Source organism: Methylobacter sp., from assembly GCF_004322395.1.
In the GTDB taxonomy this organism is placed as follows: Bacteria; Pseudomonadota; Gammaproteobacteria; order Methylococcales; family Methylomonadaceae; genus Methylobacter_A.
Map to the genome: position 1 here is coordinate 1 of NZ_SCTW01000066.1, position 40,505 is coordinate 40,505.

At 46.7% G+C, this 40,505-nt stretch carries 38 protein-coding genes, 1 other RNA gene and 3 pseudogenes; 10 read left to right on the forward strand and 32 right to left on the reverse strand.

Annotation, left to right across the window (positions count from 1 at the left end):
• Positions 1-157 precede the first annotated feature (157 nt).
• From rfaD to EPO18_RS09690, 15 genes are all read right to left on the reverse strand, one after another.
• The gene (gene rfaD, locus EPO18_RS09620; RefSeq protein ID WP_292433150.1) at positions 158-1,102 is read right to left on the reverse strand and encodes an ADP-glyceromanno-heptose 6-epimerase; all 945 of its coding nucleotides are present in this window, start codon (positions 1,100-1,102) and stop codon (positions 158-160) included.
• Positions 1,099-2,523: a bifunctional D-glycero-beta-D-manno-heptose-7-phosphate kinase/D-glycero-beta-D-manno-heptose 1-phosphate adenylyltransferase HldE gene (hldE, locus tag EPO18_RS09625; protein ID WP_292433151.1), complete on the reverse strand. Its 1,425-nt coding sequence runs from the start codon at positions 2,521-2,523 to the stop codon at positions 1,099-1,101. Before hldE ends, rfaD begins: the two co-directional genes overlap by 4 nt.
• A complete protein-coding gene (locus tag EPO18_RS09630; protein ID WP_292433152.1) occupies positions 2,523-3,080 on the reverse strand; it encodes a D-sedoheptulose-7-phosphate isomerase in 558 nt (185 codons plus the stop codon). Before EPO18_RS09630 ends, hldE begins: the two co-directional genes overlap by 1 nt.
• A gap of 11 nt (positions 3,081-3,091) precedes the next feature.
• Positions 3,092-4,885: a lipid A export permease/ATP-binding protein MsbA gene (msbA, locus tag EPO18_RS09635; protein WP_292433153.1), complete on the reverse strand. Its 1,794-nt coding sequence runs from the start codon at positions 4,883-4,885 to the stop codon at positions 3,092-3,094.
• A gap of 57 nt (positions 4,886-4,942) precedes the next feature.
• On the reverse strand, positions 4,943-5,761 hold the full coding sequence (locus EPO18_RS09640) for a glycosyltransferase family 2 protein (protein ID WP_292433154.1): 819 nt from the start codon (positions 5,759-5,761) through the stop codon (positions 4,943-4,945).
• Positions 5,761-6,510, reverse strand: coding sequence for a glycosyltransferase family 2 protein (locus EPO18_RS09645; RefSeq protein ID WP_292433155.1), 750 nt, complete (start codon positions 6,508-6,510; stop codon positions 5,761-5,763). The genes EPO18_RS09640 and EPO18_RS09645 overlap by 1 nt, the downstream gene beginning before the upstream one ends.
• Positions 6,511-6,585: 75 nt before the next feature.
• Positions 6,586-7,410: a glycosyltransferase family 2 protein gene (locus EPO18_RS09650; RefSeq protein ID WP_292433156.1), complete on the reverse strand. Its 825-nt coding sequence runs from the start codon at positions 7,408-7,410 to the stop codon at positions 6,586-6,588.
• A gap of 127 nt (positions 7,411-7,537) precedes the next feature.
• Entirely contained in the window at positions 7,538-8,383 is an 846-nt protein-coding gene (locus EPO18_RS09655; RefSeq protein ID WP_292433157.1) for a glycosyltransferase family 17 protein, read from the reverse strand.
• Positions 8,380-9,366 (reverse strand): hypothetical protein, encoded by a 987-nt coding sequence (locus EPO18_RS09660; protein ID WP_292433158.1) that lies wholly within the window; start codon positions 9,364-9,366, stop codon positions 8,380-8,382. Before EPO18_RS09660 ends, EPO18_RS09655 begins: the two co-directional genes overlap by 4 nt.
• A 72-nt stretch (positions 9,367-9,438) precedes the next feature.
• Positions 9,439-10,479, reverse strand: coding sequence for a glycosyltransferase family 9 protein (locus EPO18_RS09665; RefSeq protein WP_292433159.1), 1,041 nt, complete (start codon positions 10,477-10,479; stop codon positions 9,439-9,441).
• 178 nt (positions 10,480-10,657) lie between these two features.
• Positions 10,658-11,443, reverse strand: a complete 786-nt coding sequence (locus tag EPO18_RS09670) for a hypothetical protein (protein ID WP_292433160.1) — start codon at positions 11,441-11,443, stop codon at positions 10,658-10,660.
• Between the two features lie 61 nt (positions 11,444-11,504).
• Positions 11,505-12,791 (reverse strand): O-antigen ligase family protein, encoded by a 1,287-nt coding sequence (locus EPO18_RS09675; RefSeq protein WP_292433161.1) that lies wholly within the window; start codon positions 12,789-12,791, stop codon positions 11,505-11,507.
• 203 nt (positions 12,792-12,994) lie between these two features.
• Positions 12,995-13,420, reverse strand: coding sequence for a YqaA family protein (locus EPO18_RS09680; protein ID WP_292433187.1), 426 nt, complete (start codon positions 13,418-13,420; stop codon positions 12,995-12,997).
• Between the two features lie 60 nt (positions 13,421-13,480).
• On the reverse strand, positions 13,481-14,401 hold the full coding sequence (locus tag EPO18_RS09685; RefSeq protein WP_292433162.1) for a cupredoxin domain-containing protein: 921 nt from the start codon (positions 14,399-14,401) through the stop codon (positions 13,481-13,483).
• Positions 14,402-14,587: 186 nt separating this feature from the next.
• On the reverse strand, positions 14,588-15,178 hold the full coding sequence (locus EPO18_RS09690) for a hypothetical protein (protein WP_292433163.1): 591 nt from the start codon (positions 15,176-15,178) through the stop codon (positions 14,588-14,590).
• Between the two features lie 265 nt (positions 15,179-15,443).
• Here EPO18_RS09690 and pgi point away from each other — a divergent pair, with 265 nt between their 5' ends.
• Both pgi and mltF read left to right on the forward strand, forming a co-directional pair.
• Entirely contained in the window at positions 15,444-17,108 is a 1,665-nt protein-coding gene (gene pgi, locus EPO18_RS09695; protein WP_292433164.1) for a glucose-6-phosphate isomerase, read from the forward strand.
• A 197-nt stretch (positions 17,109-17,305) separates the two neighbouring features.
• Positions 17,306-18,760 carry a membrane-bound lytic murein transglycosylase MltF gene (mltF, locus tag EPO18_RS09700; protein ID WP_292433165.1) on the forward strand — a complete coding sequence of 485 codons (1,455 nt, stop codon included), beginning with the start codon at positions 17,306-17,308 and terminating at the stop codon, positions 18,758-18,760.
• 101 nt (positions 18,761-18,861) lie between these two features.
• On the opposite strand, the gene tadA is transcribed toward mltF, so the two are convergent.
• From tadA to EPO18_RS09730, 6 genes are all read right to left on the reverse strand, one after another.
• Complete coding sequence (tadA, locus tag EPO18_RS09705; protein WP_292433166.1) at positions 18,862-19,323, reverse strand: tRNA adenosine(34) deaminase TadA; 462 nt, start codon at positions 19,321-19,323, stop codon at positions 18,862-18,864.
• Positions 19,314-20,900, reverse strand: a complete 1,587-nt coding sequence (guaA, locus tag EPO18_RS09710; protein WP_292433167.1) for a glutamine-hydrolyzing GMP synthase — start codon at positions 20,898-20,900, stop codon at positions 19,314-19,316. The genes tadA and guaA overlap by 10 nt, the downstream gene beginning before the upstream one ends.
• 120 nt (positions 20,901-21,020) lie before the next feature.
• Positions 21,021-22,487: an IMP dehydrogenase gene (gene guaB, locus EPO18_RS09715; protein ID WP_292433168.1), complete on the reverse strand. Its 1,467-nt coding sequence runs from the start codon at positions 22,485-22,487 to the stop codon at positions 21,021-21,023.
• A gap of 207 nt (positions 22,488-22,694) precedes the next feature.
• Positions 22,695-23,870 carry a YncE family protein gene (locus EPO18_RS09720; RefSeq protein ID WP_292433169.1) on the reverse strand — a complete coding sequence of 392 codons (1,176 nt, stop codon included), beginning with the start codon at positions 23,868-23,870 and terminating at the stop codon, positions 22,695-22,697.
• Between the two features lie 102 nt (positions 23,871-23,972).
• The gene (locus EPO18_RS09725; protein WP_292433170.1) at positions 23,973-24,245 is read right to left on the reverse strand and encodes a DUF4242 domain-containing protein; all 273 of its coding nucleotides are present in this window, start codon (positions 24,243-24,245) and stop codon (positions 23,973-23,975) included.
• Positions 24,246-24,304: 59 nt separating this feature from the next.
• Positions 24,305-24,901 carry a TetR/AcrR family transcriptional regulator gene (locus EPO18_RS09730; protein ID WP_292433171.1) on the reverse strand — a complete coding sequence of 199 codons (597 nt, stop codon included), beginning with the start codon at positions 24,899-24,901 and terminating at the stop codon, positions 24,305-24,307.
• Positions 24,902-25,208: 307 nt separating this feature from the next.
• On the opposite strand from EPO18_RS09730, the gene EPO18_RS09735 reads away from it, so the two are divergent.
• Both EPO18_RS09735 and EPO18_RS09740 read left to right on the forward strand, forming a co-directional pair.
• On the forward strand, positions 25,209-25,706 hold the full coding sequence (locus EPO18_RS09735; RefSeq protein WP_292433172.1) for a hypothetical protein: 498 nt from the start codon (positions 25,209-25,211) through the stop codon (positions 25,704-25,706).
• Entirely contained in the window at positions 25,699-26,916 is a 1,218-nt protein-coding gene (locus EPO18_RS09740) for a (Fe-S)-binding protein (protein ID WP_292433173.1), read from the forward strand. The genes EPO18_RS09735 and EPO18_RS09740 overlap by 8 nt, the downstream gene beginning before the upstream one ends.
• Positions 26,917-26,955: 39 nt before the next feature.
• On the opposite strand, the gene speD is transcribed toward EPO18_RS09740, so the two are convergent.
• Both speD and EPO18_RS09750 read right to left on the reverse strand, forming a co-directional pair.
• The gene (gene speD, locus EPO18_RS09745; protein WP_292433174.1) at positions 26,956-27,762 is read right to left on the reverse strand and encodes an adenosylmethionine decarboxylase; all 807 of its coding nucleotides are present in this window, start codon (positions 27,760-27,762) and stop codon (positions 26,956-26,958) included.
• 5 nt (positions 27,763-27,767) lie between these two features.
• Complete coding sequence (locus tag EPO18_RS09750; protein WP_292433175.1) at positions 27,768-28,184, reverse strand: OsmC family protein; 417 nt, start codon at positions 28,182-28,184, stop codon at positions 27,768-27,770.
• A gap of 137 nt (positions 28,185-28,321) precedes the next feature.
• Here EPO18_RS09750 and crp point away from each other — a divergent pair, with 137 nt between their 5' ends.
• Positions 28,322-28,978: a cAMP-activated global transcriptional regulator CRP gene (gene crp / locus EPO18_RS09755; protein WP_292433176.1), complete on the forward strand. Its 657-nt coding sequence runs from the start codon at positions 28,322-28,324 to the stop codon at positions 28,976-28,978.
• Positions 28,979-29,172: 194 nt separating this feature from the next.
• Here the strand turns inward: crp and EPO18_RS09760 are convergent, their stop codons facing one another.
• The 5 genes from EPO18_RS09760 to EPO18_RS09780 form a co-directional block, all read right to left on the reverse strand.
• Complete coding sequence (locus EPO18_RS09760; protein WP_292433177.1) at positions 29,173-29,733, reverse strand: hypothetical protein; 561 nt, start codon at positions 29,731-29,733, stop codon at positions 29,173-29,175.
• A gap of 219 nt (positions 29,734-29,952) precedes the next feature.
• Positions 29,953-31,173 carry a UbiH/UbiF/VisC/COQ6 family ubiquinone biosynthesis hydroxylase gene (locus EPO18_RS09765; RefSeq protein WP_292433178.1) on the reverse strand — a complete coding sequence of 407 codons (1,221 nt, stop codon included), beginning with the start codon at positions 31,171-31,173 and terminating at the stop codon, positions 29,953-29,955.
• 4 nt (positions 31,174-31,177) lie between these two features.
• Positions 31,178-32,389 (reverse strand): 2-octaprenyl-6-methoxyphenyl hydroxylase, encoded by a 1,212-nt coding sequence (gene ubiH, locus EPO18_RS09770; RefSeq protein ID WP_292433179.1) that lies wholly within the window; start codon positions 32,387-32,389, stop codon positions 31,178-31,180.
• Complete coding sequence (gene pepP, locus EPO18_RS09775) at positions 32,389-33,699, reverse strand: Xaa-Pro aminopeptidase (RefSeq protein WP_292433180.1); 1,311 nt, start codon at positions 33,697-33,699, stop codon at positions 32,389-32,391. Before pepP ends, ubiH begins: the two co-directional genes overlap by 1 nt.
• Positions 33,700-33,737: 38 nt before the next feature.
• Positions 33,738-34,271: a UPF0149 family protein gene (locus EPO18_RS09780; protein ID WP_292433181.1), complete on the reverse strand. Its 534-nt coding sequence runs from the start codon at positions 34,269-34,271 to the stop codon at positions 33,738-33,740.
• Positions 34,272-34,417: 146 nt separating this feature from the next.
• On the opposite strand from EPO18_RS09780, the gene EPO18_RS09785 reads away from it, so the two are divergent.
• The 5 genes from EPO18_RS09785 (at position 34,418) to EPO18_RS09805 (ending at position 37,681) form a co-directional block, all read left to right on the forward strand.
• Complete coding sequence (locus tag EPO18_RS09785; RefSeq protein ID WP_006890988.1) at positions 34,418-34,639, forward strand: TIGR02449 family protein; 222 nt, start codon at positions 34,418-34,420, stop codon at positions 34,637-34,639.
• Positions 34,636-34,935 (forward strand): cell division protein ZapA, encoded by a 300-nt coding sequence (locus EPO18_RS09790; protein WP_292433182.1) that lies wholly within the window; start codon positions 34,636-34,638, stop codon positions 34,933-34,935. Before EPO18_RS09785 ends, EPO18_RS09790 begins: the two co-directional genes overlap by 4 nt.
• Before the next feature lie 21 nt (positions 34,936-34,956).
• A non-coding RNA gene (ssrS, locus tag EPO18_RS09795) (6S RNA) lies at positions 34,957-35,136 on the forward strand.
• A gap of 38 nt (positions 35,137-35,174) precedes the next feature.
• Positions 35,175-35,633 carry an EVE domain-containing protein gene (locus tag EPO18_RS09800; protein WP_292433183.1) on the forward strand — a complete coding sequence of 153 codons (459 nt, stop codon included), beginning with the start codon at positions 35,175-35,177 and terminating at the stop codon, positions 35,631-35,633.
• 638 nt (positions 35,634-36,271) lie between these two features.
• The gene (locus tag EPO18_RS09805) at positions 36,272-37,681 is read left to right on the forward strand and encodes a mannose-1-phosphate guanylyltransferase/mannose-6-phosphate isomerase (RefSeq protein ID WP_292433184.1); all 1,410 of its coding nucleotides are present in this window, start codon (positions 36,272-36,274) and stop codon (positions 37,679-37,681) included.
• Between the two features lie 29 nt (positions 37,682-37,710).
• On the opposite strand, the pseudogene EPO18_RS09810 reads toward EPO18_RS09805, so the two are convergent.
• From EPO18_RS09810 to EPO18_RS09830, 4 genes and pseudogenes are all read right to left on the reverse strand, one after another.
• Positions 37,711-38,133 (reverse strand): annotated as a pseudogene (locus tag EPO18_RS09810) (IS91 family transposase); the annotation flags it as partial.
• A gap of 63 nt (positions 38,134-38,196) precedes the next feature.
• Positions 38,197-38,848: pseudogene (locus tag EPO18_RS09820) on the reverse strand (tyrosine-type recombinase/integrase).
• Positions 38,849-38,934: 86 nt separating this feature from the next.
• On the reverse strand, positions 38,935-39,099 hold the full coding sequence (locus EPO18_RS09825) for a hypothetical protein (RefSeq protein WP_292433186.1): 165 nt from the start codon (positions 39,097-39,099) through the stop codon (positions 38,935-38,937).
• 96 nt (positions 39,100-39,195) lie between these two features.
• Positions 39,196-40,342, reverse strand: a pseudogene (locus EPO18_RS09830) (IS3 family transposase).
• Between the last annotated feature and the right edge of the window lie 163 nt (positions 40,343-40,505).

A 40,505-nucleotide genomic window follows, 5' to 3' on the forward strand; every position in this document is an offset into this window, starting at 1 on the left:
CCCGAAGAAGCCGGCTATTATAACCCGCTTAGCCAACTTGTCAACATCCTTGCCAACTTTATTTCCCTACCAAAAGCTTACTTCCTGCTCTTCCGAGGACACTGCCCCGAAAGAACCGCGCATTCTACAGCTTTCTCAACTTGCGTCAAGGAGACTTTTAAGTATTTAACCAATCTAAATATCTTGCGACGCCTTGTTTAACGGTCAGAAAGTCCCTCGCATAGCCAGCCTCTCTTAGTCCGGAAATATCAGCTTGCGTATAACTTTGATAAGCCCCCTTTAAATGCTCAGGAAATGGAATGTATTCGATACTTCCATCTTTATGCCAATCAATCACTGCCTGAGCAATCGCATTGAAAGTTTCAGCCCGTCCCGTTCCTACGTTATAAATGCCGCGCTGTTCAGGATGATCTAAAAACCACAAATTTACATCAACAACATCATCAACATGAACAAAATCACGCTTTTGCTCGCCATTAGCCATGCCATCGCATCCTTCAAACAGCTTTGCCCTTTTTTGCTCGATAACCTGCCGATTAAAATGAAAAGCCGTGCTGCTCATAGAGCCTTTATGCTGCTCTCTTGGCCCGTAAACATTAAAATACCGGAAACCGACAATTGGGCTTTTGGTTTTAGCTAATAAAGGCCGCACATATTGGTCGAATTGAAACTTTGAATAGGCATACATATTGATCGGATGCTCGCAATTGCGCTCGACTCGAAAGCCGTGCTTGCCGTCCCCGTAAACCGATGCGGAAGAGGCATACATAAACGCGACATTTCTTGCGATACACCAATGCAATAAGCGCTTGGAATAATCGTAATTATTCGTCATCACAAACCGCCCGTCCCATTCCGTCGTCGCAGAACAAGCTCCTTGGTGAAAAACCGCCCGTACTCCATCAAAAAAATGAGCCACCCCGATTTTCTCCATGAACTCTTCCTTATCCATGTAATCGGCAATATCAAGATCGGCTATATTATGCATTTTTCGCCCATTCGCCAGATGATCGACCAGCAATATATTGCGTTCGCCACGCTGGTTTAATGCTCGTATAAGATTACTGCCGATAAAACCGGCGCCCCCCGTAACAACTATCATTCCAATCCTCTCGCTTTTTTAATCATCGCCGTTGTCGACTGGCCGTCGACAAACTGCAAAATCTTCACCTCGCCGCCTGCCCGGATCACACAATCCCCACCGGCGACTTGCTCAGAGCTATAATCACCACCCTTGACGATGACATCAGGCAACAGCTTGCAATACAATCGTTCGGGCGTTTCCTCTTCGAATGAAACCACCCAATCCACGCAGGCTAATGCTGATAAAACCGTCATCCGTTCCTGCAAGCCATTAATAGGCCGGGACTCGCCTTTGAGCTGTCTGACCGATGCGTCGGAATTGACGGCCACCACCAAGCGATCACCTAATGCCTTTGCTTGCTGCAAATAAGTCACATGCCCGGCGTGCAATAAATCGAAGCAACCGTTGGTCATGATGATGCGTTCATCATGGGCTTTGGCTCCCGCCAATATTTGCGCCAACTCATCTTCCGATACAATGCCGTATTGGGAATCCCGATCGCCGTGCATGGCCCGCGTTAACTCCTGCATCGATACCGTTGATGTGCCCAGCTTTCCGACTACTATGCCGCCCGCCAGATTAGCTAAATACATTGCGTCATACAATGCCATATCCAGCGCCACAGCTAGCGCCATCACTGCAATAACCGTATCTCCGGCACCGGTCACATCAAAGACATCCTTAGCTTGAGCCGGCAATGAATGCACTTGCGCATCCTGTATCAGCGTCATACCCGCCTCGCCGCGGGTCAATAAAAGTGTTGGGATCTGATGCTGCTTTAACAGAGCTCGCCCTTTTTCTATCAAATCATATTCATTCTCAGCAATGCCGACCACGGCCTGCAATTCAGACAGGTTTGGCGTTATCACGTCTGCATGCGCATAACCCTGATAATCTACGCCTTTCGGATCGACCAAAACTTTAATCCCTGCTTGCTTGGACTCCTTGATATAGATTGAAACATCCGCCAAGGTTCCTTTGCCGTAATCAGAGAAAACAACGGTATTATTTTCAGGCAGATGCTTAACCAGCCTAGCCAAGAGAGCATCCGAATTAAACTTAAGCAAGGTCTCTTCAAAATCAATACGGATCAACTGCTGATGTTGCGCCATAACCCGTAATTTGCAGATACTGCGAATTTCCCGCTCGATAACAAAATCGCAGGCCACGCCCTCCGCTTCCAGCAGCCGCTTTATTGTATCGCCCTCGGCATCATCGCCGACAACACCCAGCAGGGTTACCTTGCCTCCTAGTTTGGCAATATTGAGCGCAACATTACCCGCGCCACCTACGCGGTCTTCAATTGCCTTAACCCTGACCACAGGCACCGGCGCTTCCGGTGAAATACGCGCGGCCTGCCCCGACCAATACCGATCCAGCATCACATCGCCGATAACTATGACACGAGCCCGCCCAAATTCAGGTGCTGCCGCCAACATTAATAAGCCCCCTCAATCGCACCACACCACCAGTGACCAATCAATATATGCGCCTCCTGAATTCTTGCCGTCACATCCGACGGAACAATCACCGAATGGGTAACCTGTCCTCTCAATTCTCCGCCGTCACGTCCGGTTAACCCTATAACAGCCATACCTTTCAACCTTGCAGCTTTCGCCGCATTTAATATATTTTCGCTAGTTCCTGATGTGGAAATAGCAATCAAGCAATCTTTCTCACTGGCAATAGCCTCAATCTGACGGGAATAGACGGTATCAAATCCTATATCGTTACTATGCGCCGTTAAAATCGAGCTGTCTGTGGTCAACGCAATTGCAGCCAAAGCTTTCCGGTTTTTTTCATATCTGACCACCAACTCCGCAGCGATATGCTGACAATCCGCGGCGCTGCCGCCATTGCCGCACAACAATATTTTCCCGCCCTGTTTCAATGTCTCAATCAGTAACTCTGCGGCCGCTTCAATTGCGCCTGAACAATTCGCTAATCGCGCCATCATGGCCTGATGCGCTTCAAGCTCGGAAATAAATGTTTTCAAAATGATGCTCCCTAAGCAATGCCTGTATTCAACAACTCGATAGCGGCTTCCGGCTGGCTGTTGCTACCCTGTTCCTTAAATTGCATAGAATGCAGACGCGCATAAACCCCATTTTTTGCAATCAACTCTTGATGAGAGCCTCTTTCCACAATCCGCCCATGATTCATGACCAGAATCACATCCGCATTTTCAATAGTCGATAACCGGTGAGCAATAACCAGCGTTGTCCGATTGCTCATGACTTTTTGCAGTGCCGCTTGTATATACCGCTCCGATTCGGTATCCAGCGCCGAAGTTGCCTCATCCAGTATCAGTATGGGGGCATCTTTCAACAATGCTCTGGCCAAAGCCAGCCGTTGCTGCTGTCCTCCTGACAGCTTAACGCCATTCTCGCCTATTTCCGTGTCCAGTCCCTGGTCCAGCTTGGCGATAAATTCCATTGCATAAGCGTCTGCTGCGGCCTGAGTTATTTCACTTCGGCTTGCGGTCGCAAGCGCCCCGTAGGCTATATTGTTGGCTATCGTATCATTGAATAACGTGACTTTCTGGTTGACCAGCGCCAACTGTTTCCGCAAATTCGCCAGTTGGTAAGTATTTATTTCAACACCGTCCAACAATATCTGGCCGGTGTCATGCGGATAAAACCGCGAAATCAAATTGGCAAGCGTGCTTTTGCCGCCGCCGGAAGTCCCTACCAACGCAATAGTCTGCCCCGGTTCGGCCTTAAAATTGATGTCGATAAGCGCCGGCTCATTGGCGCCCGCATATTGAAAAGACAGATTTTTAAATTCCAGTGCGCCCTTGCATCTTTCGGCCTGATAAGTGCCTTCATCCACTTCGCCCGGCTCATCCAGAATATCAAATAACGATTCGGCAGCCGCGATGCCTTTTTGGATTTCGCTGTTAGCATCGCTTAAGCTTCTGATCGGCTTAGGCAATAGAAAGGCTGCCGTCAAATAACCCACAAACTCACCGACACTGGCTTGCTTCATCAAAAACAATGTCAAATACATCAGGAACGACAAGGCTATCGCTAAAATGAATTGCATAATCGGGTTATGTATCGCCATCGTCGTTGCCAGTTTTAGCGATTGGCTTCGGTTATACAAACTGCTTTCCAAAAACCGCCGGCGCTCGTATTCTTCTCCGCCGTAACTGTGCACCACCCGATGTCCGCCCACCATTTCCGAAGTGATATGGGTCATATCGCCTATCGATTCCTGTATTCGTTTACTGATGCCCCGCAAGCGCTTACTGACATAGCGCACCAGCACCGCAATAATCGGCGCTATAGCGATAAAAACCAGCGACAACATCCAATTCACATAAAACAAATAGATTAACAAGCCTATCGCAGTAAAGCCCTCGCGCACAAAGCTACGTAGCGCATCCGTGGTGGCTTGGGTAACCTGCCCCACGTTATTGGTTATCTTTGCGATCATATAACCGCTGTTATTCGCGTCAAAATAAGCCGTTGGCAACCGCGTATACTGGTCGAAAATCTGACATCTCAAGGTATGTACAACATTGGTAGATACTTTAGCTAAAAAATAATTGCCTATATAAGCGCCAATCCCATGCACTACAATTAAACCGCTAAACAATAGAGGCAAATAATTCATACCCTCCCTTGTCTCGGTTTGCAGTGTATCGATGATATGTTTGATCAACGCCGCAAATAAGGTCTGAGTACCTGAATACATCAGGAATCCGATAATACTGATTGCAAAAAGACCACGATGCGGCTTTACATAGGTCAATAGTCGCTTATATATTTGGGTGCTTGCTGTGGGTTTTTTTTTCATATTTTTTAAGAATTCATAAATAGATAAAGCTATTCTAGCTTGTACTAAATCATGGAGTTACTCAAGGTACTGGTTAACGCCTTTTTCTGCACGAATAAAACTCAACTGCTTTAAGCGATCCAATAGTCTTTGATAATTAATATCTTGCTTGCTTTTATCATTATGAGGATGCCATAGGTGCAGCACAGGCACTGCAAATCGCCCTTCCTTACGTTTAATACCGGCATGTATTAAACGAATAACCAAGTCGGAATCCTCAAATCCCCAACCTTCAAAAAGCTCATCAAAGCCATTCGCCAGTAAAAAATCGTTTTTCCATAGGGCCAGATTACAGGTCATGGCTTTTTGCCATTTTTTTTGCTGCAATTCTCTTAAAAATCCTAAAGGCAACCGAATAAAAGCTGAAATCCTGTTGATCTTTTTTTGCAGCCAGAGAGAAATAAAATAGCTCAACGGTTTTTGATGCAACGAAATATGTTTTTCAATGACTTCCTGAGTAAATGACTCGCTTAACAGCACCCTGTTTCCCGGTACAAAACACCCTGCTTTTGCCAACTGCCGATGCCGGGCGATAAAATCAGCAGGGCAAATGCAGTCGCCATCGATAAATAGTAAATATTCGCCCTGGCTGCTTGCAACCGCCTTATTCCTGATAGTTCCCGCTCTAAATCCTTGGTCGTCATGATGCACATATCGAATGGGCACCGGACTTTTAACGCAATGAGCTTGGGCCAGTGCCTGATTGGCCGGAGCAGAGCCATCGTCGGCGACGATAATTTCAAACTCCTGGTCTTGTTGGACAAATAAACTATCCAGACAGTGTTCTAATGCGGCAGGCCAGTTATAAGTGGTTACGATAACAGAGATTAAGTTCATTACTTATGCGACTGCCGGTTTTGCAATTCCAGCAATTTAAGATATTTATAATAAGCGCCTTCTGCATTGGAAATCGACAGCATCAGCCCCTGCCGTCCATCCAGAATAGCGGCTTTAAGTAAATAAGTGCGAATAAACATCCAAAACCCTTTTAAAATGGCTTTGCCCAAAGATGAGCGAATGCCGCGCTGGTAAAGCAAAGCTGCGCCCAAGGTTGAATAGCTATTTACTTTATGCAAAACCTCATCCAGATTTATAAAGGCATCATGCAGCAACGGCGAGTTCATACGGCCTATTTGGCCCTGAACAATAATCCTTTCATGCACAACTGAATCGGTGAATTGACCGCAACCACGGCGAAACAACCTTAACACATAATCCGGCCACCAGCCTCCATGGCGCATTTGCCTGCCGCAATAGCTGGAAAGACGGGAGATTTCGTAACCATGATAGTCTTCTTGCCCCAGCGCCTGTTCAAGCTCCGCTCTTAACTCAGGCGTCACCACCTCATCGGCATCAATGGATAAAACCCAATCGCCACTGGATTTATCCAAGGCTCGCTGCTTCTGAATGCCGAACCCAGGCCAGTCTGTTTGGTAAACCTTATCCGTATATTGACGACAGATTGCTACCGTATCGTCATCACTGCCCGAATCCAGCACAATAATCTCACCGGCCCATGCAATCGACTCAAGGCAACGCGCTATATGACCGGCTTCATTTTTTGTAATGATGATTACGCTGAGCATGGTTTATTTGGATTAGTCGGTTTTAGATGGCGAAGCCTTAGAGGGAAGTTAGCCAAAGACTTAAAGGCCTTTCCTTTATTGCCAAGAAAAACTACTGTTTTGTCTTAGCCCATGCATAGACATCCCGAATTGAGCAAGTTCTTGTTCACGCCATAACTTTTGTTGCCGAACCCTCTTTATTTTATTGAGTTTCCGCTCCAACCAGCTCTGTTGTAACAGGCGGTAATTATAACGATATCCCAATCCATCTTTTTCGGACAATCCCCGCTCTTGCTTCATCGCCGATTGCGTAATCGAGCCGTAATGGTGTAACCAAGAACTCCCCGTCATGCCAATAGGAATACCCGCTTTATCCGCCTCGTGAAAGAACATTGTATCTTCATAACCGAGCAACTTAGGAATGGGTTGAAAATACCCGATTTCCATCCATACCGATTTATGCACAGCAAGGCACACCGCATGACGACCGCCAACCCGAAGGGCATTTTTCATTTTAGTTGAGGATTCGATAGAAAACGATTCAAAATCATAATCAAGAGGACCTTCAATAAGCGCCGGAGAGATAATTTTCAGGCCATTTTGCTCAGCCGCATGGATCATATTCTTAATCCATCCCTGCGATACCAGCACATCGTTGTTCATGATAATCGTCCACTCGGCCTGTAACGCTAAGGCACCTTGATTCCATGCCACGCCACAACCCAAATTAGCCTGATTAAAAATGCGTTCACCTAACGGCAACGTTTCAAGATAACTGCGTGTCTCATCGGTAGATCCATTATCCACCACGACTAATCTGCTAAGATCAACACCGTGCTTAATCATGCTATCAACGCACTGACGGGTATATTCAACTTGATTGTAGCAAGCGAAGGTGATGGCGTAATCTATTTGATTCATATGTTTTTTAATATTTTTAATATTCCTGAATTACATCGAGATAGAATAAAAGCTCTTACAGGAGTCATTCTATGGTGCCACTTCCGTATTTACAGCGAAAGTACGCCGAAAATTATGTTCATTTTTTCTATCCGTCTACAGTCAATAACCATTCTCGGTATGATTCCGAATTTTCGATCAATTGTCTTGGGAAATGATGATCGACAAATTGGGCTCGACAACTACCGCTAGGATTGAGAAAATCTTGGCCTGCTTCGATTTTACGCCGGATTGTGGTCGGGTTCTTGTATTCAGGGGTGTTGTATTCCTGGTGAGCGAAACTTTCCAGTTTACGAATGATTTGAGGAATGTCCGCGATCCAGGTGAAATGCCATCCGCCATCTGTTATCCGCTGTACCTGCCGATTCCGGAACCATGCTCTTTTGATGGAGCGCAACAGGCCTGTGGATTTGAAATTGCGTACTTGCTCGGCTCCACCGAAAAAATCCCGGAAAACCTTGTAGGTAACAATCTTGGAACCGGCCCAAGCCACCGGCTCACCGTCAATAAAGCACTGGTTGTTGAGGTAATAGGAATAGGCGCACTGCATAAAGTCGCCGCGCACGAATCGGCGCGGGTCGAATTGTCTGATGGTTTCAGGCCGGGGAATCTCGTCCACATCGGATATCAACACCCAATCATCGTCGGCCGCGTCGAATAAACCATGGGCGACGAAATCCCGCTGATAGCGCTCGTTGCGCCAAGCGTCGTCGGTGGGAAATGGATAATCGGAAAGCACTAGGTAGCGGATTTTGTCCTGATAGAGCTGGAAATTTTCTATGCGGAAATTGAGTGGTTTGGGTTTGCCGGAAATGGTCTTGACCGATTCGACTATGACGAAATAATCTACTTGTTCCCACAGGGTATCAAGACGCAACCTGAGCAACATATCCTCATTGAAATAACAGAAGCAGTCATAGACTTTTGGCTTCACGACCGGTCCTCACCCAGAAAATAATCCTGGATTTGCTGCCGAAAAACCCTGGGCTCGTTTTTCAGATAATCGCGATAGTCATGCAGCTCGGCAAAGTGCCGGTCGAAGCGACTAAAAATATCTCCCGTCAATTCACCAAAAGCGTAGATAAAGCCGGTGCTGGAACTATCGAGCTTGTATTTGCGCGGAATCGGCAGATCCACATCATTTCCAGCGGACCCCAAAAGCCCAGTAATCAAACAGCAGCCATGCATGGCCGCTTCTCGAGGCATCCGGTCCCTGCCGGGGTGGTGCCCGAAGTCGATGTAAACTTTGGCAGAATAAAGCGCCACAGAAAGTTGCTCACGATTTAGACCTTTCAATGGCTTGAACTGCCATTGTGGATAAGCTTCGATTAGCGCTTCGGTAACCTTACGACCTTTAGTAGGGTTATATAAAATAATGTCCTGCTTATGATTAGTTTTATCAAGGTACTTATCAGTCAAAAAATCTTCATTAATAGAATCAATCAAAGGAATTGGCTTGATACCACATGAGCGCAAATACTGTGTTGAATGTTCTGTTTGTGAAAAATGTAGCAAACTCTTAAGCTTTTTTGCGCCGCCCATCGGTCGCTGACCTTTTATAACCTTTTTTAAATAACGTATTTTGTCATGAAAAGGCCATATGTGCCGACGCTCCAAAAAGTTCTCCAGAGAAAGCCACCAAAGCGCCGATTTGGCATACTTTACTTTTAAAGCCAGCATAGGAATAACTTCAGGGAAAATAATAAGGTCGCCTGCAACGTCTTCATATCGCGCCACGGGCGCTTTATAACGCTTATAAGGCTCTGGAGTTTCCGCAGCCTTATCAAAAGGTAAATAAACAATATAGGCAGGAAGCTTTAAATTGTTCATATGGGCTACTAACTGATGCAGTGCCTCAGGCCCACCTGTAACTGCCCCTGACGGACAAACGACCAAAATCTTATTAAATTTATTCATAGTTAATATTATGACAGCTCACCCACTCCGTCACAAGCTGCTACTGCTACCGGAATCCTAGGGTAATTAAGTTTAAATTACCTTGTTAACCACTTCCTTAACGTGCTGAAATGATAATAAATCAAGACATCGGCTGCGACTTTGTTGATGCTTATCGCAGCCTTCTAAATGGCATGGGACGCAATCCGCTTTACCTTGAATCAAACTGATATTATTAACATGTTGACTACCTACTTTATGAAAAGGATTTACGTTTTTTTGATAATCAACAGGCCAAGGAGCCCATTTTGTAGGATTAGTTGGCCCATAAAGAGCAATCACCGGTATTCCTGTTGCGGCAGCCAAATGCGTAATGCCGGTATCTGGCCCGATATATAATTTTGCCTGCGCGATAATGTATGACAGCTGCGCCAATGAAACCTGACCTGCCAAATTGATTGTATCCACGGGAAGATGGCGTTGAATGTTGATGACATAATCAATTTCCTCTTTAGCAGGGCCGCCCGAAAGAACCAGCTTTAATCCTATTTCCTTGAGATAATGGCCTATTTCTATCCAGCCTTCTACAGTCCATTGCTTGTATGTCCACTGCGGATACGGATGCAACACAGCATAGCCGGTATTATCAGCCAAAAAAGGAAACTGCTCTATTAGCTGATGGACATTACCGATTTGCGGCGGAACCAGTGAAAAGCTACGCGGAACATCAATCAAATCCAGTAATTTCAAGTGCTGCAAAACAGTATGGGTGTTGTCGTTATCAAACTCTATCCACCGTTGAGCAAAAAAACGTTTCCACCATCCTTTTGTATTTTTCGGCGGTATTGTGGCAATTCGCAACGGCGCTGCAAGTAATCCGTACAAAAAGGGTCGATCCCCAGTCTGGGTAACGATGGCAAGATCATACCGTCTGAATAATTGTCTAAATAATTGCCGATAATCAGCCAACTTAGGACGGTTAGGCGTGATAATAACATGACTAATGTCCGGATTGCCTTCAAGCATAGAAGCAGTATTGCTATAAACTAAAACATCCGTCTGAGCATCCGGATAAGCCAGTCGCAACGAATGCAATAAAGGCGTAGTCAGCAATACATCACCAAGGTATTGCATTGCAATTACTAGAATTTTTGTTGGCTTTGACTGTAAAGATTGGTAGCTTTTCATTGTGTAAATTATGTTCCGGCGACTACTAAACAGATCATTTTTTGATGCCTGATCACTCCCTGTTTGTAGCGAGGAGCACTTTAATTATCTAGCGTAAACGATCTACGCGATTTCATATTTTACCTTATTCGTTCCCCGCACCTTGATATGCACTTTTCCGCGATTTACCGGACTTTAACCAGTCGCGAACATTCTTAGCTCCCTTTAATACTGGAGCAGCACCGCCCATGGCTACTGCGTCAACCAGACAATACCAGGCAGCGACCCCACTAGGCGGATTGCCTTGGGGCAAACCCAGGACAGGATCTATTGCCGCCCATACCCAGGTTCCAACGGCGGTGCCAATTAACTCAAGCCATGTAGTTATAAAAAAGGCCGCCAGGTAAACCATCGGTGAACGGCCTTTAAAAAGATAACCCAGAAAAACGCAAAACAGTAACGCACCCACTGAATCGCCCTGTTTGGAATAGCCGCTGATACCCCAAATTGACCATGCACCGCACACCAATACCACAAATGTGGCGATTTCTCTGGCATAGCGCAGGAATAATCCGGAACGGCCCAGCGCAACAGCGGTTAAATAAACCATACCGTGACCGGGCGGCACATAGGCTGGCACGTTCTCAAACCGATAGGTGTATCCGCCCATAAAAGGCGATGCAAAGTGTTCACCGATAGTCGCAAAAATAACGGCTATGGCGACTTGCATCCTTATTTCCCTATTTTCTCCGAGCAACCATCCGATCAAAAACACCCAGCCACAAACACCGAGGGCATTTTGTTTTTCTAGACTCGCATTGGCATCGCTGATCAAGCAAACCGCCACACACACAAAAGTAAACGCCGCTATAAAATAATCCCGTTTTCTATGGGCGTAAGCAACGTTAACTTGTGGAAAATAACGAAGCACAATTACCTCTTTGAAGTTTTAGTTTTTAATTGCAAAAAAGCGTTGGTTTTTGGCTTCATAGTTAGATTTCAGCAGGACGCTTCCACAGCACAGTGGCGCACAAAGCAGCAATCATCAAACCATAAAATGAATTTGTATATTTCAGAGTTAGCACTTCTACACTCAAGCCCGTAATCATCATACCTATAACAACACTAAGCCCCATGATGCTGGCACTTTTAACTCCCTGAATCGAAGATTTCAGGCCTTGAATAAAAACCACGCCAGGCACAAAAAACTGCATCAAAACCGCAATGAGCCCAAAAATTCCTGACCGCACCATATTAGCAAAGTATTCATTGTGTGGTCCAACGGACCGCATAGTAGAGATAGCTTCCTGAGAAAATGCAGATTGAATCTGTGGCATCAACAATTGTGACTGATAACCTAAATCACCATAGCCGCAGAATGGGGCTTGCTTGAATAATACCCAAGACATTTGCCACATCGACAATCTAAGTCCCGTCGAAGTGTCTGTATTGGTTTTATTTAGCCATGAAGAAATTTCATGATAAATGCTATTGACTCGATCCTGAAAAAAATCAATAAAAAAATAAAAACTTAAGATTGTTAATACACTGATCAAAGCAGAGATCAACAACCTCTTAATGCTTTTTGATTGCCAGTGAATAGCTGTCCATAAAACCAGCATTACAGGTTCAGCGACCCAGGCGCCCCGTGTCTGAGATTTCATTTCAAGATAAAACCCAGCCAAAACGCCAGTATATTTCAAAAGCCTTAAAGCCACGCCATCCTTACCTACGGCATCAATTGAAAAAAGACAGAGAAACGCCAATAGCATCGTATTGATGCCAAATGCATTGGGATCCACGAAATAAGTAGTAAACCGCCCGCCCCATTTTTGTATTTGAACTGGATCAGAATGCACAAATACCAAAAGGATCAGCAGCGATAATGGGCAGATATACTGAAATATTTGAATAAAATCGGTTTTTTTCTTCAACAGCAACAAAAAAACGGGAGCTGCCAATAACATTCGAAGCGGCCCATCATAGGCCTTTGCAACCAAGTCCTGGCGCAATAATTGACTAATCAGGATAGCCAAAAAACCCGATGCAAGTGCAACGATAACAGCCCACTCAGTAGCGCTAATATTTTTGATACTCCATTCCGATCTTGGTAAGCGAAAAAAATGAACTATAGATAAACCGAACAGAACAAAGGTTAATGTATTCGTCCACCCTCTTAAGGTTAAATACAATAATGGGAAAAGCGCCAAAGCCGAAATAAGCAGGGTATTTTCAATCCTTGCCGTTTGATCATCATTGATTATAGGATTTAATTTCATATTGATATTATTTGCGACTCTGCCTGTAACCGCCGTACTGCAAAAGAGGCGTATTTCTGATATGGAATATTTTCGCCGGCCTCTGCTGTGGAAACGCCACTCACTTCGACACTTCAGCCAAGCAACACAACCGCCATCTGTATTATAATTTTATTACTGTTAAATTAGCAGTAATGATCAAATAGAATCAATGTATTGACAATTTATACAAACATCCATGCTATTACCGCATATCGACCCAACTTGCCCAATAATATAATTAAACAAGCCTGGAAGAACGGCAGCTTTAGCCATCCGCCCGCAAAACACAAGGCGTCTCCTATCACCGGCAACCAAGTAAAAAACAATGTCCAGATACCTTTTTTTCGTATGATCTCCAGCGCCTTCTGTTTATTTACTGACAAAAGCGTAGTAACCGGGAATTTTTTAGCCGCCAATACGCCCAAGCCCCATGTTGTCATCGCGCCCAACGTATTGCCTATCGTGGCAACGATGAGTAAAAGCTCAACCTGATAATGTCCTGTTGTAACCATATAAGCCAAGACTGCTTCAGAGCCTCCCGGCGCTATCGTTGACGATATAAATGCGCTAATAAACAGCCCGCCTATTTCAAGCCCTGCGTCTTGCATTTTTTCTCTCAAAAAAAACCCCGCACCCAAAAGGCACAGGGGTTTTTAAGTGGCCCGAATTTAATTTCGTGGCAATATATTATTTTTATTGGAAGCAAGCCGCTTAATTAAATTAGACAACAGCCTTATAACAAACCCAATTCCTGATCTTATCAAATCAAAAATAGTGGCTATCACTTCTGCCGGGCTCATACCCTTAAATTTTTTCGCCAAAAACGGCGCAAGCAGCAGGCCAATCGCTAAGCCAATCACGGTAACACCTGAAATGGCAGAATCATCTTCTTTTGGCTGTTGTGCGACCGGTGCAGCTTTATCGGCTGCTGTGGCCGGCTTGGCTGCAGCAGCCGACGCAGCTTCGGCTGCGGCCGCAGTTGAAACCATCACTGTCGACAGGCTACCTTTGTAATCATCTGGCACGACGTAAGCCGTTATACCTGGGATACTGGGCAGATCGCCATCACCTTTGCCGACTTTCAACTGGGCTTTCATACCTTTTTCCATATGCTGGGCAATGTCGCAATGCACCAGATAGGTTTTATCGCCGGGAGGTAGAATCAATGTTCCGGAAATTTTTGCCGGGCCGGACACTTCCAAATGGAACATGCCTTTCGGATATAAATACTTGGGTAAGCCATGCATCATCCATTGATGCCGGACATTGTCATCATTGAAAAAATGCACAGTCAATTTAGTGCACGGTTTAAAATTAAACTCCTGAGTATCAAACGCAAACATTCTGCCGGGAAACTTCTCAGCATACTTATGACCGGCATGCACGGTAATTTCTTTGGTCTCAGAGATACTGTCGCAGCCACCCGGCAACGTACTGGTATTCTGGCCCATAACCATGCCACCGGCCATGTCCATTAAATGGCCATCACCGTGATCCATGAGCATGCCGCTATGATCTTCATATTCCACCGCCATTACTGACGCAGAAAAAAGAAAAATCAGTGCCCCAGCCGATAATAACTTCACCATTATTCGTTCCTCTATTGTTCAATTAAATCTAAAACTTTCTGCTCCCGCTCACACTCTTTGCTTATATAATTCACATCAATGTGATGATTGCAGATATTGCAGGAGCTAATATCTGCTTATCTAGGTAATGCCATTACCTATAACTGCGTAATGGCACAATATACAACCTATCAAAATCTTATTTGCTTAGCTTTTAATCTTCGCTATCGCTTCATCCACTTTGCTTTTGAAACCGGCATGTGACAGATAAACTACATATAGACCGGCAAATGCAAAAAATACATACAGAAGCATACTATTTTTACTAACGGCTTCACCACCGCCCGCTTTAAAGCCCATATGAGCATCTAATCTCTCTCCCACATCAGGAACCAGAGTAATATGAATCAGGTATTTACCTGCATCAGGTACACCATTTGGAAGTTTTAACTCAACGGTGCCTTTTTTATGTTTCGCCCCTGGCAAAAAGAATACGCGAGTGCCTTCGGGCTCTTTTGTCACTTCAAACTCGACCGACATATCTCTATATTTCATATCCTGGTAATCGAACACGAGTAAAGTCATTTCATTAGCACGGGGGATATTGGCGCAAAAATCTTCAGCGGGAAATGCGTTAGGTTGATAAGCGGTGTAATGCAACCAGTGAGTAGGTTCCAACTCAAATTTACATTGGTCGGTATCGGTACCCGCAGCTCCACCGTGCGCCCATAACGATGCAGAAAATAACAATCCCAGAAGTACCAGGGAACCCTTTCTTAAAATATGTGTACTGTTCATAATACCTTCCAGCTTAGAAAAAATTATTATAATAATTGCTATTTATATAGTTTGAACTCATCAAAAATAAGCGCTTTCTGCTGTATCTTGACCAATAGCAACGAACCACTCTAGCACACCGATTTAGCCAAATACAAGGAATTGATGGAAGACCAGCCTGCAACTGCCATTATATAAGTAAAAGGTAATGCGCTGCTGTACTATTGCTATCCTTTCCTGCTTTTCGTAGACTTAAGTTAACTTTATTTAAACGGAGCTTTACCGCATGTCATCTTTGACCACCTCAACAGCCTGGACAGCTTTGATAAAACATCACAACGAAACTAAAAACATTCTTCTCCGCGACAGCTTTAATGCTGACAAAAACCGTCACTCCAAATTCTCCCTTCATTTTAATGACATTCTTTTTGATTACTCCAAAAATAGAATAACCGACCAAACCCTGCCTTTATTGATAGATCTCGCCAAACATGCCGGCTTGGATGAAAAAATTAAGGCAATGTTTTGCGGGGCAAAAATTAATAACACCGAACACAGGTCCGTCCTGCATACTGCCTTGCGCAACAGAAGCAACCAGCCTGTTTATGTTGACGGGCAGGATGTGATGCCCCAAATCAACAGTGTTCTCGCCCAAATGCGAGCTTTCAGCACCCGTATTCGTTCGGGCGAATGGAAAGGTTATACCGGCAAGGCTATTACCGACATCGTTAATATTGGTATAGGTGGCTCCGATTTAGGGCCGAAAATGGTTTCGGCAGCTCTTACTCCTTATGCTTCCGAGGCATTAAAAATTCATTTTGTCTCCAATGTCGATCAAGCCGATCTTGTTGAGATCCTGACGCACATATCTCCCGAAACGACACTATTTCTTATTGCGTCTAAAACGTTTACTACGCAAGAAACCATGACCAATGCAAAATCTGCAAGAAGCTGGTTTCTTGATAAAGCGCAGGATGAACAAGCTATTGCCAAGCATTTTGTTGCCATTTCTACAAATACCAGAAATGTTGCCAACTTCGGTATAGACACCGACAACATGTTTGAATTCAGGCATTGGGTCGGCGGACGCTATTCTCTATGGTCGGCCATAGGATTGTCTATCGCTTTATATGTTGGAATGGATAACTTTGAAGAGCTTTTACAAGGCGCTTATGAAGCTGACGAACATTTTCGCGCCACGCCTTTTGAAAAAAATATCCCGGTAATCATGGGTTTGCTGGGGATTTGGTATAACAATTTCTATAATGCCGAATCGCATGCCATTTTACCTTACGACCAGTCCATGCTTTTCTTTGCTGATTATTTCCAACAAGCCGACATGGAAAGTAATGGCAAAAGCATCGACTTTAACGGTCAAAAAGTAGATTACAGCACTGGTCAAATTATTTGGGGACAGCCCGGCACCAATGGTCAACATGCATTTTTTCAACTGATTCATCAGGGCACCAAACTGATACCTTGCGACTTTCTGGCTCCCGCAAACAGTCACTATAAGCTGCCCGATCATCATGATATTCTGATTTCAAACTTTCTTGCCCAACCGGAAGCTTTGATGAAAGGCAAAACAGCCGAAGAAGTTAAACGAGAGCTATCGCCCGACGACCAATCCGATGCCGTGCTGGTCGCCTCCAAAATATTCGACGGCAATAAGCCGTCCAATTCATTTTTATTCAGCAAATTGACGCCCAGAACTTTAGGCTCATTGATTGCGTTTTATGAACACAAAATTTATGTCCAAGGCGTCATCTGGAATATCAATTCATTTGATCAGATGGGCGTAGAATTAGGAAAAACCTTAGCTAAAGTTATCCTGCCGGAACTTCAAAACGAATACATTATCGACAGCCACGATTGCTCAACCAATGCTTTGATTAATGCATACAAAAAATTACGGGAACCAAAGATAACGAAAGTGCCGCAATCGGTATAAATGCACGGATGCGAAGGTAGTGCAATGCAGAAGCAATTGCCGACGACTGCATGGACAGGAAATGATCCTGTCATTTCTCTGCATTCCCCACATCTCTGTGGGGAATGCAAGAGGTACGACCCCACGGATGGGGGAGGTAGAGCAACGCATGTAGCAGTTGCCGAGAGCAATGCAGGGAGCAATTGCCGAGCGAACCGATGCGACCGACAATCGTGATGCGCCTGCCCAGACTGGTTATTAGTTTTATTTTTACCGCCGCGCTGACAACTTGCGATAACGGATTCCTATCGTCTAACAAACTAGAACAGATTAAACGGGCAGGCGTCTTACACGTACTAACCCGAAATGACCCAACAACTTATTATGAAAGCCCGGAAGGCCTTACCGGGCTGGAATATGATCTAGTAGTACTTTTCGCCGACCAGTTAGGTGTCAAAGTAAAGTTTGAAACTCCCAGCACCTTTGATGACATTTTAAATCGTATCGCCAAAGGCAAAGCCGATATTGCCGCAGCGGGACTGACCATCACCGAACAGCGCAGCAAAAAAATGCGCTTTGCGCCTGCCTACCATGAAATAACCGAACAGCTCATTTATCGGTCCGGCACTCGCCGTCCAAATGATATAAGCAGCCTGACCCACGGCATTATTGAAGTCGCCAAAGGCACCAGCCACATCGACAGCTTGCTTTACCTAAAGCGCGATACACCAAACTTAGCTTGGAATGTCAACGATGAGCTGGATACCGATGGTTTGCTGTACTTGGTTAACGAAGGGCTTATCGATTACACCGTAGCCGACTCAAACCAGACCACTTTAATCCGCCGCTTTTATCCCAAACTTAACATCGCGTTCGATATTTCCGAACCCCGACGGCTGGCCTGGGCATTAAGCCCATCGGACGACAACAGCTTATACGATGAAGTTGTGAGCTTTTTTAACCGTATAAAAAAAGACAAGACCCTCGATCAACTTCTTGAAAAGCATTACGGACACACCAGCAGCTTGAGCTATATCGGCAACTGTAAATTTCGCCAACAACAAAAAAGCAGGCTTCCTCTGTATCAAAAATATTTTAATTCGGCGGCAATACAATACAACATAGACTGGCGCTTATTGGCTGCAATCGGCTATCAGGAATCCCGCTGGCTGCATAAAGCCGTTTCCCCGACCGGCGTCGAGGGCATTATGATGCTAACCAACGAAACCGCCGAAGAACTCGGCATCAAAAACCGCACCGATCCGGCTCAAAGCATTGCTGGCGGCGCACGTTATTTTCAACAAAGAATCCAGACTATTCCCGAACAAATTCCGGAGCCGGATCGCACTTGGTTTGCATTAGCCTCTTACAATGTCGGCCTGGGTCATCTTGAAGACGCCAGAGCGTTAACAAAAAAACAAGGCGGCAATCCCGATAAATGGATGGATGTTAAACAACGGCTACCTTTGCTTACCCAGCAAAAATGGCACCAGCAAACTAAACACGGCTATGCCCGAGGCCAGGAGCCGGTTGAATTTGTAGAAAATATTCGCAGCTATTATGATTTGTTGGTCTGGCTAACCGAAGAGAACCAGATAAAGAAAAACGCGATGGACGTAGATAGCGAAGCCCCTGAAGAAGAGCCAATAACAATTGATCCGGCGGCGCTTTAACTAGAAAAAGCAATTTACCCACGAAAAGCACGAAAATGACGAATGAAATACAACATGCCGATTTATTTCGCGCCTTTCGTGTTTTTCGTGGACAAGCCACCTCACCGCCTAGCCTTAAAAAAATCCCTCAACATTTCCGAACATTCCGTTTCCAGTACGCCGCCATCCCAACTAATCCGGTGATTTAAAAAGCTCGCATCGGTCAGGCTCAGGGCATTGCACACCGCACCCCGTTTAGGATCATACGCGCCGAAAACCAGCCGTTTAATTCGTGCATGGCTCATAGCGCCTATACACATCACGCAAGGCTCCAAAGTCACATACAAAGTCGCATCATTCAAGCGATAATTGGCAACATGAATGCCGGCGCCCCGTAATGCAACTACTTCGGCGTGGGCAGTCGGATCATGGCTGGTTATCGGGATATTCCAGCCTTCCGCGATGCACTGATCGTCCTTGACAATAATAGCGCCAACCGGGACTTCGCCCTGCTGTTCCGCTCTTTGCGCCAGCCTGATAGCGTAGCGCATCCATGCTTCATCGGTTGTAGAGCTTATTCCCATTCGATAGTAGCAGGAGGCTTGCCGCTTATGTCGTAAACGACGCGGGAAATGCCGGAAACTTCATTGATAATGCGCCGGGAAATCAAGTCAAGAAATTCATAAGGTAAATGTGCCCAGCGAGCAGTCATAAAGTCGATGGTTTCGACCGCGCGTATGGCGATCACATAATCATAACGCCGCCCATCGCCCATCACGCCGACCGACTTGACCGGAAGGAATACAGCAAATGCCTGGCTGACTTTATGGTACAGATCATGGCGATACAGCTCTTCAATAAAAATAGCATCGGCCTGACGCAACAAGTCGGCGTATTCTTTTTTCACTTCGCCCAAAATCCTGACGCCCAGACCGGGACCAGGGAACGGATGGCGATACACCATATCCACCGGCAGCCCCAGCTCTACACCCAGCTTCCTGACTTCGTCCTTGAACAGCTCGCGTAACGGCTCAACTAGTTTTAAAAGCATATTTTCCGGCAAGCCGCCAACATTGTGATGTGACTTGATCAAATGCGCTTTGCCGCTTTTGGAACCGGCCGATTCGATCACATCGGGATAAATCGTACCTTGCGCCAGCCATTTTGCATCGGTTATTTTCGCAGCTTCCTCATCGAAGATTTCGATAAACAGGCTGCCGATGATTTTACGCTTTTGCTCGGGGTCGGTAATGCCGTTCAAGGCGTCCAGATAGCGCTGCTCGGCATTGACCCGGATAACTTTAACGCCCATGTGCTCGGCGAAAGTCGCCATCACCTGATCGCCTTCGTGCAAACGCAGCAAACCGGTATCGACAAAAACGCAGGTCAACTGGTCTTCAATAGCTTTGTGCAGCAGCGCGGCAACGACTGACGAATCGACGCCGCCGGACAGACCCAAAACGACATGATCGGTACCGACCGTTTTACGAACGACTTCGATACTGTCTTCGATAATATTGCTGGAAGTCCATAAGGCTTCACAACCGCAAATTTCCAGCACAAATCGCGACAGTATCCGCCCGCCTTGTTTGGTGTGGGTCACTTCGGGATGAAACTGCAAACCGTAAAAGCTCTTTTCCTCGTTAGCGATACCGGCGATCGGCGCGCCGTCAGAGCTGGCAATCAGCATAAAGCCCGGCGGCAAATCAACTACGCGGTCGCCGTGGCTCATCCAGACATCCAGCAAGCCAAAACCTTCCGGCGATATATGATCCTCGATATCGGCCAATAATTTCGAATGCCCGCGCGCCCTGATTTGCGCGTAACCAAACTCCCTGTGATCGGAACTTTCAACCTTGCCGCCCAATTGCTCGGTCATGGTTTGCAAGCCGTAGCAGATACCCAGCACAGGAACGCCCAATTCGAAAACGATTTGCGGCGCTCTTGGCGTATCGCCGCTGGTTACCGTTTCCGGGCCACCGGATAAGATAATGCCGTTGGGCGCGAATTTTTTGACTTGTTCGGCACTGCATTCACAAGAATAAATTTCGCAATAAACACCAATTTCACGAATGCGGCGCGCGATTAATTGGGTGTATTGCGAGCCGAAATCCAGGATCAGGATTTTGTGGGTATGGATATTTGGGGATTGTTGATTCACGATAGAACTCTTTTAGATCAGGCGAAAGATTAAGGACGAAAGATAAAGGCCGAAGGACGAAAGGCGAAAAAACCGTGCTTCAAATTAGGCCGATCTTAACCTTTAGCCTTGCGCCTAAACTCACTCCATACGGTAATTAGGCGCTTCTTTAGTAATAGTGACATCATGCACATGACTTTCGCGCATGCCGGCACTGGATACGCGTACAAACTGCGCCTTTTCATGCATCATTTCAATGGATTGACTGCCTGTGTAACCCATGCTTGCGCGAATACCGCCCAGTAATTGGTGAATAACGGCCAGCAAACTGCCTTTATACGGGACTCGGCCTTCTATACCTTCCGGCACCAATTTTTCAGCTGAATCGGTTTCTTCCTGAAAATAGCGGTCACTGGAACCTTGCTGTTGCGCCATTGCGCCCAAAGAGCCCATACCGCGATAAGACTTATACGACCGGCCCTGAAACAACTCAATCTCTCCAGGTGCTTCTTCAGTACCGGCAAACAGACCGCCTAACATCACGGCATGAGCACCGGCAGCCAGCGCTTTAGCGACATCGCCTGAATAACGAATGCCACCATCGGCAATCAAAGGCACGCCGGTTCCTTTTAACGCATCGGCGACATTACTGACTGCGGTAATTTGCGGCACGCCGACACCGGCAATAATACGGGTCGTGCAGATAGAACCAGGACCGATGCCGACCTTAACGCCATCGGCGCCGGCCTCAACCAAGGCCAGTGCCGCCGCTGCCGTAGCAATATTGCCGCCGATGACCTGCACATCAGGATAGTTCTGCTTTACCCAGCGCACTCTGTCCAATACGCCTTGAGAGTGACCGTGCGCCGTGTCGACGATAATGACATCCACACCGGCGGCAACCAGAGCCGCAACACGTTCTTCGGTACCATGCCCGGTACCGATTGCAGCGCCGACCCGCAACTGTTCCTGTTCGTCTTTACAAGCCAATGGATAATCTTTGGCTTTTTGTATATCTTTTACCGTAATCATGCCGCGCAAATGAAAGGCGTCATTGACCACCAGCACTTTTTCGATACGATGCTTATGCAGCAGCGCAATCGCTTCTTTACGATCGGCGTTTTCATTTACCGTAACCAAGCGCTCTTTGGGTGTCATGACTTTTGAAACGGGCTCATCGAAGCGCGTTTCAAAGCGCAAATCACGGCTGGTAACAATGCCGACCAACTCGTCGCCGTCGACCACAGGCACGCCGGAAATATTCTTGGCGCGGGTTAATTTGATAACGTCGCGTATGCTCACATCCGGGGTAACAGTAATCGGATCTTTAATTACTCCGCTTTCGTATTTTTTAACGCTACGAACTTCACGCGCCTGCTGCTCGGCCGTCATATTCTTATGAATAATGCCGATACCGCCTTCCTGAGCAATCGCAATAGCCAGCCGGGCTTCGGTAACCGTATCCATGGCCGCCGCAACCAGAGGGATATTAAGCGTAATGCCCCGCGTCAGCTGTGTCTTCATCTCTACGTCACGCGGCAGCACAGTCGAATGCGCAGGCACTAATAAAACGTCGTCAAATGTGAGCGCTTCTTGAAGAATTTGCATAGAGCACACCTTATAATCAGTGAAAAATAACCGCGTATTATACATCGTAGGATGGGTAGAGCGCGAGCGAAACCCATTTCACTTGACTAGCTTCTTACAAGAAGAGCCAAGCAAGATGGGCTATCGATATTGACTATCTGCCGGATGAATCTATGCAATGCCTTGAATTAAGCTTAAGAAGCAAAAAACCCGACACGCTCAACTTAATTAATGCGCGGCATCATGATGCCATTTCGGCATCATAATAATACAGTTAGGGTTAAACCCTTGTTTTTTCAGTGTGTCGATTATGGCCTTTACTTCCTGTTTTTCTAGATCAATTACGGTAATTGACCCGTCATTCATATCCGGCAAATTTAAAAAACTGTTCTGAACGAAAGCATACCGTTCATCGGGTGAAATGACCACATGATGCGCCCCGCCCGCAGTGGGTATAGCCTTTATTAGCGTTGGTTTTGACGCGGATTGGCTGATATCGAAGATATTTAAATAACCGGGATTGGCTGTAGTTACGTACATACGGTCATTTTCGTCATTGAAATAGATTTCCAACGGCACTCCTTGTTTGACAGAATTAAAGTCGAACACTTGCTGAAAATCGAAATTCTTGTTGGCTGCATTCCATATACCCGTCCATAGCCCACCGCCGAACATCGTATCTATATAAGCCGTTGGTGGATTCGATCCAGGCAGAAAAACCGCCTCAACAGGCGACACTCCGGAAGGAGAAGGCTTATCGGACAGCTTATGGCTGGACAATACCTTGCCACTGGAAGCCTCGATAACGGTTACGGTTTCGCCTGCATCGCCCAGATCGGATGGACGCACAGTGCTGGTAACTATAATGCGGTCGATGTCGTCATTTATAGTGATTCCGTGCGGATAACGAATGAAAGCATTTTCCGAGTCGGCGGCAATCACTTTAATCTGTTTATCGGTTTGCGCATCGCCGACTATCACGTTACTTGAGCCCATACAGGTCATGTACCAGATTTTATTGTCTTTGGAGAAGACCACATCCTCACCGGCTTTACAGTCTGGCACATCAATTCTTTTGGGTCGATACGGAACATGTGTCATATCCATAACATGAAGCGCGCCGTTGCCTAATGAGGTAATGTAAGCCTTGCTGAGATCTTTGTTGTAGAAAATATGATGCGCAATTAAATCGTTTGGCAGCGGGATGTCATTGAGGATTTTTGCAAAGTTTTTCGATGCAGGATCAACGTCGATAATCGCGATACCTTCACGTCTCGGAGTTTGGCCCGGCTTGCTTTCATAATTCACCATCGCCAATATTTCCGCGTATCCCAGCACAGGGCAAAGCAGCGCTGCGCAAATAAGTACGGAATGAACAACTCTTATTACATTTTTTGTTTTCATCGTAATTCCTCTGATTATTTGTTAGCTGAAGAGCCGAGAGTCTGTGTGGCGACCCGGCCCGGTCTTTCTTTGCGCCTCTAGGTGCTTACGGTAGGCGCTGGATCATTCTGCGGTGGTGGGGTCAATGATGGATCTGACTTGGGAAATGCGATTAGCCGGGAATCCACCTTTTTCAGCATGCTCTCTAACCGTTTCTTCATTCGGCGCGATATAGACGCAATAGACTTTATCGTCGGTCACGTAGCTTTCCACCCACTGAATTTTTGGTCCCATTTCGCAAAGAACGCCGCATGATTTTTGCGAAATGCCTTGTAACTCCCGGTAAGCCAATGAACCTGCACCGGGAATTTCGCGTTCGATAATATATTTTGGCATGTGTGTCTCCTGGTTAATTATAAAAATAATGAGTCGGCTTTTTTAAAGCGCAATCAAAGTTACGCTTTAAAAAAATCCCCTAATAAATCCTGACAACATTGTTTAAGCGGCGCGGATGATTTTTCAATTTTCATTCTTAATAAAGCCCCCTGCCAAGTGTTCACCAGCAGGTCGGCCATGTCTTCAGCCGATTTGTCGGCTCTCACCGTGCCTTGTTGCTGAGCCTTGGCCAAACCCGATTGCAATAACTCCCGATAACGATTGACTGCGGATTGCAGGGATTTTTGGCAAAGATCACTGGTATCGCCGATTTCGCCCATTAGATTGCCCAACAAGCAGCCGCCTTTGAAATCCGCCTTTTCAAGCTCTGTAATTCCCTCGTTAAAATAGCGTTGCAGTGCGCCGAGCGCGTCACCCTCAGACTGTTGCAAATGCGCGGTCAATTGTTTAATAAAAGGTTCGATATAGTGTTGAATGACTTCCGCGCCAAAATTTTCTTTGCTACCGAAGTAATTATAAAAAGAGCCTTTGGGAATCTGCACCGCATCCAGGATCGCTTTTAGCCCAGTACCATGATAGCCCTGCTCCATAAGCAAGGTCACGCCTTGATTTAACAGATTTTCCCGGTTAATTTGTTTTTTTGTAGTCTCAAGCATAATTAAATAATACGACCGGTTGTCTCATATTGTCAAAAGTTTTTCCGGGCATCTGTACTTTACACTGCTTCATGCCCCTTTTTAATACGCAACGTCAAAAGGTGATTTTCTAAAGTTACAAATCAAGCCTTGAATGCCAGTGTTCGGAACCCAAAGCTTGCTTTGACGATTTGGTTAAGTTAAGCGCAGTAGGTAGTTACGCATTCATAGCCCTTCGATGTTCCCTGAGCAGCGCAATCAACATTAATGCCCCATAGCAACAGGGTTTGGTATCATACGCAGCTATATCCACTTAACAGGAAACAACATGGGAAATCAGGTTGAACGCGAAAATTTAAAGTCTGATCTTATCCTGCCCTGGGTTATTGTAGCCATGATGCTTGCGATGCTGGTGACCTATATCATTATCTGCCACGCCTTGGGCGAGCAATTGCAGCAGCCATTACCAGAAGCTCAGCGGGTAATGTTTAGAACGATATTTTATGTTATTGCCATTGTGACTTTTCCGCTGACCAACCTGATCCGGCATATTCAGCTTCGGCTGAATCAAACTATGCCAAGCTCCCACGCAACGCATGGAGCAGCTGCTATGGCAAAAAGCCGCTATTTAGTGACTATCATCGTTTCCATGTCGCTGGTTGAAGTTGTCGGTGTTTTTGGCTTAGTCATGTTCGTACTGGGCGACGGCTTCAACACCCTGTACATATTCACCGGACTGTCGGCGCTGGGACTATTTTTATATCGCCCCAAAGCCGATGAATACTCCGAAATAATTGGCGCAATCGCTGCACAAAAACATGAATAACTTATTAGCCGACGCAGATCTCTGCGTTAAATGCGGTTTATGTTTGCCGCATTGCCCTACTTACAATAAAACTCAAAACGAAAACGAGTCGCCCCGTGGCCGCATTGCGTTAATTCAAGCTTGGGCTGGCGGGCATCTGGAAACCTCAAAAAAACTGGTTGAGCATATCGACAACTGCCTGTTATGCCGTTCCTGCGAACGGGCTTGTCCTGCTGTGGTGCCTTATGGGCGGCTGATTAATAATTTTCGCGAACAAATAAGAACGGAACGCGATTCGACCCTGGCCGTATCTCTACTGAAAAGAGTATCGCACAGCAAAGCCGCCGAACATTTGGCGCAGTCGGGTTTAAAGTTTTACCAAACCACCCGCTTACAAAAAGCGGCTCGATTGCTCAAATTACCCGGATTGCTGAGGCTGGATAAAGTCGATCGCCTATTGCCCGACTATCATGAACCCACACCTCTGGAACCGTATTATCCGGCAATTATCGAAGCAAGAGGCAACGTCGGCTTGTTTATCGGCTGCATGGGCTCTCTGCTGGATCACGAAACCGTTGAAGCTGCTATCAAGGTGTTAACTACAGCTGGATTTAACGTGCTGATACCCGAACAGCAAACCTGCTGCGGCGCACTAGATTTGCATGACGGCGATAATGAAACGTTCGAACGGCTGGCTGCAATCAATTGCAGTGCTTTTACCGATAAAAATCTGAATGCAATCGTGACGATTGCCAGCGGTTGCGGCAGCCAGATGCAGGAATACCAGCAGGCTGAGTTTGCCGAAAAAATAGTTGATATCAGCCAGTTCTTAATAAAATCAGGCTGTGATCTCAGCGATCAACTGACGCCATTAACCGCTTCTGTATGCCTGCATACACCGTGCTCGTTAAAGAATGTGATGCACGAAGAGCAAGGTGCGTTAAAGCTGCTGCAACAAGTTCCCGACATTAAAATAACAGCGCTGCCTGCATCGATACAATGCTGCGGCTCCGCAGGCAGTTATATGCTGGATCATCCGCTTATGGCGCAAGCATTGTTAAATGATTTATTGGGGGCGGCTTTAGAGCATTCGCCAGAGTACCTGGTCAGCTCCAACATAGGATGCGCCCTTCATATCTCGGCGGGACTAAGGGAACGAGGAATTGCTTTGGAAGTGCTTCATCCGGTCGCTTTAATTGCGCGGCAATTAAAATGTAAGCAAACGGACTAATAGAGGGCGGTCAGGAAGCCGCCCTCGCTCAATCAAAAATTAAGCCTTAACTTCTTCGTAACGCTGGCGGTAGTTGTGACCATAAAAAATTTCGGTAACTTCCTTATGTAATTTACTTTCTATTTCCGCTTTTTGATCGTCGGACAAGTCACATTCCTTTTCGAATAAATAATTCTCCAACTCGGTTTCCTTGAGCATCATTTTGGTGTGAAAAATATTCTCCTGATATACATTCACATCAATCATCTGATAACTTTCTTGCGTATCCAGAGCAATATAGTCCTGAATAGACGTGATCTTATGGTCGATATAATGCTTTTTGCCTGAAATATCACGGGTAAAACCGCGCACTTTATAATCCATAGTCACTACATCGGATTCAAAGCTGTGGATCAGGTAATTGAGCGCTTTCAACGGCGAAATCCGACCGCAGGTTGAGACGTCAATATCGGCACGAAAAGTACTAATGCCGTTATCGGGATGGCTTTCAGGATAAGTATGCACAGTAATATGGCTTTTATCCAAATGCGCCAACACCGTTTCGGGCAAGGGTCCGGGCGATTGACTATTCATGCTGGGCGGTGGCGGAACATGGCCTTCCGAAATCAGCATGGTAACGCTGGCGCCTTGCGGCTCATAGTCCTGACGGGCAATATTAAGAACTTGTGCCCCAATGATTTCAGCGACATCCTTAAGAATCTGGGTCAGTTTATCGGCATTATAAGCTTCATCGATATACTCGATATAAGCCTGTTGCTGTTCAGCCGGGGCGTAGCAAATATCATATATATTGAAACTGAGCGACTTTGTTAAATTATTAAAGCCGTGTAATTGCAATTTATTCAAAGTAGTTAAACCTCAATAACTTCAAAATCATGGGTGATTTCCACTGCCTTGCTTAGCATGATGGATGCGGAGCAGTATTTTTCTGCGGATAATTTTACCGCCCTTTCAACAGCCGATGCCTTTAAGTCATGGCCGGTAACAACAAAATGCAGATGAATCTTGCTAAACACGCTCGGGACCGCATCGACCCGCTCAGCAGTGACCTCAGTCACGCAGTTAACGATGCTATTTCTGCCTTTTTGTAAAATCTGCACCACATCAAAAGATGAACAACCGCCCACGCCCAACAAAAGCATTTCCATAGGACGTATGCCTATATTACGGCCGCCGTGATCGGGGGGACCATCCATAACTACAGCATGTCCACTGCCGGTTTCGCCGACGAACATTACGCCGTCGACCCATTTGACTGTTACTTGCATTTATTTTCCTGATTAAAAATGACGCATAGAGTAGCATAAAAATGCGTATTGCCAGAGTGACAATGTTGATTTTTTTGTTAAAATCCTGCATTGTTAGCTATATTTACTACAGCACTGACAATAGATGAATTGTTGCTATGATACTTAAAGCCCCCTCCTCCTCTTATAAAGAAGCACTGGAACATTTCTTACGTTTTTGCCATATAAGAAAATACCCTGCAAAAACCACTATTATTCGGCCTGGCGATACAGGCGACCGACTGTATTTTATCATAGAGGGGTCAGTCAGTGTTTGCGTGGAAGAGGCTGAAGGCGGGCATGAACTGATCCTCGCTTACTTAAATAAAAATGAATTTATTGGCGAAATTGGCATTTTTAAAGCGGCTGAAACACGTAAAGTTAGTGTTAAAACGCGTACTGAATGCCATTTGGCAGAAATAAGCTATGATCGGCTCCGCCATATCTTGAGAAAAGAACTTGCAGAAAATGGAATTGATATATTGTTCATGATAGGCGAACAATTGTCGTCACGATTGTTAAATACCAGCCGCAATTTATGTGACTTAGCGTTTACGGATGTTGAGGGACGAATTGCCCGGACTTTGCTGGACTTGTGTAAAAGCCCAGAGGCAATAACGCACCCTGATGGCATGCAACTGCATATCTCCAGACAAGAAATCGGCCGCATGGTCAGTTGCTCAAGAGAAATGGCCGGGCGCGTTTTAAAGGAATTGGAAAATAAAAAGCTGATTACCGCGCACGGCAAAACCATCGTGGTGTTTGGTACTCGATAGCTTCTTCCACTTGGGAGCATAACTCAAATTTGTTCAATAAGATTGCCATCGAAAAACCCGAGACCGGACTGTTTTTATTTTTTAGCCGCCTCATCAATTCTGGATTGGAGAAACGACTAGGACAAGGTGTTTAAGTGCATTATTGAAGGGGCGGCCAGTCGGCCTCCCCTTCAACACATTTTGAATTTTTATATCTAAGCCTTATATTTATCCATGGCTTCCAGTTTTCCTATCGCCGCTTTTATTTTAGCTTCGGCATCTGCATTCAGTTCATTACCGGTATAGACCTTTTCCAGTAAACCTTCTGCAACCAATGCTTCTTTTATCCAGCGCTTGGTGAATCGGTAATTGCTGTACGCCGTAACAACCTCTCCTGTTTTTGGATCTTTTAATCCGGCGCTCTTTGTCGCAACAGCAGGGGCTTTTTTAGCCGCTACGGCTGGTTTAGCGGCCGCCTTTGCTGCTGGTTTTGCCGCTACCTTGGGCGCAGCCGGTTTAGTTGCTGCTGGCTTGGCTGCCGGCGGCTTAGGCGGTTCCGATTTGGGTGCCGCAGCTTTAGCCGCAGCCGTTTTAGCTGCAACCGGTTTTTCTTTTGCAACGGCAGCCTGAGACTTTGGTTGTCCCACGACAGCTGCCTGTGCTTCAGGTTTTGCCGCTGGCGCTTTGGATTTAGCAGTTGCTTTCTGCTCGCCTATGATCGCATAAACAACATAAGCAACAAAAATAGTAGTTAATATAAACAACCCTTCAGTCATAATGGTTCTCCACCTCTTTAAGTTAATTTTTTCTTCACTGCTTTAAAATTAAGCGCCGCCGGTCAGCAGACAAAGCTTCCGCTTATGCCCTATTGCCTGCAACTAAAACAGGTAAACCGTATCGCTAGAGGTGGAATATACCAGAAGCCTGTGTTTAGGGAAAACTCTAATTAGAAAAAACTGCAAACCTGTCCGATACTTAGTGTTAAAAGCTGCCGGTTACCAGCATATTTGCCTTTTTGCCAGCTTAGGCAAATCGTCACGTAAGCCCATCGCGTAATGATTAAAATAAGCCTTAATCAGCGCTGAGTTATTGACCTGGTTCATTCCAGCCGAGCGCAAGCTAACAAAGGATCCATCAGTTACTCTATAGGTCTTGTTGAGCGCATCCATACTCGACATCATCACCAGGTTATCGCCTTTGCGCCAACGCTCATATCGACGCAAAAATCGAGAGCTGGATAACGGTCTTTTTTCCCGCTTGGTTTGGATGACCAGCTCCGCAATCGCTGCGGCATCCAGCAACCCGGCATTGACACCTTGCCCTGCCAGAGGATGCATCGCATGAGCGGCATCGCCGCATAAGGCGAAATGCTGATCGGTATAACGGTTTGCATATTGAAAACGCAAAGGAAATGCTGCGCGTGGGCCTACGTCGAGCATCTTGCCCAGAATGCCACCGGAAGCTTGCTCCAGCACTTGCAGGAAGTCTTTATCGGCAAGCGCCAGATGACTTTTTGCCGTTTCCGACCTCAGGGTCCAGACAATTGAACATTGCCCGTTTTTCAGCGGCAAAAAAGCCAATGGCCCTTCGTCCAGAAACCGTTGCCATGCAGTGGACTGATGACTCATTTCGGTGCTAACCGTAGCAACCAAACCGTCCTGACGATACTCCCACCCGGTTACCGCTATACCCGCCATCGACCTTAATGCAGAATCGCGCCCGTCGGCGGCAATAACCAGATCAGCCTCAAGAATTCGGCCGTCCTCTAAACGTAGCTGCCGGCCGTTTTCGTTAAGCTGCATATCGACAACTGCCGCAGGCGTAATGCAAGTGGCCGAAGGCAAAGTATCCAGCATATCCCAGAGGGCGGCAACGGTGGTTCTGTTTTCGACCAAATGGCCCAACTCGGAAAAAGCAGTGTCAGCGCAATCAAAATGTAACTCCCCGCCTCCGCGAGCATCCCACACCCGCATATCCCGATAAGCGCAAACACCGCGCTGCACCATGCACGGCCAAGCGCCGACCATTTCCAGTACGTTCTGGGAAGCTTTGGTTAAAGCAGAGATGCGAATATCAATCGGTTCCGCAGGCCATTGTCTTTCCGGATTGAACCGTTCCAACAACGCAACTTTGACGCCGCCCTGCGCTAAGGCACAAGCCGCTGCTGCGCCCACCATGCCGCCGCCGCAGACTATGACTTCATAACGATCAGTCATTGCTCTATCTCCTGCTGCCCAGGCGGGGCAAGCGCCCGGCCAACCCCATGGCGTGACGTGTCAGCAAGGTTTTTGCGGCAGGAATATGATCCAATATCGCCAAACCGACATTCCTGGCAGCAGCCAGTGCCAGCCAGTCACTAGAAAAAATCCGCACTACGCTATTGGTAAAACCGATGGTTCGGTCATGATCTTTCTGCCTGGATTCGGCATAAGCCGCTAAAAAATCGGCGGCGCCAATATCCTGTCCTGCCTGATGTTGCTTGATGATCATTTCGGCCAGTTGCACAACGTCCCGCAAGCCTAGATTAAAGCCCTGACCCGCAACAGGATGCAACTGATGCACCGCGTTGCCGATAACCACGGTTCGGTCTGAGACCATTTTTTCGGCACGTATTAATGCCAAAGGGAACGCCCGCCGAGGAGCCATCAAACTAAGTGTGCCTAATTTATAACCGAAACATTGTTGAAGCTCGGCCAAGAAGTCCGTCTCGCTGCCGGACATCAGCGCATTTGCATCCTCATTGGTGCGCGTCCAAACTACAGCGCAATAATTAATATCAACAGGCAACAAGGCCAATGGCCCTGAAGCGGTAAAACGCTCGAATGCGACATTTTTATGAGGCAGGGATGATTTTACCGTGGTGACCAGCGCGGTCTGTCCGTACTCGGTAATATGCCGGGTTATTTCCAGCAACTTACGCACTGAAGAGTTACCGCCGTCTGCGCCAACCAATAGTTTGGCGGATCCGGTCAACGGTTCATCGCCGCGTTTCAGGCTGACATTGACGGTATTATTGCCGACCATCAAACCCACCAAACGAGCAGGGCAAATCAGCTCTATATCCGCGTCGGCTACCAGCGTCGCGACATGTGATTCAATATCCCGTGCGGTAATGACATAACCCAGCGCCTCCACATTCTCTTTTTGCGCCGAAAGCCTGACTTTACCGAAATGGCCTTGATCGGAAATATGAATATCTTTGATTGCTGTGGCGGCTTGGCTGATACCCTGCCAAATGCCCAGCGCTTCAAGCATTTTTACGGTACCGGCGGCCAAAGCCAACGCCCTGTCACCGGCAGCAGAGGCATGTTGTTGCTCGCCGGTATTTGCTTCAACTATCGCAATTTTCAGCCCGGTTTCTTTTAACGCCAGCGCCAGACAGTTGCCTGCCAACCCGCCACCGACAATCAATAAATCATAATCATGTTGCATCAGGCCGCCTGCATTATGCTTTCAATTTCCGCAATGGTTTTGGGCACACCGCCGGTCAAAATTTCGTGTCCCTCGGCAGTTACCAGCACATCGTCTTCAATGCGTATGCCTATACCGCGCCATTGCTCGTCAACGGTCAGGCAATCCGCCGGGATATATAGACCCGGCTCAATCGTCAACACCATGCCGGGTTCCAGCAAGCGCCATTCCTTATCCAGTTTATAGTCGCCGACATCATGCACATCCATGCCCAGCCAATGGCCGATTCGGTGCATATAAAACTGTTTGTATTTTTCATCCTTGATCAGCTTTGACACTTTGCCTTTGAGCAGTCCCAATGAAACCAAGCCTTTGGTCAACACCTCAACCGAAGCATCATGCGCCAGATGCCAAGGCTGGCCCGGGCCGATCTGTGCAATAGCGGCCGCTTGGGCATCCAGGACCAGTTGATACAGCTGTTTTTGCGGTTCGCTAAAGCGCCCTGAAACCGGAAAAGTGCGGGTAATGTCGGCGGCATAATGATCGCATTCTGCACCGGCATCAATCAACAGCAAATCGCCGCTTTTCAATTTATCGGCATTTTCCGTGTAATGCAGTACGCAGGCATTTTTTCCGCCGGCCACAATCGAAGGGTAAGCAACCGCGCGCAAGCCATCCTGGACAAAGTTATAAATAATTTCCGCTTCCAGTTGATACTCATACAGGCCCGGTTTGCATTTTTGCATGGCTTTAACATGAGCATTGGCAGATACCTCTGCTGCACGACGCATCAGCTTGAGCTCTTCAGCGCTTTTGAACAAGCGCATTTCATGCAGGATATGTTCCAGCGAAACCAGTTCGCCGGGCGCAGTAACGCCGCTTCTGGACTGGCTGCGAATATGATTTATCCAGACCAATAAATTATGATCAAGATCGGAATCCCGTCCTATCGGATAATAAACTTTGCCTTTGTCTTCCAACATGCCCGGCAAAATGTCATCCAGGTCATCAATCGGGAAAGAATCATCAGCCTTGTAATGCTTGGTAGCACCTTCAAGCCCTGCGTGCGCGCCTTCCCATAAGGCCTTTTTTTCATCGAATTCGCGGCAAAATAAAATATATTCGCCTTGTTTGCGCCCAGGGATAAAAACGGCCAGAGAATCCGGCTCATTAAAGCCGGTTAAATAATAAAAATCGCTATCCTGCCGGAACGGATAATTCACATCCCGGTTGCGAGTTCGGACTGCTGCACTGCCTATCAGTGCGATATTGCCTATGCCGATATGTTGCATTAATTGCTTGCGGCGTTTTTTAAATTCACTTTGTTTCATTTTAAAATTCAGGTAAAAGGCGAAAGTTGAAAAAAGTTTTACCTTGGATCTTTCGTCTTGAACCTTTCACCTCCGTCATTCAATTCACTCTTCAACAACAAAACTGCCGACCTCATGTATTCGGTAATTTCCATAAAATCACTCTCATCTTCCTCGCCTTCAGCCTCCGTATCCAGCTTGGTGAATTCGACAATATCTCTTAGTATTTCGGTTACTTCCCTGGGCCAGCCGGAGGATGCAGGAGTAAAGCCTACACCCAACAGAAAGCCTTGGCACCAGTAAGTTAATGCTTCAACTTGCTCGCTTAACGAGGCTTCATCGTCCGGCAAGAGCAAGTCAAATTCGAAGTCATCACTCGCCAGTAAACTTCTTGTCTCCTCGAACAAATGCACTAACACCGTCTTGTCTTCATCAGCCACCGGCCCGGCATTCCGAAACAGCTCGTTTAGCCATTCGGCACTTTGAGCCCGTTCATTGACGCATAACATGCCCGTCGCCATGCCGTGGACTTGCGCTGCCGAAAGCTCAGCATCGTCTTGCATAACTATTTCATTAATTACTTGGTAGGTCATAAATTTCACAAATAATTTCACTATCGCGGACTAAAAATATCGCTTATGCTACCATGATCATTAACTTGGATAATATTTGTTAATCTTGAATCGGTTGGTAAATACGCAATATTTTACGTATCTCTTTGCAACTACCTAGTATCACCATGACACAATCAAATCAATCTTTAGAGTTAAAAGACCTCGAAGACAAGCTGGATCAGCTTATCGAGCAATACACGCATGTAAAAAACGAAAACAGTTCGCTGAAAACCAAGCAGGATTCATTGGTTCGGGAAAAAGCCAAGCTGTTGGAAAAAACCACTCTGGCCAGAACCCGGGTCGAAGCCATGATTACTCGCCTGAAAGCAATGGAGAATGGATCATGAATAAGAAGCCTCAACCGGTATCCCTGATGATCATGGGCAAAGAATATAAAATTGCCTGTGTGCCTGATGAGCAAAATGACCTGATCCAGTCGGCCCAGCAGCTTGATGCTCAAATGCGCCAAATGAGGGATTCCGGCAAAGTGACTGGCGCAGACAGAATTGCTGTTGTGGCGGCGCTAAATTTGGCTCATGAACTGCAACTGATGAAAAGTCAAAATGTAGCGCTCAACCAAACCTTGAGCGAATGCTTGGCAAAAATGACCCACAAAATAGAAAACGTTTTAGAAAATCAGTAAACACGCTACACTATAGGCCTGTATCTCCTGCAGCATTCGAGAGTGTGCTGGGTGTTTCCTGAACCTGTTTTTACCCCGGGGGCGGATACCAGTACTGGTGTGCATGCCCGTTTCATACGGGAAGCCTGATTTACCGGCCATGTCCCCACTTGAACCTCCGGTTCAAGGACGAAAGCACATTACGACGCAGGCGGGAGATGCACCACAACAATCACCGCCCTTCATTAAATAAAGTCCCCATGAACTACTGGCTAATGAAATCCGAACCCGATACGTTCGGAATTAATGATTTGTACAACAAACCCAATCAGACCGAGCATTGGGATGGCGTGCGTAATTATCAGGCCAGAAACATGATGCGGGACGATATGAAGCTAGGCGATCTGATTTTCTTCTATCACTCCAATTGCGATGAGCCGGGCATAGTCGGCATTATGGAAGTCGTTAAGGAAGGCTATCCGGATTTTTCCGCTTTCGATCCGTATGACAAGCATTTCGATCCCAAAAGCGACCCTGAACATCCTCGCTGGATCATGGTTGATGTTAAATACATCAGAACCCTGTCTCGCACTATTACCCTTAAAGAATTAAAGCTCCAAGAACAACTGACAGACCTTGCACTGATACGGCGCGGCAATCGATTATCGATAATACCGGTGAGTAAAGACCAGTGGGAATTTATTCTCTCTTTAGAGTAAATCGGGCAAAGTTTATCTACTGGTAGCAATATCCGCGACAATACTCGCAGAGAAGTTATAGCATTAGTAAAATTATAAAATACAGCTCGTTATGCTGGGCCGTAATGTTTATGTCTGGCTAAATTGGCCTGTCTATGAAACAATTAACAGCTTAATAAAATTTGACGAAAAGTGTCGGGCATAGGGGGCATTAACCCAGCCTTGGCTTGATTATTGTGGGGCACTGAACTTCCTCGATCTGATTTTGCTAAAGTCTTTGGCAGCGCAAATTCAAAAGGCATCCGCATCAGTTTTCTTATTTCGACAATCGAGTTGGGTAGCATCCGGAAAATAAAAGATTCCTTCTTGCTGATCCGTTCAGCTCTCGAGTTTAAAGAATGAAAAAACTTATTAAAGAATGGATATACTCACAGCAAGTTAATTCAACTGATGAAGACAACATTTTGCTTAATATTTAGAAAAAACAATTATGAAAAGTGTTTTGGCGATTCAAGCTGCTCAATCAGAATTATCTCTGCCGGCTCTTCGGCATAACGCTATGCAATTCTCTTCGCCAAAGACTCCATACATTACTCTAATTCTCCTGCCTTCGGGATTGTATCTTTCTCATCCACGCAATAATCATGCTGGAGGGCATTATGAGTAACAGTCATGCAATTATTCTTGCCGGCGGCAGCGGCAGCCGTCTCTGGCCGCTTTCGCGCACATTACGTCCAAAGCAGTTGCTTCCACTCGACGGCGAACAAACTTTGCTGCAACAAACGGCAAATCGTTTGCTCAAGCATGTGGATGCAGGATGTTTGTTAACAGTGACTCATCAGGATCACAAGTTTGAAGTAAAAGGGCAATTGGCCGAAGTCGACTCCCGGCTTCCTGCTGCGGTATTAGCCGAACCTTGTGCGCGCAATACCCTCCCCGCAATTGCCTGGGCGGTATGGGAAATTTTTAAGCAGGATCCTGATGGCATGATTGGCGTTTTTCCTTCCGATCACGCAATTGGCGATGAACAAAGCTTTCTTTCGGCTTGGCGATCTGCCGAACTGGCGGCGGCAGACGGTTATCTGGTATTGCTTGGCATCACACCCTCCAAACCGGCGACTGGTTACGGCTATATTCAGCCGGGAGAATCCCTGGGTCTTCAGGCCGCAGTCAACCCGGTTTTGAGCGTGTCCCGTTTTGTCGAAAAACCGGTTCTGGAAAACGCAATAAGTTTTGTTGAAAACGGTTATTTGTGGAATAGCGGTATGTTCGTATTCCGCGCTGGCGATTTTATGCAAATGCTGGAGCAGCATCAACCTAAAATCCATCTAGCCATAACATCAATGTCGGGAATGGCCGAAGTGGAAGCCTCTTATGACAAACTGCCGAACCTGTCTATTGATTATGGCTTGGCGGAAAAAGCGGATAAAGTGGCGGTGGTGCCTGTTTCTATGGGCTGGAGCGATCTCGGCAGTTGGGAATCTATTTATCAGCATCGCGACGACAAGGATGAAGCCGGTAATGTTACTCAGGGCGATGTTCTGGTACAGGATACTCAAGACAGCCTGCTATGGAGCTCGAACGGCTTGCTAGCTACGTTGGGCGTAAGTAATATTGCGGTCATTCAAACCGCCGACGCCACATTAATTTGCGATCGGAACCGCACAGAAGACATCAAACAACTAGTCGCATTAGTACAGCAAACCCATCCACATTTGGCTGACACACATTTGACGGTACATCGTCCTTGGGGAATCTACAGAGTTTTGGAAGAAGGACCTAACTTCAAGATCAAATGTATTGTCGTCAATCCCGGCGCCAAGCTGTCAATGCAAATGCATAAACACCGATCAGAGCACTGGGTTGTAGTATCCGGTACAGCTAAAATTACCAATGGTACACAGGAAATCCAATTGGAGGCCAATCAATCAGCTTATATTCCCAAGACCCACCGGCACCGTCTAGAAAATCCCGGCAATCTTCCATTGCAAATTATCGAAGTGCAATGTGGCGACTATGTAGGAGAAGACGATATTGTGCGTTTCGATGACACCTACGACAGAACATAATTTAAATGAATAAAATAGCATTAATTACCGGTATTACTGGACAGGATGGCGCCGGCTTTTCCCTGAAGTTGTCGGTCGTTTTGCGTAAAGGTTTTGACCGTCTCCCAGCTACAACGGATCATTAAGTCATACAGCGTGCGTTGCTGTTGCCAGGCCAGCGCCCTTAGCTCTTCAGGCAGGGTGAAGGTCAACAAAAAATACTCGGCGGGCACCTGCCTTTGCAGTTGCCGCTCCAGCCATTGCTGACTTTCGTGCTGTTGGCAATGAGGGCAGTTGCGATGGCCGCAGGAATGCGGCACGAAGCGTTGGCTATCGCAGTCATCGCATTGGGCCAGCATCATGGGACTTTGCGAGGTACGGCAGTGCTTCATGGCGGCCAGCGCCTGGCGCTGGCTGGGCAGTAGCACATCCTGATAGCCTGCCAGAAATTCGGCTTCAAAGGCTTGGGTGATAGCGGAGACAGGTTTTTACTCCTGCAAAACCTGCATATCCCACATCCATGTGGGTAAGCAGGATCATTTGACCTTCCCCCAGTCCAGGGCAAAGCCATTCATCAAGGCATTGATCACCTGGTTGGCGTTCTGATTCGTTTCGGCGGTCAGGTGGGTATAGCGGGCGGTGGTCAGGATACTGTGGTGGCCGAGGATTTTCTGCACTTCCAGCAGGTCGACACCGGCTTCGATCAGATGCGTGGCGTAGCTATGACGCAGGCTGTGCGGGGAAATCTTTTTTTAGGCCGCAGTCTTGGGCCACCTGGCGCAGAGTCGTTTGTACGCCGCCGCGATCCAGCGGCGTGGTCGCCCGATGCGCCCCCTTCAAGCCACCGTGCCGATTGGGAAACAGCAGCACCGGATTACGATGCACCTGCCAGAAGCGACGCAGCAAACTCAACGTCGTCACCGGCAACGGCACCAAACGGTCTTTATTGCCTTTGGCGTCGCGGATATGCACGCGCTGACGCTTGGCGTCGATATCACTCACCTGCAGCCGCAAGCCCTCGCCGAGACGCAAGCCCAGGCTATAGACGGTGAAAAAGAAAACCCGATAACTGAGGGTGCGGGTTGCCAGGAACAAACGTTGGGCTTCATCAACGGTGACAATATCCGGCAAACGCTGGGCTTTCGGCGGCTTGATCAGATGGGGCGCCACCCAGGGTTTGCGCAGCACATGGGTATAATAGAATTTCAGACCGTACAGATCGAGTTTGACTGAACTCCAGGCGTGAGACGCCAGCAAATCGGTGAAATAATCGGTCAACTGCGCTTCAGCTCATTGATGTGTTCATCGAAATACTCGCCAACGCGGCGAATGGCACGGGCGTAAGCCTCTATCGTCTTGGGCTGGAGCCCTTTGAGCTTAAGGTGATTAAGATGGGTTTGATAGTTCTGCTTGAAATTGGATTCAGATGATGTTGTCATTGCGGCGTAACCTCAGGATTCGTCGTGGAATGTTCCCTCGCATTGAGGGCTTGAGGTTACATTTTATGATGAGTCAACACTTTCCCGGACACATGGTTACGCAGTTTTGTGCTGCAATTCGTAGTCTACCGGCGACAAATAACCATTGGCGGAATGCAGCCGCTCCCGGTTGTAAAAGACTTCAATATATTCAAACACTGCTTTCTTAGCCTCCGCTCTGGTTTGGAAGATCTGGTGATGGATCAGCTCGGTTTTCAAGGTATGAAAGAAGCTTTCCGACACGGCATTATCCCAGCAGTTGCCTTTGCGGCTCATGCTTTGGCGGATGCCGTGCAGCTTTAGTAATTCCCGATGACTTTCTGAGGCATATTGACTGCCCCGATCACTATGCCACAACAAGCCTTTCGCCGGTTTTCGCTTCCAAATCGCCATTAATAGGGCATCGTTGACTAGCTTTGTTCGCATATGCTCCGCCATTGACCAGCCGACTACTTGCCTTGAGTACAGGTCAATCACAACAGCTAAATATAACTAACCTTCTTGGGTATGAATGTAAGTAATATCACCGACATACACTTGATTGGGCTGGTTCACGGTAAATTGCCGATCTAACTGATTCGTGGCAATAGGCATATCATGCTTGGAATTTGTCGTAGCTTTAAATTTTCGTTTGGTTTTACAAGCTAAGTTAGCTTCCCGCATCAACCGGCCTATGCGCCGACGACTGACGATTCGGTCTCGATTTAGTAATGATTTCTGGAGTCGTCGAGCTCCATACGTCGCGCGGCTTTTGTTAAAAACATCCTGAATAATCGTCGTTAGTTCACTATCATCCTTTTCATTGGTGGTTTGAAAGCGATACCGCCAAGCATAATAGGCACTTCGAGAAACTTGCATGAACCGACACATCGAATTGATTGAAAATTCTATGGTATGCTGTTTGATCCAAGCGTACTTCACCGTTGCTCCTTGGCAAAGTACGCGGCCGCCTTTTTTAATAAATCGCGCTCCTCAGTCAATCGTGCAACTTCTTTCTTGAGGCGCTTTAACTCGTCATATAAATGATCGTCAGTCCGCACCGCTCTGTCCTTCTCCAGCGGCCGACTGTATAGGTATGCAGAGTATTTTCATTAATGCCTAGATCTCGGGCAGTTTGCGCAATCGGTTTATCTGATTCGTTGGCTAGCTTGACTGCTGACGCTCTGAATTCGGCTGTATAGGTTTTGGCTTTCTCTTGGCTCATAAGGACTCACTCTCTTTTCAAAATATTTTAATTTGTGTGTCCGTATATGGACTCCTCCCGTTTTGCAAGCACTTTACTACGTCAGGATTAGGGACGACTGCACACGTATATCCGGCCTGTTATTTGAGCACAAGCTCTGGCCATAATGGGCTATTCGCGCGTT

Excerpts from the sequence above, each read along its gene's own strand:
- rfaD (WP_292433150.1), bottom strand. The coding sequence starts at position 1,102 with ATGATAGTTGTTACGGGGGGCGCCGGTTTTATCGGCAGTAATCTTATA.
- hldE (WP_292433151.1), bottom strand. The coding sequence starts at position 2,523 with ATGTTGGCGGCAGCACCTGAATTTGGGCGGGCTCGTGTCATAGTTATC.
- msbA (WP_292433153.1), bottom strand. The coding sequence starts at position 4,885 with ATGAAAAAAAAACCCACAGCAAGCACCCAAATATATAAGCGACTATTG.
- EPO18_RS09640 (WP_292433154.1), bottom strand. The coding sequence starts at position 5,761 with ATGAACTTAATCTCTGTTATCGTAACCACTTATAACTGGCCTGCCGCA.
- EPO18_RS09645 (WP_292433155.1), bottom strand. The coding sequence starts at position 6,510 with ATGCTCAGCGTAATCATCATTACAAAAAATGAAGCCGGTCATATAGCG.
- EPO18_RS09650 (WP_292433156.1), bottom strand. The coding sequence starts at position 7,410 with ATGAATCAAATAGATTACGCCATCACCTTCGCTTGCTACAATCAAGTT.
- EPO18_RS09660 (WP_292433158.1), bottom strand. The coding sequence starts at position 9,366 with ATGAATAAATTTAATAAGATTTTGGTCGTTTGTCCGTCAGGGGCAGTT.
- EPO18_RS09665 (WP_292433159.1), bottom strand. The coding sequence starts at position 10,479 with ATGCAATACCTTGGTGATGTATTGCTGACTACGCCTTTATTGCATTCG.
- EPO18_RS09675 (WP_292433161.1), bottom strand. The coding sequence starts at position 12,791 with ATGAAATTAAATCCTATAATCAATGATGATCAAACGGCAAGGATTGAA.
- EPO18_RS09680 (WP_292433187.1), bottom strand. The coding sequence starts at position 13,420 with ATGCAAGACGCAGGGCTTGAAATAGGCGGGCTGTTTATTAGCGCATTT.
- EPO18_RS09685 (WP_292433162.1), bottom strand. The coding sequence starts at position 14,401 with ATGGTGAAGTTATTATCGGCTGGGGCACTGATTTTTCTTTTTTCTGCG.
- EPO18_RS09690 (WP_292433163.1), bottom strand. The coding sequence starts at position 15,178 with ATGAACAGTACACATATTTTAAGAAAGGGTTCCCTGGTACTTCTGGGA.
- pgi (WP_292433164.1), top strand. The coding sequence starts at position 15,444 with ATGTCATCTTTGACCACCTCAACAGCCTGGACAGCTTTGATAAAACAT.
- mltF (WP_292433165.1), top strand. The coding sequence starts at position 17,306 with ATGCGACCGACAATCGTGATGCGCCTGCCCAGACTGGTTATTAGTTTT.
- tadA (WP_292433166.1), bottom strand. The coding sequence starts at position 19,323 with ATGGGAATAAGCTCTACAACCGATGAAGCATGGATGCGCTACGCTATC.
- guaB (WP_292433168.1), bottom strand. The coding sequence starts at position 22,487 with ATGCAAATTCTTCAAGAAGCGCTCACATTTGACGACGTTTTATTAGTG.
- EPO18_RS09720 (WP_292433169.1), bottom strand. The coding sequence starts at position 23,870 with ATGAAAACAAAAAATGTAATAAGAGTTGTTCATTCCGTACTTATTTGC.
- EPO18_RS09725 (WP_292433170.1), bottom strand. The coding sequence starts at position 24,245 with ATGCCAAAATATATTATCGAACGCGAAATTCCCGGTGCAGGTTCATTG.
- EPO18_RS09730 (WP_292433171.1), bottom strand. The coding sequence starts at position 24,901 with ATGCTTGAGACTACAAAAAAACAAATTAACCGGGAAAATCTGTTAAAT.
- EPO18_RS09735 (WP_292433172.1), top strand. The coding sequence starts at position 25,209 with ATGGGAAATCAGGTTGAACGCGAAAATTTAAAGTCTGATCTTATCCTG.
- EPO18_RS09740 (WP_292433173.1), top strand. The coding sequence starts at position 25,699 with ATGAATAACTTATTAGCCGACGCAGATCTCTGCGTTAAATGCGGTTTA.
- EPO18_RS09750 (WP_292433175.1), bottom strand. The coding sequence starts at position 28,184 with ATGCAAGTAACAGTCAAATGGGTCGACGGCGTAATGTTCGTCGGCGAA.
- crp (WP_292433176.1), top strand. The coding sequence starts at position 28,322 with ATGATACTTAAAGCCCCCTCCTCCTCTTATAAAGAAGCACTGGAACAT.
- EPO18_RS09760 (WP_292433177.1), bottom strand. The coding sequence starts at position 29,733 with ATGACTGAAGGGTTGTTTATATTAACTACTATTTTTGTTGCTTATGTT.
- EPO18_RS09765 (WP_292433178.1), bottom strand. The coding sequence starts at position 31,173 with ATGACTGATCGTTATGAAGTCATAGTCTGCGGCGGCGGCATGGTGGGC.
- ubiH (WP_292433179.1), bottom strand. The coding sequence starts at position 32,389 with ATGCAACATGATTATGATTTATTGATTGTCGGTGGCGGGTTGGCAGGC.
- pepP (WP_292433180.1), bottom strand. The coding sequence starts at position 33,699 with ATGAAACAAAGTGAATTTAAAAAACGCCGCAAGCAATTAATGCAACAT.
- EPO18_RS09780 (WP_292433181.1), bottom strand. The coding sequence starts at position 34,271 with ATGACCTACCAAGTAATTAATGAAATAGTTATGCAAGACGATGCTGAG.
- EPO18_RS09785 (WP_006890988.1), top strand. The coding sequence starts at position 34,418 with ATGACACAATCAAATCAATCTTTAGAGTTAAAAGACCTCGAAGACAAG.
- EPO18_RS09790 (WP_292433182.1), top strand. The coding sequence starts at position 34,636 with ATGAATAAGAAGCCTCAACCGGTATCCCTGATGATCATGGGCAAAGAA.
- EPO18_RS09800 (WP_292433183.1), top strand. The coding sequence starts at position 35,175 with ATGAACTACTGGCTAATGAAATCCGAACCCGATACGTTCGGAATTAAT.
- EPO18_RS09805 (WP_292433184.1), top strand. The coding sequence starts at position 36,272 with ATGAGTAACAGTCATGCAATTATTCTTGCCGGCGGCAGCGGCAGCCGT.
- EPO18_RS09825 (WP_292433186.1), bottom strand. The coding sequence starts at position 39,099 with ATGACAACATCATCTGAATCCAATTTCAAGCAGAACTATCAAACCCAT.